Genomic DNA, 57,671 nt, shown 5'->3' with positions numbered 1-57,671 from the left:
GATTGTTCTTTGCACCGAGGATTACGGATACTTTTGAGGCTTTTGAATGCCTGAATACATTCGAAAGGGCCTCCTGTACGATCCTGAATAAATGATCCTCTACTCCTTTGGAAATCGGTGTATCCTGTATGTCCCACTCGATATCAAGCGGCTGTTTTTTCCGGAACTCGTCCAAAAGCTCCGTAAGACCCTCCTTCAGCCCTTTCCCTTCGAGCGTCACTGGCCTTAAATGGAGCAGCAGCGCCCTCATTTCATTTTGGGCTTCTCCCGCCATGTGCTCTACCATCTTGATCCGTTTCACAGTTTTATCATCCGTATCTTTTACGTGTTCTAATACGGCGGAGGTCATCATGGATATCGCAAAGAGCTGCTGGCTGACAGCATCGTGCAGGTCTCTTGCCAATCGCTGGCGTTCTTCTGTAATGACTGATTTCTTCATTTGCACCTGCCATTCAGCCCGTTCATTTGAAAGCTTTTGCAGGGAAGCGACTTGAAGTTCAACCCGCTTCGCCATTTCATTCAGCTGATCGGCTGCAAGCCCAATTTCATCGTCCCCGAGCGGCGGTATACGATAAGCGAAGTTACCGTTTTCAAATGTTAAAATCGATTCGATCAATGTATCGACCCTTGTTTTCAGCCGGTTGCCGTACATGTAGCCTGACGCAAAACCGATCGTAAGGCTGATCAGCACCAAAATCAGGATAAACGGAATCCCGAACCAGCTTGACGACAGCAGCACAAACGGATCGAGCCGATAGTAAACCATCATAAAAGAAATCAAGCAGACAAAAAGGAGCAGACTGATTCCCGTTGTCATGCGAATGGCGCGCCACTGGAGACTGGCAAGCAGTTTTTTTCTCATACGTATTTCACATCCACATCACCGATAAATAGGGAGACGGATACCTTTACCCGGCGTTTGGACTCGCTGAAATCAGAAGACGCGGCGTATACCTTTGTGCCTAATCCGCTTTTCTTCGATCCGATCAGATTAATGTCGCCGATAAAAACAGACGAGCTGACAGCCACTTCAAGGTCTGATGGAACATAAATATCAACGTTTCCGATCACTCCGCTGATGACGATCGTGCTCTCTCCCTCCGGAATCATCGCTTTTGACAAGTCGATTTTCACATCGCCGATAAAACCCGATACATTTAAATCATTCAGATCAAACGGCTGCTTCATCATCAGCAGCTCGCCGATAAAAAAGCTTCGCATGTCAGGGTGTTTCACATCTTTAGGAGGCTCGGACTGTTTTTCTTTTTTCGTTAAGTCGATAGGCTTCTCACTCGGTTCAAAAATTGGCTTTCCTTTCACAAGCCGGTAGCCGGCGTAGATTAAAAATGCGGCAAACGCGTAGCCAAATAAGTTAAAGGTGATACTGAACAGATTTTTTAAAAATAAGAAAGCGGCAAAGATATACATGACGGACCCAAGCCAGTCACGGGAGTACTTTTTTAAAAAATAGCCGGCAATCAGAAAAAAGAGCGGCCAAAACAGCAGATCGCCTATTCCGATAATTTGCAAAAACATACTGATGCCAAATAAAGCAATCATAAGTCCGAGAAGCTGTTTTTTTGTCATTCTGGTTGTTCCGCCTCCTTTCTTCTGCCAGATGCTACTGTATCGCTACATCCCCGCTGTCTGTTTTAATATCGACTAGATGCTGGCCGCTTCCATGTGAGCCTGTGATTTGATGATGATCTTTATGTGCTGTATCAGCAAATGGATACGCCGAGCTGACGCTTCCGCTCTCTGAAGCCGCATTAACTTTGAAACTGCCGTTTTCGGGAAGCTCCAGATACACATCACCGCTCGTTAATGTGACAGCTGAAGAGCCTGCTACCTTTTCTAAATCCGCACGAAAGTTTCCTGATGTCATCCGTACATCAAGTGAGCCTGAAACACCGTCCAAGTTTGCGTCGCCTGAAGTTAAGCGGATGCCGGCTGTTTTAGCGTCTGTATTTGATATCGACACATCCCCGGAAGAACCCTTCATCTTCAGCTCCTGGAGGCGGATACCCGTTACGTCCATATTTCCGCTTGCAGATGCTGCGTTCAGCTCGGAAAGCGTGAGGTGTTTGTTACCGGCTACAGACACGTCGCCGCTTGATGTTCTCACAACCAAACCGCCTTTGTACGTATATGGAATGCGGACGACAAGGGAAGAGCGATGAAATCCATTCAAAAATTGAAATTCTTTTTCCTTTGCCGTCAGCTCCAGCTTTCTTCTCTTTTCAGCCACAAACAATTTCCCAGAGTCACCTGAGATGTTTGCTGATATGTCATTACGCTCTTCCGCTATGATCTTCACATTCTTGTGATCCGATTCAATGATTACGCTTTCGATCTCATGCGGTGAAGCACTGGCTGAATCAGCTTCAGTGCCGTTTATGAATGAAAGACCTTCAGCAAGCACGTCTTTGATAACAACTGCGGAAAAAACAAGAATACCGGCAATGATCAGCAGTTTGCCAAGCATTTTTTTCATTTGTTTTCATCCTTCTCATTCATTCTATTATAAAGGAAAAGCCTGTGAATTGATACGTGCGGAAGGGAAGGACTTGACGAAAACCCTTCCCTGTCCCGCTTATTCATTTGCTGCATGTGATGTTTGATCTGATTTTTTCAATGAGAGTTCCCGCATCTTTTCGATTTCAGCTTCTACTTCACCTGCAAATTCACTTCGGCTCGATTCTGTGCCGGCCTGCGCTGATTTCGAATAATCAGCACGGATTTCCATTTCCTCAATTCGGTTTTCAATCCGCAGAAATTCACGATACGCGCTTTCACTGTCAATTTTGTCGAATGTCGCGTTCATATGCTCTTTTGCTTTTGCGGCGTTTGCCCGGGCAATCAGCGCCTGTTTTTTATCCTTTACGTCCTGAAGCCTTGTTTCAAGTGTGGCCAGCTGTTCTTTCAGCTCAGCCAGCTGGTTGCTTGCCTGTTCGTAGGAAGCTTTGTGCTCTGCTGCCTTTCCCTCTAAATACTTCATTTCTGTCAGCGCTTTTTTCGCAAGCTCTTCTTCACCGGCATCAAAAGCGAGCTGAGCTTGATTCTTACGCTTTCCAGCCACTTCATTTGCTTCTTCATATTTTTTCTTAAATTGAAAGGCAATCGTATGCTGTTTGACGATCGTTTGTTTTGCTTTTGCAATATCGCTTTCCATATCACGAACGTATTGATTCAGCATCACCTTAGGGTTCTCCAGTTTATCCAAGCCTTCATGAACTGACGCAACAAACATATCTCTCATTCTTTTTAATACCATACCGTTATTCCTCCTCATATCATGTGTTATTTTTTCTTTAAGAAATTTTCCCATTCGTCATCAAAATGAGACTGGTAGCCGGCAGAAGCTGGCTCAGGGTCAAAGCCTGACACATCGCTTTCCGCGGATCCGTTTTTCATCAGTTTCCAGCCGTAATACACCATAGCGGCTGCGAGTGCAATTCCGACGAGAAACGGCAGTGAGCAAATGAGCATCATCGCCCCGATTCCGCCCAGGATGATACCTGTGATGGTTTTGCCCGCTGCGAATCTTTTGATTCCCGCGTATGTCAGCAAGCCTCCGATCGCAAGCGGAATCATAAATCCGAAGCTGCCTCCCCCAAAAAAGACGGAGATTCCAAATACAATTAATAAGAATCCGCCTATCGTTTTCTTGTTGATCTTCATGCAGATCCTCCTTTCGTTTTCCTTGTCTTCATCTTATACAAAACAGCAGATGAGCAAAACGAATCAGAGATTGATTTTTGGATAAGACCAGAGTCGTAGACAGCACCGGACCCAGCGGCATAAAAAAAGCCATGCACGAGGCATGGCTTCTTCAAAAACCTTTACAGATGAACACTTGCTTCCCTTTCTTTTACCAAATCGGATTGTTCTGCTTTGGCCAGCTTTGTAAACAGAAGGATTCCGATACCCGCGATAATTTCCACAACTCCCCCGGCAGCGATCACATTTCCTGAACCAAAAGCATTTGCGGCATATCCGCAAATGACAGCGCCGGCCGGAATCGAAATATTTGAGATCATATGTATGACGGCATAAACTTGCGGCTGGTCCTCGCTATCGACAGATGTCTGTATAATCGTATACTCGGGAACATTGATCGCACTGACTGCAGCGCCAAAAGTAAAGGCGGCGAAAAAGACGAGCGGCAAAAAGGTATTCATTCCGGTAATAAAGAATGCGAACCCTTCAATAATGCCTGCCGTTACGAAGAGCAGTCCGTACTTGTTTACTTTTACTTTTGTCAGAACAAATCCCAATAAAAACGCGCCTATTGCGGTGGTGGCTTTTAATAGCGAATATACAATCGGCTGTCCGTTTAAATCCTCCGCAACATACACAGCGGAGAGCGCTTCCCAAGGGGCTGCCGCGAAATTCATAAAAATACAATAGATAGCGAGCGGATATAAGATTTGGTGTTTTCTGACAAGGACAAAACCGCGTTTCAGTCTGCCAAAATATGTACCTCTCTGTGCAACGGCCGCTGATTCCGATTTTGTTTCAACAGCAGTGTATTTGATAAAGAGAACAAGAAAACCAGAAATAAGATAAAGTACGAGAGCCATAAGCATTGTATATGAAGGACTGATAAACGTAAGGAGAGCGCCGCATAGTGTCACAGCTCCAAGCCGGACAATTTGGGCGGACGACTGCAGCACAGCATTTGCTTTTTGAATGCCCTTTTCATCTACAATTTGAGGGATTAAAGCAATGGAAGCAGGATTGTAGGCAGCGCCAGTAGCTGAATGCACAATCATAAGAGTCATAACAAACCACAGCGGAGAGAATCCGCCGAAATGGCAGATCGGAATGATTAAAACAACCGCGGCTCTTGTCAGGTCTGAAAAGTACATCCAGAATTTCAATGTATTCTGCTTCATGAAAGGACCCGTCACAGGTGCTAAAACGGCTTCCGGCAAAAAGGTGACAGCAATCAATAAAGCAGTTCCGATCGCACCTTCACCGTCAAAAATTAAAAACCATAATATCGAATTAAATGCGAACATATCGCCGGAAATCTTGACTATTCTTGAGAAAAAAAGAAAGTTAAAATTTCTCTTCCAGACGCTATCACTTTCAATGAGTCTCACCATCTATCAGAGCCCCCCACTGCCTATTTTTTACATCAATTTGTTACAATATCTCATTTTTCCATTTTTCAGTCAATAATTCATAAGGTTCATTTTTTGTCGTAAAAAGGGAAATTGACAAAATGAAAAAAATAAAAAGCCGGCATGTACTGAAAATGCCAGCTTTCAATAATGTTTTTTATGATCCGCTGCTGTTTCGATCGCGAAACACAATAGCGCTTCTTTCATACTCCACATCGTCAATACCGCTTCTCACATTGACAACCCGTGCTGCGGCAAAGAAATAGTCGGACAATCGATTGAGATAACGGAGCACCATTTCATGGACCTCTTCCGTTTTCATCAGCGCCACCACTTGGCGTTCCGCCCGCCTTGTAATGGTGCGCGCCACATGGAGAAGCGAAGCGGCCTTTGATCCGCCCGGAAGAATAAATCTCTTTAGGTCAGGTGCCTCTTCTGTATAGGCGTCAATGCGCATTTCTAAAAAGGAGACGGATTCTTCCTTCAATTTATAGTCTCTTTTTTCTGTGATGATTGCCAGATCGCCCCCGCAGTCAAAGAGCTCGTGCTGAATGTTGAGCAGCTCGGCCGTTAGATCCTCAAAGCCACGCTTCCCGGAAAGCTCAGCCAAAGCCAGTCCGACAAAACTGTTCAGCTCATCAATCGTGCCGTAGCTTTCTACTCGGAGGCTGTCCTTGTCTGTTCTGCCTCCGATTAAACTTGTTTGCCCGTTATCGCCTGTTTTTGTATATAGTTTCATCATATCTGTCTCCTTTACAGACTTATTCAAGCAGGTCCGCAGCCTCCCGCACACATTCAGCAGTCCCAAAACTAATCAATTGATTCAGCCGTTTTTCTATGGTTTCTGAAGATGTCTCTTCAGTTTGTGTCGCTGCAACGAGGATTTCTCCATGTTCATCCTGTTCACCGCCCAGCACTTTCATCCGCTCAGCTTCCGCCCGCATGACAGCCTTGACAAAGAATTGGTCTGTCGCAAAGCCGTTGATCAAAATCCATATCGAAAAGCCGGACATGACACAAATACATACCGACAGCTCTTCGTCTTCAAACGTACGGCACACAAGCCGGTCAAGTCTGCCGGAGGAGGCCATCGCACAGGTTTCCTGCGGATAAAAGCCGTTTTCAGATAAATAGGCTGAAAGCTCCTCTTTTTGATCAGACTGGGCAGGCAGCCGTTTATGGAGAAACGTCCGGTTCCAAGAAAAGCCTGAACCGACAGGAGCAGAAGCCAGCGTGCGGAGCGGGATTTCCGTTTGCAAGAGGATCTCGTCGCGCCGCACTTGCAGCAAAGTTTCAAACGGAATCGCCTGCTGCTTTAGGTCGCTGTTTTCAGGCTGAATTGCAATAAGCGGTTTAGGCAATTGATGATGGATGAAAGTGCTGACTTTCGTGTTATACAACGCCTTAATGTGCTCTTCTGTGATGGCGGTTTCCGGTTTTTGCTTAGGTCCGGCTGTTCCGTTTTTTATAAAGACGATTTCATCACAGTACAGGCTAGCGATGTTCAGATCGTGAAAAACACTGACAGCAGTCAGCCCATTTTCTCTCGTCAGGCGCTTGATAAGATCGAGCAGTTCTTTTTGATAGGCCAAATCCAGAAAATTAGTCGGTTCGTCTAAAAATAAAATGCGCGGCTGCTGCGCCAGTGCTTGAGCCAAATAAACCCGCTGCTGTTCGCCCCCGCTTAGATCACGAATCGATTTCTCAGCGAAAGCGAGTACCCCTGTTTGTTCCATCGCATTCCGAATAATGGCTTCATCCTCTTCAGTCTGCTGGCTGAACAGCCCTTTTTGAAATGGATATCTACCGAAGGATACGGTTTCTTTGACAGTGAAGCTAAAGGCTTGTTCTGTTTTTTGCGGCAGAACTGCCATCATTTGCGCCAGTTTCTTTGGTTTATATTCAGTGAGTGGTTTGCCAGCCAGACAAACGGAGCCTTCTATTGCCGGAAGTGTTCCTGTCAGCAAGTGAAGCAGTGTTGTTTTTCCGCTCCCGTTCGGTCCGAGAATGCCAAGAAATTCTCCCTTCTTCACTGTTAAACTGATATTTTTAATCAGCCGGCTGCCTCCGTAACCTCCCGACAGCCCTTCTGCCTTGATCATAAGCTTCTCCCCCCGCGATGCTGCCGAATTAAAATCAGAGCGAAAACAGGAGCTCCCGCTAAGGCTGTAATAATGCCGATCGGCAGTTCAACCGGTTCAATCATTGTTCTCGAAAGCAGATCGGCCAAAACGAGAAATCCCGCGCCAAGCAAGGCAGAAAGCGGCAATAAATGCCGGTGATCCGTTCCCCACAGCAATCTTGTGATATGCGGAATCACAAGCCCGACAAAGCCAATGGTGCCGGATACAGCCACAGCGCTGCCTGTCAGCAGTGACCCTGCAATTAAAATCAGCATTTTTCTGTGCTGGACGCTGACCCCGAGAAGCCTTGCTTTCTCCTCTCCATAGGTCATCACGTTGAGTTCTCTCCCGTTTATGATCAGGATCACGGTTCCTAAAAGAAAAAACGGGAGAAACAGGGCAACGTAGCTCCAGCCTCTCATCGAGACGCTGCCAAGCAGCCAATGCACAATCGGCAGCAAATTATCACCTGTCAGAGCAATGATGAGAGAAATAAATGCGCCCAAAAATGAATTGATGATGACACCGGTCAGAATAAGCGTAGAGACAGACATCGAAGCGTGAACGAGGCGGCTGAACGAAAGAACAGCCACAATCGTGACAAGCGCTGCAGCTACACTTACAACCGGCAGTGTAAAGCCTCCGATGACGGGGAACTGCAGTCCAAAAAATAAGGTTGAAACCGCCCCGACGGAAGCACCGGACGAAACACCGAGCGTATACGGATCAGCGAGCGGATTTTTCAAAAGCCCCTGAAAAGCAGCCCCTGCGATAGAAAGAGCCGCCCCCACAAGGGCGGCCAGCACGACTCTCGGCAGTCTGATATTCATCATAATATTTGTATACATTGGATCATAGGAGCCGGCAGAGCCGCCAAAACCTTCATGCCAAAAGATATGAAAGATGGCGGATATCGGAATTGGCAGACTGCCGCAGGAAATGCCCAATATGATACTGGCAGCTAAAAATAAGAAACTGATGCTATAAGCAGCAAAACGATTATTCTTTAAACGTATCCGGGTAGATGCTTTCCGCAAGTTCTTCGATCCCTTCGATCAGACGCGGACCTGAACGTGTGACGAGATCAGGATCAACATCATAAACGCGATGATGTTTCACAGCATTGATTCCGCTCCAGCCATCGCGTTTTTCCACCGCATCCGCTTTTACACCGTCCGTTGTGACAATGGCGTCTGGATTCAGCTTTACGATGGCCTCGTCTGTCATTTGCACCCAGCCTTTTTGATCCGCTGCAGCGTTTTTAGCATGGATGACATTCAGCATTTCATTCATAAACGTGTCTTTTCCGGTTGTGTAAATGTCAGGATCAGGCGAAACCTCAATAAAGACGCTTTTTTCCTCGTCTTTTGAAATGGATTTCGCTTTTTCTTTAATCTCCTGCAGGTCTGATTTCATGCTGTTGACCAGTTGGCCCGCTTTTTTCTCAGCTCCGGCAGCTTCACCGATCATTTCGATTGATTTGTAAACCTCTGCGAATGATTGTGCATCATTGACAGTCAGCACAGCAATGCCAGCGTCCTTCAGCTGCTTGATAGCATCTGCTGAAGCTGACATGGAAGATTCATGAGCGAGAACGAGATCAGGTTTAAGAGAAATGACTTTCTCGACGTTTACATTCATATCCCCAACCTTCTCAACCTGTTTGACTTCCTTTGGATATGTATCGTTTGTGGTGACGCCGACCACTTTGTCACCGAGTCCGAGAGCATATGTAATTTCCGTGTTGCTCGGCATTAACGATACAATTTTTTTCGGCTCCTTTTTGATGGTAACATCCTGGTTTGACGCATCATCAATTGTGACAGGGAACGCTTCAGACGCAGCTGTCTTTTGCTTCGCATTGGAATCCTTCTCACCTGCCGCATTGCCGCAGCCTGAAATCATAATGGCGGTCAGCAGTAGCGCTGTCCATATTCCGGCTAATTTTTTCATACCCTTTCCTCCTAAATGAACTAAAAAAGCATCTCTACGATGGTAAAGACGCTGTAAACAACAAAAAAGCCTATTGTTTACACATCATCTGTCCTCGCAGACTTCGTGTTTATCAAACAGGCAGGTATCCTGGCTTTTGGCGCAAAGGCCAATTACAGTGGCGGGACCGCACCGGCTTTTACCGGTTTCCCTATTAAGCCGGCTATTTCCACGTACCGGCACCTGTTTGACATTCGTATCCTTTTTCGGAGTTATTATACTATATGGCTGATAGGCTTGTATATGCAGTATGAATGACTTTTCCGCCGCTGCATGTATGGAAGCAAAATTCTCGTAAACACTAAATTTCATCTTGTATACTAAGTAGCATGATCAATAAAAAAGGAATGATTCTTATGGACTTACAGCTTAAAGACAAGCTTGTCTTAATCACAGGCTCAACTTCCGGCATCGGGAAAGCCGCAGCGAAAAACTTTTTGCAAGAAGGGGCAGCCGTTATAGTCAATGGCCGAAAACAAGAGACAGTCGATCGCACGGTTGAAGAGCTTTCTTCATATGGAACGGTGCATGGAGCAGCCGCTGACTTATCAAAACCGGATGAAGCAGCAGCTTTTCTTGAAAAAGTGAAGCAGATCGGTGATATAGATGTTCTTGTCAACAATCTCGGTTTCTTTGAAGTGAAGGATTTCGCCGAGGTAACGGATGAAGAATGGAATCAATATTTTGAAGTAAACGTGATGAGCGCTGTTCGGACAAGCCGTCACTTCCTTCCAAAGATGCTTGCCAAAAACAGCGGCCGCATTTTGAATATCGCAAGTGAAGCAGGCGTCAAACCGCTTCCGACTATGATTCCTTATTCAATGACCAAAACAGCGCTGATCAGCCTGTCCAGAGGAATGGCTGAAATGACGAAGGGCACAAAGGTTACGGTTAATTCAGTGCTCCCGGGACCTACTTGGACAGAAGGCGTTGCTTCCTATATGGAGGGCGCCGCAAAGGCAGCCGGCCAGGATACAGATACATTTGTGAAAGACTATTTCAAAGTGAATGAGCCGACTTCACTCATTCAAAGATACGCAACAGCCGAAGAAGTCGCCAACACAATTGTATTCCTCGCATCTGATGCCGCATCTGCCATTAACGGCACGGCACAGCGTGTGGAAGGCGGAATTATCCGTTCACTTTAAATACAAAAACGCATCCGTTTTCGGATGCGTTTTTTTTATAACTCCCCAGCGAATGGAACCGGCTGGTATCCGCCCGTTTCAAGTTTGGCTGAAAACAATCCGCCCGCATGAGGCTGTTCATATCTTTCTGTTTCGGTCATTTGTTCAGTAGCCGTTGTGATGTAAAGGGTTTTCATATCCTGGCCGCCGAACGCACAGCACGTGACATATTTGGCCGGAACACTTATTGAACCAATTTCTTTTTTCTGAAAAGGATCAATGTGAACCACACGGCTCCCGCCAAACAGCGCCACCCACAGCATGCCGTTTTGATCAATTGTCATACCATCCGGCAGTCCATCCGATTTTTCAAAACGGTAGACGGTTTCTGGGTTTGAGACGTTTCCGCTTTCGGGATCGTATTGATAGCACACAATCTCCTGCGTCGGCGTGTCAATGTAGTACATCAAGCTGCGTTCGCGATCCCAATCCAAACCGTTCGAGGTTGAAACTTGATCTTTCATTTTGACAAGGCTGCCATCTGTGTCCAAACGGTAAAGCGAGGCTTGTTTTTGTTCGCCCTCCATGCTCGTCGTTCCTGCCCAAAGCCTTCCGTACGGATCACATTTGGCGTCGTTAAATCGAAGGCTCTCATGCATATCCTTCGGCTGTTTGATTTTTTCAAGACTGTCATCATGAAGATGATACAGGTAAAAACCGTCTTTCATCGTCATGATCAGCTCATCCTTTGAATATTTCGCAAGCGCCGTCACAAAGGATGTAAATTTGACCGAACGATTGATTTTTTCTTTAGGATCGAAAATATGGAGCTCGCTTCCTAAAATATCAACCCAGTATAGACGGCCGTTTTCTTCATCCCATAACGGACCTTCACCGATTACTGCCCTAGTGTCTGCTTCTAATATTGCATCCATGTGTAACACCTCTTTAGCTTCAGTCTATATATTGTTATTCCCGGCAAAGAGGTGTCCAAACCACACGCCTTATTCTTTTTTGAAAAGGATGGTAATGACGGAGCCAATATTGATCCTGCTGTTGACGTGAATCGTTCCGTTATGCAAATGCACCAGCTCTTTGGCAATCGCCAGTCCAAGCCCCGTCCCGGCAGCCGGATCTTTCGTATTGGTTCCTCTGTAATAACGGTTAAATAAATGGGTAATCGTTTCCTCGTCCATTCCTTTTCCATTGTCTTTGACCTTCAATGAAATATGATTTTTTGTCTGTTCAAGAACCACCTGGATCGCTGTTCCTTTATCGTTGTGCTTCACAGCATTTCCGAGCAGATTTTCCAGAATGCGTCTGAACCAGGCTTCATCCAGCGCAAATTCAATATGCTCTTCTCTTGATACAAATGAAATATCATATCCTTCAGAAAACGGATTTTTCTTGAAGTCCTCAATGACATTTTTAAAAAACGGAATGAGGTTCGTGAGCTTTCTCTCCATCGGCAGAGCGTCATTTTTCAGACGATACGTTAAATTTAAGTCCTCGATCAGCTTTGACATGTATTCCGATTTCTCTCTGACAACCTGTCCCATTTCTTTCACTTCCTCAGGAGACCAGTCGTATTGCTTCGATTCAAGCATCATGCTATAACCGTAAATGCTGCTGAGGGGTGTTTTTAAATCATGAGACAAACCGGCGATCCATTCTTCCCGTGTCGCCTGGATTTTTTCTCTGTTTGTCTTATCCTGTCTCAGCGTTTCAGTCAGCTGATCCATAGATTCAAATATCTCACCGAAGAAGCGGTACGGCTGTTTGATTTTTCCCTTTTTGTTTTTACTGACAGGGCGCCCTTTACGGTTTTTCGGTTCTTCAAGCTTCCCTTTTGATAGATTGACAAGCCATTTGATTGTATGAAAAATAGGCAAGCCGAATCTGAACATATACCAGGCAGTCATCCAGAATATATAAAGAATCAGAACGCCCATAATCAGAAACATTGCTTTCAGGACAACCCTCAGAAACGATTTATTAAACTCCTGGTCAGTAATATAGACAGGGTTTGGCACCGAAGCGACCATCCACCTGTTTTGATCGAGGAATTTAACAGAAATCTCCCGTTTATAGTTCCATGGTTTAGAGCTGTATTTGAGAAGCTCCAGCTGGTTCATCGTTTTTCTTTCGCTTTTCTTGCTGTTAATGCTGTCGAGTATGTTCCCGTTTCTGTCTAACAGATACACGGCTCCTTTTTCACGCTTAATATAGTCAATTGTACTGGACTTATATTGTGACAAAGAGTCGATGGAGGGTTCACGGCTTTCAATGGAAGTCAGCAGCTGTTCGCTCTTTGATTTCCAGCCGAACAAGAGGAGGTACGACTTGTCTTCAATATTGATTGCCCAATAATTCAGCTTATAGTTATCAAGCTTCTTGCTTTTATAAATAGACAAAAGCTCCTTCTTGGTGTAGGTGCCGGGCACGTCTTTCGGCACGCTGTAGGAATAATCCGTTTTCCCATTAGAATCAATGATTTGCATCCATCCGTGCTGTTTATCAACAGATTTCTTCAGAAAGTCGTCCACTTCCCATGACCCGTCTTCGTTTACATCGAGATACGCCTCAAGCGTGTCAGTCGTTGCCTTTGTCAGCCCTGAATTGGATTCCGCATCGCTGAATCGCGCGTCTAAATAGAAAAAGGAAGCCACAAGCATGATCGAAAGAAGAAGGATAACAATCAGCATCTGCCCGAAAAAGTGAAACAGAAACTTCCACCTTAACCTCATGGGCGCTTTCCGTTTCCTTCTGGACTCGGGATAAAACGGTATCCGAGACCGCGAACGGTTACGATATATTCCGGATTGCTCGGGTCACGCTCAATTTTTTCCCGGAGCTTACGGATATGAACCATGACGGTATTGTTATCTCCGTACGAAGGATAGCCCCATACTTTTTCATAAATTTGATCTTTAGAAAGCACCACATTGGGATGTTCGCAAAAATACTGAAGCAGCTGCAAAAGCTGAGCCGAACAGGCTACAGTTTCCCCGCCCACAATCAGCTCGGCATTTTGCGGAGAAAATGTAAAGTAATCATATGTATAGGTTTTGTTTGATTCAGCTGCATTCGACTGATACGTACGCTTTAAATGCGCTCTGATCCGCGCGGCTAATTCCAGCGGATTAAATGGTTTTGTAATATAATCATCAGCTCCGACCGCAAAACCCGATAATTTGTCAGCGTCCGATGATCTCGCCGTCAGGAAAAAAATCGGGGCGTCTGAATACTCCCTGATTAATGTGCACGCCTCAAAACCGGTCATTCCGCCCATCATGACATCCAATACGATTAAATCAACCTTATTTGTCTTGACGACCGGAATGGCTTCCTCTGCACTTGCCGCATCCAGTATATGTCGATAACCTTCTTTTTCGAGAACGCGTTTGATCATATCCACAATCGCTTTCTCATCGTCTACGATTAAAATTGACGCATTTTCCACTTTTATGTTCCTTTCTGTCACTGTTTTTTTTCATCTTATCATTATATCGTTTCTTTTTGGTACATTTTTGAATAGGAGGGCTCTTGACGGGGGTGAACAGCAGGAAACGGGAACCTGCAAAATGTTCCCGTTTTTCTTAGAATGAGGTATCGTTATGAGTTCTCGTCTACCATGTACAGAATAAACTCCCAAAATCCCGGAACATCCTGACACAGAAGCATATCAGCCTTTTCAAACATTTTGATTTTCAGCTCCTGCTCCAAATCTTCTCTTTCTTGATAGGACGTATTGCTGAGTTTTTTTCTGATCATCGGTGAAAAGCATGCAATCAGATGCTCAATGTCGTACATTTCATCTTTATTCCTATTATGTTCAAACTGGCCGCTCACAGTTTACTTTTCCCCCTTTTTTTGCGCCTCTAGCTGCTTCCTGATATTTTCTAATCCCTTTTTATGAATATTAGAGATATTTTGCCGGGACTCACCTAATGAATCAGCGATTTCCTGCATCGTGGCACCGTGAAGATAGACTTTTGTCAGCACGCTTTTTTGTTTGTCAGTCAGCTTCTGGATCGCTTGATAAAGCTGATAATCCTGGACATGCTGGCTCAAATCATCCTGCAGGTCTAAAAATTCCTCAAACGCGTCACTTCCCGTTTCGGAAGGAAGTCGTTCTCCTGCTTCCGGATGATCAACCGTCAGCGGATACCGTTTTTGATTTTTGCGAACCCGCTTATCAAAATCGATGGAAAAAATCCGAATCATTGAATTCATATACTTGACGATGCGAATCTCTTTATAAAATTGCTTGAATTGCTCGTCCAACGATTTTGCATCCTTTTCATTCGGGTTTTCCATTACATTTTTGAACAAACGGTAATGCTGAGGGTTGCTCAAAAAATGCTTCACGATGGGATGCTTCATAATCTCCTTACATTTCGATCGCAACAGACCTTGATAGTCCATCAAACCGCCTCCCTACTAAATTAAATGAAGGAAAGCAAAAAAAAGTAAACTACTACTTTCAGACTAGCGTTTGCTGAAGCAAACCTTCCAGTCATGGTTTACGATTTCTTGGATTCCCTTCACTTACTTACATGACTGCACAAAAAGGAGGGAGGTGTTTTTCATGGATCAGGTTTTTATAGAGGAAGTCGTCAAGCAGATCAGCAATCTCGGGTTCCCGGCACTGATCGCGATGTACCTGCTGACCCGTTTCGAGAAAAAATTCGATCAGCTCATTGAACTGATGACAGAGCTGAAAGATCAGAAAGCGAAACATTAATTTTGTATCGAAGTTGACTTTTCATCGGTTTTTTTCACTTAACAAGACAGAAGGGAAAACGAAAGGCCTTTCACATTCTCTTTCTGCGCCACAATTATTTTTAAGGAGGAGACAGGAAAATGAAAAAACAAAACGATATTCCGCAGCCAATCAGAGGAGATAAGGGAGCGACAGTGAAAATCCCGCGTAATATTGAAAGGGACCGGCAGAATCCCGATATGCTCGTACCGCCGGAAACCGATCATGGCACCGTTGAAAATATGAAGTTTTCTTTCTCAGATACTCATAACCGTTTGGAAAAAGGCGGGTACGCCCGTGAAGTTACCGTACGTGAGCTGCCGATTTCAGAAAACCTGGCTTCTGTTAATATGCGGCTGAAACCTGGCGCCATTCGAGAGCTTCATTGGCATAAGGAAGCAGAGTGGGCTTATATGATCTACGGGAAAGCACGCGTCACGATTGTGGATGAAAAGGGCCGCAGCTTTATTGATGATGTAGGCGAAGGAGATTTATGGTACTTCCCGTCAGGCCTGCCGCACTCGATTCAAGCGCTTGAAGAAGGGGCAGAGTTCCTGCTCGTATTTGACGACGGGTCATTCTCTGAAAACAGCACGTTCCAGCTGACAGACTGGCTTGCCCACACCCCTAAAGAAGTGATTGCCGCTAATTTTGGCGTAACAGAAGAAGAAATCGCCAATTTGCCGGGCAAAGAAAAATATATATTTGAAAAACCTGTGCCCGGCTGTTTAAAAGATGACATTGTGGAAGGGCCGTACGGCGAAGTGCCTTATCCGTTTACGTACCGCCTTCTTGAACAGGAGCCGATTGCATCAGAAGGAGGAAAGGTGTACATTGCGGATTCGACAAACTTTACAGTGTCTAAAACCATTGCATCCGCGCTTGTAACCGTGGAACCAGGCGCCATGAGAGAACTTCACTGGCATCCGAATACGCATGAATGGCAATATTACATCTCCGGTAAAGCGAGAATGACCGTTTTTGCTGCTGACGGCCATGCGAGAACCTTTAACTATCAAGCCGGTGATGTCGGTTATGTTCCATTTGCGATGGGCCACTACGTAGAAAACCTCGGCGATGAACCGCTCGTCTTTTTAGAAATCTTTAAAGATGACCATTATGCTGATGTGTCTTTAAACCAATGGCTCGCAATGCTTCCTGAAACCTTCGTCCAAGAACACCTTGACTTAGGCAAAGAGTTTACGGATGTCCTTTCAAAAGAAAAGCATCCGGTTGTGAAAAAGAAAAGCAGTAAATAAAAAACTGGCAGCTTGCAGAGAGCGCTCGTTCTCTCTCTGCAAGCGCTGATAAGGAGCTGAACCAGTGATACATCAAAAGTATTTATTACGGCAGGCCGTACAGTATGTGCTGGCAGCGGCGGCTGTGTTATTTTGCTATTTTACAATCATTCTCTGTGTCTTTTCTTTGGCGGGAACGAGCTACCGATCAGCTGCTCATGTCCTGCTTTTTGCTATGTTATTTCTTGTGCTCGGACTATGCTTTGAACCTTTTGAACGGCTGATGATACATAGTTTTACGTTTTTTAAGACTGGAAAACGAGCTTTTATCCTTATGGCCGGCACCGTCCAGCTGCTGTTTTTATGGATGACCGCTTATACGGCAGATCAAATGATTCATAACATTTGGCTGTCAACCACAGAAGAAATGATCCTCGCAGCCGTTTTTCTTATTTTGGATAAATGCAATTCAGCACTGCCCAAATAAAAAAAGAACGCCATCCGATTGGATGCGTTCTTTTTATTCATATCGAAGCGCGTCAACAGGCTGAAGCTTCGATGCCTTAATGGACGGCAGCAAGCCGAAAATAATGCCGACTGCCATTGAGAAAATGAGTGCTCCGATAACTGCCGGAACGGAGATGATAAAAGGCATCGGAAAGATCACCGTGATAAGTTTAGCGATGCCAAAGCCCGCCAGCACACCGAGAATTCCGCCAATACTTGTCAGCACGACGGCCTCTGTTAAAAATTGAAATAAAATCACGCGCCGCTTGGCACCGAGCGCCTTCTTAATTCCGATTTCCCGCGTTCGCTCCGTCACTGAAACAAGCATAATGTTCATGACACCGATGCCTCCGACCAAAAGTGAGATGCTTGCAATTCCGCCAAGCAGCAGAGCAAATGACTGGTTAAAGGACTCCACTTCCTGAGCGACCTCCTGAAGATCCATCACGCTGTACTCCGCTTTTTCCAAATCAGCATCTGACAGTCCTTGATTTAGAAGGTCCGCGGCCATTACACCGGCTTCTTGGATATGCTCAGAAGAGTCTGCCTGCACCGCAATCTGTGTCGGCGCGTCGAATCCTTCAATAAGCGGCCACACTTTTTTCGGCACATATAAAACCGGATTCGCATAGTCGCCATCAAACATGCTTTCTTCCTGTTTCTTTTCATGAAAAACACCGGCAACCCGGAACGGCACACCGTTCATCTCAATGTTTTTGTGCAGAGCGTCACCGTCAGGAAACAGCTCATCTCTTGCGGCCTCATTGATCATAACCACTTGGTGTGTGCTGTTTAATTCTTTTTCCGCCAGCTTTCTCCCCTCAGTGATGCTGATCGGGAACATATTGAAATAATCAGCATCCACTCCGTACACTTGAGGATAAGAAACGTTCGTTAAGTGAAAAACGGTGGCGCCTTCGGACAAGTAATATAAAGATAATCCTTTTACAACCGGGTCTGATTTTATTGCCTTAATGGTCTCTTCAGATACAGGGGGTGCGGACGTGTAAGAAACCTCCTGATAACCGCCTTCCTCCTCCCCGCCTGTTGGCTGGTACACAACATTAATCGCGTTATTTCCCATGCCGATCATGCTTTGCTTTAATTGCTCGCTTTGGCCTTTCAGCATAGAGACGATCGCAATGATCGCCGCTATACCGATAATGACACCAAGCATCGTAAGAATCGACCTCAGCTTATGTGAAAAAATAGATTGAAAGGAGATCCGAATATGTTCAAGCATGGCTAATCCCTCTCTCGTCTAACACTAATTCTCCGTCTCTGATAAACACGGTTCTGTCGGCTTTTCTGGCGACGTCCGGGTCATGGGTAATCATAATGATCGTTGTGCCTTCCTGATGCAATTGTGAAAACAGCGACAAAATTTGTTCACTTGATTTTGTATCAAGCGCCCCGGTCGGTTCATCTGCCAGAATAAACCGAGGCTGATTGACAAGGGCTCTGGCAATCGCCACCCGCTGCTTTTGTCCGCCGGACAGCTTTGGCGGCTTGTAAGAGATCCTATCTTTCAAACCAACCTTTTCAAGAGCTTCATAGGCTCTTTGCCTTCTTTCTTTTTTCTTTACCTTATTGTAAATCATCGGCAGCTCGACATTTTGCAGTGCGGTAAGGCGCGGCAGCAAATGAAAGGTTTGAAACACAAACCCGATCGATTCGTTGCGAATGTCAGCCAAAGCACCGTCTTTCCCTTTTAATACATCCATTTGGTCCAGCATATAGGTTCCGGAGGTCGGCCTGTCCAAACAGCCTATAATATTCATTAACGTAGACTTCCCTGAACCGGACGGCCCCATAATGGCCAGAAATTCACCAGCTTTGACGGTGAGATTAATATGCTTTAAGATCGGCACCTCTTCTTTGCCCAGCTTGTACGATTTAGAAATATTATTCAGTGTCAGCATTGACTGTAACCTGCTTTCCTTCCTTGACCGCGGGATCAGGATAGATCACATAATCTTCCGGTGTCAGGCCGCTTTTGATTTCGACCATGTCACTTTCGTCTGTCTCCCCGATTTCAACAGGCTGTTTAACCGCTTTCTGCTCCTCATCCGTCTTCCAAACGTATGGTTCGCCATCATCCTGGATAATCATGTCGGACGGCAGCTTAATGGTATTCGCATCTGCTTCGTCACTCATGACTTCAATATTGACATGATAGCCGACTTCAAGGCCCTTATGGCTGTCCAATAAAACAGTGAAAGGATAGTTAGAGGATTGGGGATTCATTTCCTCTTCAGCATAACTTTCTGACTCTTCCCCCTCGCCTGTTCCAGCAGGAAGCTTGCCGATTGAAGTAATCTTGCCTTTCCACTCGCCTTCACCGCCTGTTTTCAGCGTAACTCTGACTTTGCTGCCTTTTTTAATCGTGTCCATTAACAGCTCGTTGATTTGGCTTTTCACAAGGTATTTGCCCGTTGAAACGATTTGGATATACGGGCCTGCTGCCTGATCACCCGTTGCGCCGTCCGCAATATCCTGATTGACGCTTTGAACGATACCGTCATGCTTGCTTGTGATCACATTTGAACCTTTGTTTTTCGTAAGTGCAGCCAGTTCTTTTTGGTGCTGCTTCAGTTCAAGCTGGCTTGTCTTTAAATCAAAATTGGCCTGGTCAAGCTCGTCTTGAAGCTGTGCTTTCTCGTCTTTTCCGGCTGTCTTTAGCTTCTTCTCAGTTTCTGCTATTGATTTTTGCAAGCGGCTGATTTGAAGGTTTGTCATTTCGGTTTGTAAATTGCTTTGCTCAATTTCGTCAGAATGATCCTCGCCCTCGTACTCGAAAAGCTTATCGCCTTTTTTAACCTTATCGCCTTCTTTGACGTACGTTTTTTTAATGCTTCCTTTCTCTGAATCTATGTATACTTTTTGCTGTTTCTCTGGCTCAACTTTTCCCGAAAACGATTGGGCAGATTCAGATTCACCGCCCATATACACTGCGACCGATTCAGCATAAGGCTCCGATGATACGGCAACTTGGTTCATGTGAGTAAAAAAGTAAAAACCGCCGGCACCGATCCCCGCCAGTACGAGCACACCGGCACATATCGAACCGGCAATAAGCCATTTTTTCTTCTTGGACACAATGATCTCCTCTTTCTGTAATCTTCGTAATATTTTCGAAACATTCTAACCAATATTATCTATTAATTCAAATAGACTTTCAATCTTTTTCTTCAAAATCTGGAATTAGCAAGAAAAATTATATTTTTGTGGTTAAAAATAAAAAATCCCGGCGTCATGCCGGGATTTTTCTTACACAGAAACAAGCTGTTTTTCAGTTTTAATCAGGTCGTAGGTTAAGCATACTGGTTTATTTGTACGAGGATCAGTGACGATTTCGGCATCAATCTGGAATACCCGCTTCAAAATATCCGGCGTCATGACCTCCAGTGCGGTCCCTTCCTTGATGACCGTGCCTTTTTTGAGCGCAATCATATAATGGGAAAAACGGGCCGCGTGATTCAGATCATGAATCACCATTAAAATCGTCCGTCCTTGCTCCTTGTTCAGTCTGTCAAGCAGCTGCAGGATTTCGAGCTGATGTGCGAGATCGAGATATGTTGTAGGCTCGTCAAGCAAAAGCAGCTCTGTCCCTTGTGCAAGCGCCATCGCAATCCACACGCGCTGACGCTGTCCGCCTGACAATGCCTCAATCGGACGCTCATGGTATTCCGCCATGCCGGTTTCTTCGAGTGCCCATTTGATGATGCGGCGGTCTTCATCATTTAATCTGCCGAAGCCTGATTGATGCGGAAATCTGCCGTACGACACCAATTCGTACACCGTTAAACCGCTCGGAGCCTCAGGCGTCTGCGGCAGAATGGCCATATCCTTCGCAATGTCCTTAGTAGACATTTTATGAATCGCATTGCCGTTTAAGTAAACGGCACCTTGATGTGAGCGCATAATTCTGGACATCGTTTTTAATATCGTTGACTTTCCGCAGCCATTCGGCCCAATTAAGGTTGTTATTTTCCCTTTAGGAATGGATATATTTAAATCTTCTACAATCAGCCTGTCGCCATAACCGATCCCAAGCTGTTCCGTTGATAATGAATTCAAGTTCGGTCCCCTCCTCAATTCGATTTCATCAATAAATAAATAAAGTAAGGCGCACCTAAAACGGAGATGACAAGTCCGACCGGAATTTCTGACGGTGCCAATACATTTCTCGCCAGCGTATCAGCCAGAAGAAACAGAAACGCGCCGATAAAGGCGGAAACCGGTATAAGCGTCTGGTGGCGGGGACCGGTAAGCCTCCTTGCCACATGCGGTGCGATTAATCCGAGGAACGCGATGCCTCCTGCAGCTGCCACACAGGATGCGGCAAGAGCGACCGCTGCCAGAAGGAGAATCCGTCTTTCCTTTTCAACAGCAGTGCCAAGTCCGGTCGCTAATTGGTCTCCCAGCTGTAAAATGTTCAGATAGCGTGCTTTATATAAAGTAAAAGGAAGCAAAATCACAATCCAGGGGAGTACCGCCCAGATCATGTTCCAATTGGCCCCCCATATCGAGCCTGATATCCAAACTGCAGCCTGCATAAAGTCATGTGGGTCCATTTTGAGCTGAAAAATAAGCAAAAGGGCATTAAATCCGGCATTTACACCGATTCCGACTAGGATCAGCCGAATCGGAGTCACACCTTTTTTCCAAGCCAGAAGATAAATGAGAAACGCGGCGAGGAACGCGCCTGCCAGAGCGCTGAACGGCAGCATAAACGTCCCTAAAAAGCCGAGATCTGATGCTGACCCTTGAAAAAAGTAAATAAAGAGCACAACAGCAAGCGAACCCCCGGCGTTAATCCCGAGAATACCCGGTTCAGCCAAATCATTTTGAGACACGCTTTGCAAAATGGCTCCGGCAACAGCAATACCCGCCCCAACAAGCAGCGACAAAATTATTCGCGGCAGCCTGAACTCAAATAAGACAAGCTCATCCCGCGCCGTTCCTTGGCCGAAAAAGACCTTGAGCGTTTGCAATGGGGCAATTTTAATGACACCCAGATTCAGACTGATAAAAAAGACAAACATGATCAGCAGAAAAGTTACTGCTATCACAACAAGAGGTTTTTTCGTTTTCATTACAGCCCTCTCCTTTCACGACGTGCCAAATAAAAGAAAAAGGGAACACCGATGAGAGAGGTCAGCGCGCCGACAGGCGTTTCAAACGGCGCGTTCACGAGTCTGGCCGCAATGTCAGCAAAAACAAGCAAAACAGCGCCAAGCACCGCCGAGCAAGGAATAATCCACCGATAATCAATCCCTACCAAAAACCTTGTGATATGAGGAATGATCAGTCCGATAAACGCGATGGTGCCGGCAATGGAAACAGCAGCTCCCGTCAACACCACAACGACAAGCATGCCAACCAGTTTCACCGCTGATGTATATTGCCCAAGCCCCTTCGCCAGATCGTCACCGAGGCTTAACACCGTCACAGACCGGGCAATGATAAACGCAAACGTCAAACCGACAGCTCCTGCAATAACCAGCAGCTGAACGCCTGACCATTTCACACCCGCTACCCCGCCTGCGTACCAAAAGCTGACATCCTGTGCTACATCAAAACGGAGCGCAATTGCGGTTGAAATGCCCGTAAAGAAATAACTGACGGCCGTTCCGGCAAGAGCAAGCTTTACAGGCGTGAGACCGCCCCTGGAAAACATGCCGATGCCCAATACCGTCGATGCCCCCAGTCCGGCGCCCGCAAAGGACCACAGCACAAGCCCGAAGGCAGAAAGTCCTGGAAAAAAAGCAAACGCAATCGAAATAGCAAAAGCAGAGCCCGATGTTATCCCCATAATAGAAGGCTCCGCCAATGGGTTTCTCGTCATGCCCTGCATGATCGCCCCAGACACGGCTAACAATGCGCCGACAAGCGCGGCAGCAGCCGTTCTTGGCAGCCGAAGATCGTGTATAATTTGGTGTGAGGTTTCATTTGGCTGGAAATGAAAGATGGCGTCCCACACAGTCCGTAAATGGATATCCGCAGCACCGAGAGAAATGGACAGCATCGCGCCGAAGCATAATAAACATACCCCCGCAACAAGCACAATGACCGCACCAAACGACCGGGATGTCCATTGAATTTCTTCATCTGATATCATCTGTTTATTTTTCATGTGACTCAACAGCCGTACTTCCTTTCGATAATGATAATGATTATCAATTGCTGTTTCAGTATATCACTTTTTTCTGCTGATTTAATAGAGCGTTTTGATAAAAATGAGAATATGAATGCAAAAATATCGTGTCAACTGGCACTTGTGATGATATAATCACAGGTGATAATGATTCTCTTTATCATCTATTTATTTGGAAAGAAGGTATGAGATATGACCCATACATACAAGAAGCTTGGTGCCGCTTTTTTTGCTCTTTTATTGATTGCAGCGCTGGCAGCCTGCGGAAATCACTCAGAAAGCAAAGGCTCTTCCTCTGATTCAAAAGACGAAGAAACCGTTACATACAAGGCTGAAAACGGAAATGTAAAAATTCCCAAACATCCTAAACGGGTGGTTGTCATGGCTGACGGCTACTACGGAGACTTCAAAACACTGGGCATCAACGTCGTCGGTGCACCTGAAAATGTATTTAAAAACCCTTACTACAAAGGTAAAACCGATGGTGTCACAAATATCGGAGACGGCACTTCTGTTGAAAAAGTGATTGATTTAAAGCCTGACCTGATCATCGTTTGGACTACACAAGGCGCCGATATTAAAAAGCTCGAAAAAATCGCGCCGACTGTTGCGGTGAAATACGATAAACTCGATAACATCGAACAGTTTAAAGAATTCGCAAAAATGACAGGAACGGAAGATAAAGCGGAGAAGTGGCTTGCCGAGTGGGACAAAAAAGTCGCGGCAGCCAAAACAAAAATTCAAAAAGTCATTGGTGACAAAACAGTTTCTATTATGCAAACAAACGGCAAAGACATTTATGTATTCGGTAAAGATTTCGGAAGAGGCGGAAGCATCGTCTACAAAGATCTTGGTTTACAGGCCACAAAGCTGACAAAGGAAAAAGCGATTGACCAAGGCCCAGGGTATACCAGCATTTCTTTAGAAAAGCTCCCTGACTTCGCCGGAGATTACATTTTCGCGGGTCCATGGCAATCAGGCGGAGACGATGGCGGCGTATTTGACAGTTCCATTTGGAAAAACCTCGATGCTGTCAAAAATGATCATGTCTATAAAATTGACCCGATCGGCTTCTATTTCTCAGACCCGATTTCACTAGAAGGACAGCTGAAGTTTATCACGAAAAGCTTAACAAAATAAACAAAGAGCCGCACTGATCTGCGGCTCTTTTCTATATTGCAAAGAATCCGACAGGACGGAGCAACTCATATTGAACCACATCGCATATTTTCTTTCTCAATTCATATTAAGCTGCATCATCATCGCCGTAAGTTTTTTCAACGGTCTTTATATCGGAAAGCCTTTTTCTCATGTGCTTCTCGTTTTTATTTAAGTGCTGGCTTTGTTTCATTTTCTGAAGAAACGGAAAAAGCGTTTTTTGCATATTCGAATGTCCTATCACTGACAGCGTTCCTGTCCGCTATTTTGTGTATGGGACTTATAACAGGAGAAATAACGTTTTTATAAAAAAGACACCTGACTGCATTGTCAGGTGTCTTTTTTTATGCTTGTTTTTCTTTAGAGAATTTCTTTATCACAAACGGATAAATTGCCAGACCGACAAAGAACAAACCGATACCGAGAATAAATGTCGTTAAATCCGCTGTGCCTGTTACGATAACAAACAATGAGTATACACACGCTAAAATCGCGATCAATCCGTCTTTTACCCGGGAACCTTTCAGCTGATCATACGTTTCGCCTTTTATAACAAGCTTCAGGCTGTAAATCGCAGACACTAAATACGGAATTAAATACGCAAGGGTTGCCGCTGTCGTTAAAAACGTAAATGCGTCACTTATTGTCCGGGAAATAACAGAGAATATGAAGACCTGTGACATCACATTTGTAATGATCAAAGAAATAACCGGGCTTCCTTTTTTATTTGTTTTCGCAAAGACCGCCGGAAAATCTCCTGCTTTAGCAGCTTGGTACGGAACCTCAGAGCCAAGCAAAATCCAGCCGAGCATCGTTCCGAATAAGCAAAGAATCGCCAGTAGCGCCATAATCACGCTTCCTGCGTTTCCAACAATCGCATACAGCACATCAACGAACGGTTTTTCAGATCCGACAAGCTTATCGTGCGGCAGAACCCCCATTGTGATCAATGTGACAATAATGTAAATGCTTAACGCGATCAACAAACCTGTGATGGTCGCACGTTTCACATCACGCTGAGTACGCGCGCGTCCAGACAAGATCACTGCTGATTCAATTCCCACAAACGCCCATAGAGTAGAAATGGCGGCGTTGTGAACCTGTCCGCCGATGCCAATGCTTGTGCCGTTCTCACCTTGAATCGGAAAATAAAAATGATCGAATAATGTCGTTTGAAACACAAACAATCCGGCAATGATAAAGAAAACAAAACCTAATACTTTTGAAAACGTTGTGATAAAGTTTAATTTACTAGCACCGTTAATGCTTGCAACAAGAATCGTGTGCGTTCCCCAGAGCAAAATCGTACATACAGCAAACGTCAGCAATTGGCCGAGTGTCACCTCTTGGCTGCCGACAGCAAACAGTACACGTTTATCAACTAAAATCGGGAAAAACGAAGTCAAGTAACCGGCTAGACTTGTGATAATCGCCACGTTACTGATCCAGCTCGCCACCCAGTAGCCCCACACCATTGTGAATCCGGCAGCGTTCCCTTTCTTCGGATCAGAAAACAGCGCTCTCGCATAACTTTGCGGCCCCGCTGTCAGCTCAGGCTTGCGAATAGACAAGTGCCCGAAGACAAGCGCAATCATCAGCACGCCCGCACCTGTCAAAAGCCAGGCGGACGTAGCGCCAAGCGGACTTGCAATCGAAGCAAGCGAACTTGGCAGGGAGAAAATCCCCGATCCAACCATATTTCCAACGACAAACGCCGTTAATAACCAAAAACCCCATTTTTTTGTCTGTTCCATTCCAGTACCTCCAATGATTCTTTGTACGGACCAGAACCCGAGATCATGTAAACACAAAAAAAGCCTGAACAAAAGTCCATGCTTAAAGAAACACACACCCTTGATCTCCGGATAGCCCTCCGCGAAAAAGCACGCGGCAGTCCTGCACTTATTCAGATACAGTCCCAGCATAGAGAAGGATCGGCTTTCTCCACACTTCGGCGCTGATGCCTTTTACACATGTTTAACAGCTCCTGTCAGCCTGGCATGTGTGACTCATCATCCGCGCAACCTCTACCTCACTGAGAAAGAGTGAGGATTTATTTATTCAGTTACTCCCAGAAGGTTATCAAAGAAAGAATGATCTGTCAAAGGGAACAGATGGAAAATGCGGATAGAGCCAAGCCCTATCCGCATGCGGTTAGCGATTATTTTTCTTTTTTTGTACAGCTTCTTGAAGCGGATCATCTTTAAGAGCTGAACCGGCATCTTCAAGAGCTCCTTGGATTACGTTTTTTTCTTTTTCAGAACGTTTACCTTTATCTTTATTAAAGAAAGCCATTCGTATCACCTCTTTTAGAAAATAGGTACATCTTTAAGATGCCTTTTTCTCAGGAAATTATGCGGCTCATTTTTTTATCGGCCAAAGTTCTGTTGCTCAAACATACATTCTCTTGATATATTTGTAATTCAGAGATTTTTGCAAAAGATAAAGGAGAAGCGGGGAAATGACAGGAAAAACACACATCATGGGAGGCATCGCTTCTTGTACCGCAGCGGCTTATTATTATGGATTTGACCCAGTACTCATGGCGGCGTCCGGCGCGGTTGGCGCATTAATTCCCGACATCTGCCACACGCAAAGTAAAATCGGAAGAAGATTTCCTATCTTATCGAAAATTGTCAGTTCCGTATTTGGCCACCGCACCTTTACACACAGCCTGCTGTTTCTGCTCATCATGTTTTTTATCACAGCCACATATATTCCAGATAAAAACATATCAGCAGGGCTGATGATCGGAATGGCAAGCCACTTGGTTCTGGATGCCTGGACAGTGAATGGCATCAAATTGTTATTCCCTTCAACCATTCGCATACGGCTGCCGTTGTATATGAAGACAGGCAGTTTTTCCGAACAGCTTGTGTTGGCCGGTCTGACAATAGCGTCATGCTATTATTTTTATATGCTGTTCCATGGGCGTATGTTTTAAACACGAGTGCTGAAGCTTGTCTAAGAAGACTGTTTTTAGTAGGTTTTACATAAGAAGCATCTTCATGGCAGATGTTCAAGAAAACGTGAGGAGTTATAAATTGATGAAAGGAACCTTTTTTCACAATCAGCGTTTTTTAAGTTTATCCATCTTATTCATGTGGATCAAAACTTATGTGATCTATAAACTGGGTTTTGATTTGCAGATCGACTCTCTATTGCAGGAGCTGATTCTGCTGATCAATCCGCTTAGCTTCATACTCCCTCTATTTGGGATTGGACTGCTTTTAAAAGGCAGCAAGCAGCGCATCTTTTTGCTGATTGCCAATTTGGTTCTGACTGCCATTTTGATCTCCAACACGATTTTTTACGGCTTTTATATCGATTTTATTACCATCCCGGTTTTGTTTCAGGCAAGCAACATGAGCGATATGGGCAGCAGTGTAAAAGAGCTGTTCAATCCTTTGTTCATCGCTCTGTTTGCGGATTTGGCTTTTCTTCTTCTGCTCTCCAGAAAAGAAAAGAGACCGGGGTCAAAAGCGAACCCCCGTACGGTCAAACGGTACTATGCCGCTTCCTGCGGGATTCTTATATGTACGCTGGGGCTTGCAGAAATTGAACAGCCGAAGCTATTGGCACATTCCTTCGACCGGGAAGTGCTCGTCAAAAGCATTGGCCTGTTTCAGTTCCACATCTACGATACCATTTCTCAGACTGTCAATATGAGTGCGAAGGCATTTGCCGATGAAGACAGCCTCTCTACAATCAAAAACTACACTGAGGCTGACTACAGCAAGCCGGATCAAAGCAAGTTCGGACTGGCAAAGGGACGGAATGTGATTTTTGTGACGCTTGAATCGACTCAAAGCTTTGTTCTGAATGAAAAGGTAAACGGAAAAGAAATTACCCCGTTTATGAATGACCTGATGAAAAAGAGCTATTCCTTTGATCATTTTTATCAGCAAACAGAGCAAGGCAAAACGTCTGATTCGGAATTTATCGTCGCTAACTCTCTATATCCTTCCCTAAGCGGCGCCGTCTTTTTTACGAAAAGTGACCATCAATTTCATACGATGTACAAATCACTCAAGCAGAATGATTATTATTCAGCCGTCTTTCACGCCAATCATAAAACATTTTGGAACAGAGATGTGATGTATGAAACGTTTGGGATTGACCGCTTTTTTGATGTCGATGAGTTCCATGTGACTCCTGAAACCTCAACAAGCTGGGGATTAAAGGATAAGGAATTTCTGGAACAGTCAGCTGCTAAACTGAAAAACCTGCCGCAGCCGTTCTACAGCAATTTCATCACATTGACGAACCATTTTCCGTTTGAAATTGATGAAAAGGATCAGCTGATTGATGAATATGATTCGAGCAGCGACCTGTTAAACCGCTATGTGACGACGGTTCGCTATGAGGATGAAGCACTGAAGCATTTTATCAAAAAGCTCAAGGATGAAGGCTTATACGAAAACTCGATGATTGTCTTTATGGGAGATCATTACGGCATATCAGAAGCCCATAATAAAGCCCTGGCTGAGTTTTTAGGAAAAAGTGAAATTACGCCATATGACACCGTCCAGCTTCAGCGGGTGCCGTTTATCATTCATATTCCTGGAATCACTGATCAAAACCCGGAAACAATCTCCGATGCCGGAGGACAGGTTGACGTCAGGCCGACTCTGATGCACCTGCTCGGAATTGATACAAAAGGTGATATTCAGTTTGGCAATGATTTGCTGTCAAACAACCGAACGCCATTTGCCGTGCTGAGAAACGGCAGCTTTATCACGAACGACTATGTATATACGAAAAACACATGCTACAGCAAAAAAACAGGAGAAGTGTTAGAAAATCAAGATGCGTGCGCTCCCTATAAAGAAAAAGCAAATGAAGAGCTGTCTCTTTCTGATAAAATGTTAAACGGAGACCTTCTGCGTTTTTATGGTCAATAAAAAAATCCCTCTACGAGGGATTTTTTTCATGTTTCGTATATCACTTTACCTGTCAGCTTCGTTTCATAGCCATTAAGATGAGACAGGTTGGCCTTATATTCTTCCGATTTCAAGATGCTCTTTACAGCTTCAAGCAGCTGCTGGTGTTTTTTCAAAATGACAATGTCGTATTGTTCCTCGATGAGCGGGATAAAATCAACGCTTCCCATATGTGCCGCGTGCTGCGCCCCGATTCCCGCGTCTGCCTGCCCGCTCGAGACTTGGGAGGCAACAGCATAATGATCAGTCACAATGTCACTGTATCCCTTGACGTCTGAAGGTGTCACACCAAGCAGACCAAGCTGTTCGTCAAGCAGCACTCTTGCGCCCGATCCTTTTTCTCTGTTGATGATGCGGATGTCGGTTCGTTTCAGGTCATCCCAGCCTTGTATGTTTTTCGGATTTCCTTTTTGAACGTATAAGCCGGCTTTGCGAAGGACAACATTCATCTGACAAAACGGTTCGCCTGACAGAATGCGTTTGACATAAGGCGTATTATATTGAGCGGTTTCCGCATCGTACAGATGCAAGCTGACAATGTCGCATTTGCCTTGGTACATGTCAATGAGGCTGTTTAAGCTGCCTTTGTATTGGCGGAGCGGCGTCTCTTGAATGGCATTTTCCAAATGCTTGCTGAGCAGATCCATCGATATATCCTGTCCGCTGATGACGACATTCCGCCTGCCCTCCGGCATCGGCTCTTGTGCCTTTCTCGGCTCTTCGGGTGAAGACACAGGCTGAGACATTCTCATGTTCGCCTTATATTGCTTTAAATCTGCTTCATCGACACGCATCTGCCTTCCGACACGGTAAGCAGGGATCATGCCTTTTTTAATCAAATCATAAACGGTCAGCTTTGATACCTTCAGCAGACCAGCAACTTCTTCTATCGTATAGGAAGAGGTTTCATTCATCATCATCACTCTCCTATTTCATTATACCTTTTCGGAGAATGTAAAAAAACCCACATAACCCAAACATAATCAGTTATAATTAGACATAACTAATTATAAGGGGTGCAATCATGTTTAAGAAGTATTCCATTCTGACCGCAGTATTAACCGTTTTTCTGCTTGCAGCAGGCTGCTCTGCCAGCCAATCATCAAGTGACAATGAGAAAAAAGTGACCTTAACTGTCTCAGCAGCTGCCAGTGCCCAGGATGCACTCGAGGAAATTCAAAAGAATTACGAGAAAACCCATCACAATATTACGATCCAAGATAACTTTGGCTCATCAGGTGCCTTGCAAAAGCAAATTTCTCAAGGAGCCGGGGCCGATCTGTTCTTCTCAGCCGCTGAGGACAAATTCCAAAAGCTTGTAGATGATGGGGATATCGCTAAAAAAGACAGCACTCATTTAGTCGGAAATGAAATTGTGCTCGTTGTGCCTAAGGATGGAGATTCACCAGTCACAGGCTTTGACAATCTGACTGATTCAGAAAAAATTGCTCTCGGGACTCCAGAATCTGTACCGGCAGGAGCTTATGGAAAAGAATCACTGACAAAGCTGTCTCTATGGGACAAAGTAAAAGATAAGATCGTGTACGGAAAAGACGTTCGCCAGGTTCTTTCATATGTAGAAACAGGCAATGTAGACGCAGGTGTCGTTTATAAAACAGACGCGCTGATCTCTAAGAAAGTCAAAATCGTCGATGAGACAAAAGCTGATACACACAGCCCGATCGTTTACCCGTTAGGAATTGTAAAAGATACGAAACACCATAAGGAAGCGAAGGAATTTTACGATTACCTGCAAACAGATGAAGCGATGAAAGTGTTTGAGAAATATGGTTTTACTGCTGAATAACATCAGCACTTCAGAATTTTTCACGCCGGTTATGCTTTCCTTTCAAGTGGCGGCGGTCGCCGGAATCGCGGTGATCATTCTCGGAACTTTGGCAGGGGCATGGATGTCACGAGCATCATTTTTCGGAAAAACCATACTCGAAACGATTTTTATGCTTCCTCTCGTTCTTCCGCCCACCGTTGTCGGTTTTATTTTGATCGTCATGTTTGGAAAGCACAGCTTCATCGGACAAGCGATCGAATGGATCTTTCATCAGCCCGTGATCTTCACCTGGTGGGCTGCTGTGATTGCTTCTGCTATCGTGGCTTTTCCGCTTATGTATCAATCGGCCAAAACCGGATTTTCCGATATTGACCTCGATATAGAGGGAGCGGCAATGGTAGACGGCGCAAGCAGATGGAAGGTGTTTATCCATATCTCCATTCCGCTGGCGTATCCATCGTTGCTGACCGGAAGCATCCTCAGTCTGGCGCGGGCGCTCGGTGAATTCGGCGCCACCTTAATGTTTGCCGGGAATATCCCGGGTGTTACCCAAACGCTGCCGACAGCCATTTATGTCGCTTTGGATTCCGGCAACAACGCACTTGCATGGGCGTGGGTCGTCTGTATCATCGTCATTTCCTTTCTGATGCTGTTTTTGATTCAACTGAAAAAAACACATTAAAAAACTCCCCGTACTTAGACGGGGAGTTTTTGATTAAAACAGAAGCTCATCGGGGTTTGGACCGACACGTTCATCTTGATTTAACGCATCAATCTTGTCCATGTCTTCTTGAGACAATTCGAAATCAAAAATATCAGCGTTTTCGATAATACGGTGTTCTTTAATCGATTTTGGAATCGTTACAACTTCATGCTGAAGATCCCAGCGCAAAATCACTTGTGCTACAGATTTATTATATTTTTCAGCGATCTGTGTCAGCACTTCGTTATCAAGCAGCTGGCCCTGCATAAGCGGAGACCATGCTTCCAGCTGGATGCCTTGTTTTTTGCAGTAGTCTCTTAATTCTTTTTGCGTCAAACGAGGGTGAAATTCAACTTGGTTCACCATTGGTTTGATTTCAGCATCTTTCAAAAGCTCTTCTAAATGATGAACTTGAAAGTTGCTGACGCCGATCGCGCGGATTTTGCCGTCTTTGTACAGCTTTTCAAGCGCGCGCCATGTATCTTTATACTTATCCTTGCCAGGCCAGTGGATTAAATATAAGTCTAAATAATCAAGCTGAAGTCTTTCCAGGCTTTTTTCAAAGGCAGCAAGCGTTGTGTCGTAGCCCTGATCTTCATTCCATACTTTTGATGTAATGAAGAGCTCTTCTCTTGCAACACCGGATTCTTTAATGCCGATGCCTACACCTTCTTCATTTTTATAGACAGCCGCTGTATCAATGCTGCGGTAGCCATTTTTAATCGCAGCTTTAACCGATTCAGTCGCTTCACTTCCGTTTTCTACTTTAAAAACACCAAGACCGAACCAAGGCATTTCAACTCCGTTATGTAGCTTTACAGTATCTTTTAAACTTGTTGCCACTTGAACATCCACCCTTTCATCGAAATGTAAGCGTCTATATTATCTCACATTCCTCTCAGCAGATACCAATAATACGCTTAAGAGCCTCTTTTTGCTTCTTTTTTCATACGGACGTTTTTTATTTCATAGTAAACAATACGCATTTGCACTATTTTTTTCCTATTTTATCAATTATAAGATTATTTAGACAGTGAGCAGGGTAAGCGAATACTGTAGCCCACAAAAACATAGAGGAGGAAACAAATTGAAACGTATTCGTATCCCAATGACTCTTGCACTTGGCGCCGCTTTGACAATTGCCCCTTTGTCCCTTGCCTCTGCTGAGGAAAATCCCGCACCGAAGATCTCACAGAAAACAACAGCCGGAACAGCTGCCGCAGAAGTCGGTTTAAACGTCAACCTTGATTTGCTTGGGATTGCCAACCAAATCTCAGATGCCATTAAATCAGCCCAGAACCGGGACGGTTTTGTGAAAAATCTCATGGAATCTTCCTTCTACGCATCCGGCCAAAAATATAACGTCATGGTTTTTAACTTAAGCCAGGAGTATGAAGATCACTTAAATGGTGTGCAGTTTTACGGCTCGGCCGTTTATGACGGCATTACGTACGGCATTTGGGTATTTGAAGACGGAAGCTTCACAAACAAAGGAGACGGCGGCTGGATCAACTGGGCCTTCAGAGGCTGGTTCGACCGAAACGACAACACTGTCGAATTCCATCGCCCCTAACCTATAGAAAAAAGCTGGCGTCCGATGCCAGCTTTTTTTCTTGGAATTATTCGCCGCCTTCTAGCATTGCGGCTTCCACATCATTAATATATTGGCGAAGCTCATGAGAGATGTCCCGGGAAATTTCCCGCTCCTCAAAGAGCGTCTGAATCTCATTTCTGATCGCCTGCACAGCCTTCAGCTTCACTTCCAGCTTCTGATTTTCAAAATGGGCGTTCGATTTATGTTCGTGATGGCTGTGCTCCAATCTGAAAATTAATTGTTTATAAAACGAGATGACAGATAAAAATACTTCCTTATGTTCTTCCGGTATATGCTTTTCCAAATGTCCTATCGCAGCTTTAGCCGTTTTAACCCTAGTTGCTCTCATTAATCCCTCTTCGTTTAAAATCGACATCTCCGGCTTTTTATGTTCTCCGAAGAAAATCCAATACATCAGACGTTTCAGCCTTGTTTTTGATAAACCGACTTTAAACGGGTTGGCATACAAAATTTCCAATTCATTAAACCGTTCTTGCAGAGCATTTGCCGTTTCTTCCGGGATGTCTCCCCGCTCCAGCAGTTTCATCAGTTCTTCTTGCTCGGCTTTAATCCCTTGAGCGCGGACTTTCCGTTCATACTTTTTTATGCGGGTTGACGTTGTATATTGCTGAAAACGAAGGTTTTTCATTTTCTCATTGTATTCGGCAATGACCGCAAGAGACGCCGTTTTGTTTGTATCATTCATGTCTTCTTTAATCGTTTTGAGAGCCGTTTTAATCAGTTTGCGTCTCGCCGTCAGCAGCTTCTTATTTTTTTCTTCGTCCTCTTCTTCTTTTTCTGTCAGAAGCGGAAGCACGAAGGTGGCAATAACAAGCGTGCATAAAATGACGCCTGCGGCTAAAAAGAGAATCAGATTTCTTTCCGGAAACGGTGTGCCATCCTCCAGGAAATATGGGATGGAGAATGAACCTGCAAGCGTAACCGCTCCCCGCACACCTGAAATGGAAATTAACAATGTAGAACGAAGTCCCGGCTTATAAATAGTTTGATCTTTATTAAAGAACCACTTGCCGTTCCAGAAGAACAGCACCCACAGAAATCTAAGAAGCATTAACGTAAATGTAATGACCAGAATATAGCCGATCACTTTCATGTTGCTGATCGCTGTATCGTTAAAAATCACCGAAATGACATCCGGAATCTGTGTGCCAAGGATGACAAAGACAAGACCGTTCAAAATAAATAAAATAATGTTCCACGTACTCGATGAGACGATTTGCAGCTTCACCATCGTCGATTCGAGACGGTCCTGTTCAACCGCATGCGTAATACCGCCCGCCACAACGGCTAAAATGCCGGAAACACCGATTTCCTCCGCTGCCAAATAAATCACAAAAGGCGTCAGAATTTGAATCAGCATGTGCATCGTGACATCCTGCATGCCAAGGCGGCGCAGGAATAGACGAAAGCGGATAATCAAGAACGAAATGACAACCCCGCACAAAAGGCCGCCAACAGAAATAAACACAAAGCTGACAGCTGCTTGCGCCAGTGAAAATGCCCCGGTAACCGCTGCGGCAATCGCAAATTTAAAGGCGACCAGACCTGATGCATCATTCATCAGCCCTTCCCCTTCAAGCAGGCGCAGAATTCCTTTCGGCATCTTCACCCTTCCTGATAATGCGCTGACAGCGACAACATCAGTCGGTGAAAGAATGGCTGCCAGCCCAAAGGCCGCTGCCAGCGGAATATCAGGAATCATCCAGTGGATCGTGTATCCTCCTACAATCACAGTCGCAAATACAAGGCCAAGTGCAAGCAATAAAATGGGAGCTCTTAAATTCCAAAGCTCAGCCCGAGGCGTCCTCTTTCCATCATTAAATAGAAGAGGCGCAATAAACAAGACGAAAAACAATTCCGTGTTTAATTCAAAATGAAGCCCCTGTGGAAATGAGGCGGCAATAATCCCAAGCGCCACCTGAATCAGAGGCACTGGAATAAACGGGATAAACCGATTGACAATGTTAGAAATCGCAATAATAGCCAGTAAAACAAGGACGACTAAAAATATGTCCAAATGCATAACCTCCTTAATCTGCTGCGTATCTGCATGATGAGTTGATCAATATTTGTCCGAAGAGGCTGAGGCTTGCAAAAGATAAAGGATGGCCTTACATCCAATACTGGATTCCGCAGGAGTCTCCTCCACACTAGTCTTCTTTTATAGTACCCTTTTTAGGGTATTTTTTCTCATGATATGCTCATGGTGAACTTTTTTGCCGCAAAGCAAAATCAAAAAGAGACAGGGCAATCCCCCTGTCTCTCATCTCAATTATGAAAATTCATCCCGTCAGTTGTCGCTTTAATGATACCGGCGCGAATGACGAAATCACCGAAGTGCTCACCTTCCTCGCGTTCTTTCGCATAGCGGGAAAGCAGGACGCGCAGCTCGTTCAAAATGTCTTCTTCTCCGATATTTTCGCGGTACATTTTGCTTAAGCGGCTGCCGTCAAACGCAGCGCCTAGATACATATTATATTTGCCAGGCGCCTTTCCGATAAATCCGATCTCTCCGAGCGCATGGCGGGCGCAGCCGTTCGGGCAGCCTGTCATGCGAATGGTAATTTCCTCATCACGAAGACCGTTTTCGTCAATAATCTCATCCACTTTATCTAAAAGGGACGGCAAATAACGTTCTGCTTCAGCCATCGCCAATCCGCAGGTCGGAAGAGCAACACACGCCATAGAGCTGCGGCGCAGCGCTGTATAATGCTTTCCGTCAGTTAACCCGTATTGATCGATTAATGCGTTGATTTCATCCTTTTTCTCGCTTGGAACATTACCGATAATCAAGTTCTGATTGGCTGTCAGACGGAAATCGCCTGTATGAACTTTAGCAATTTCACGCAAGCCTGTCATCAGCTTATAATCTTCGTAATCCGTCACACGGCCGCCTTCGACAAACAGCGTAAAATGCCATTTATCCTCAATGCCTTCCACCCATCCGTAGCGGTCGCCGTTATGATCAAAATGGTACGGCTTCGCTTCTTCCAGGCTCCAGCCGAGACGGTTTTCCAATTCCTCTTTCACTGTTTCCAAACCGAGGCGGTCAACTGTGTATTTGAAACGGGCATTTTTACGGACGGAACGGTTTCCGTAGTCACGCTGAATCGTAATTGTTTTTTCAGCAACGTCATACATTTGTTCAGGGCGGCAGAATCCAATTACCTTGGCTAACTGCGGATATGTCGCTTTGTCGCCGTGCGTCATTCCCATACCGCCGCCGATTGCCACGTTAAAACCGATGAGCTTGCCATCTTCCACAATCGCAATGAATCCGAGATCCTGCGAAAAGACGTCAATGTCATTTGACGGCGGAACCGCAATACCGATTTTGAATTTCCGCGGCAGGTAAAGCGGCCCGTACATCGGCTCGACTTCTTCTGCGTCAGGCGTGCCGGCCACTCTTTCCTCATCAAGCCAAATTTCATGATACGCTCTTGTTCGGGGCAGGAGATCATCACTTAATTTTTTGGACCATTCGTATACTTCAGAATGGATTTCAGACTGGTAAGGATTCGATGCGCACATCACATTCCGGTTTACGTCCCCGCAAGCCGCGATTGTATCCAGAAGAGCCGAATGGATCGTCTGAATGGTTTTTTTCATGTTCCATTTTAAAATCCCGTGCATTTGGAACGTTTCACGCGTCGTCAGCTTTAGGGTGCCGTTACCGTATTTCTGCGAAAGATCATCCATCACGAGCCATTGCTCAGGCGTCGATACGCCGCCCGGCATACGGACGCGCAGCATGAACTGATAAGCCGGTTCAAGCTTTTGTTTTTGGCGTTCATTGCGGAGATCGCGGTCATCCTGCAAATAACTGCCGTGGTGTTTCATCAGGCGGTTGTCATCATCCGGAATTCCCGCACTGATCCGATCCAGCATCACTTCTTTTAGTGTGCCGCGCAAATAATCGCTTTCTTCTTTAATGCGCTCGACGTCACTTGGAGAGCCGTCCGGTGCTTTTAAGATTTTGGTCACCATGTTGAAAAACTCCTTTCAGGTCAAATCAGTATACATCACGCTGATAACGTTTTTGCTGCTGCATATCGGCAAGATAAACTTCCGCTTCTTCACGGGTCATATTGCCTTCTTTTTCTATAATTTCCAAGAGTGTGTTATGGACATCGTGTGCCATGTGCTTTTCATCTCCGCAAATGTAAACAGCCGCTCCTTCTTGAAGCCATTCAAACAGTTCTGCGCTCTGCTCAAGCATGCGGTGCTGCACATACACTTTTTCTTCCGTATCGCGTGAGAACGCTACGTCCATTTTTGTCAGCACGCCGTCTTTCAGCCAATTCTGCCACTCTGTCTGATATAGGAAATCTGTGACAAAATGCTGATCACCGAAGAACATCCATGCTTTTCCTTCAGCTCCCGTCTCCTCGCGCTCCTGCATAAAGGAACGGAACGGCGCAACGCCTGTCCCAGGGCCGACCATGATAATCGGTGTTTCAGGATCCTTCGGAAGCTTGAAGTTCTGATTATGCTGGACATAAACCGGCAGTGTGTCTCCCGGCTGCAGACGCTCCGCACATAAAATTGAGCAGACGCCTTTTCGTTCGCGGCCATGCGCGTCGTACCGAACTGCACCAATCGTTAAATGCACTTCATCCGGGTTTGCGGATAAGCTGCTCGCAATTGAATAGAGGCGGGCCGGCATTTTTCGAAGAATGGATACAAACTCCTGCGCCGTTACACTAAACGGCCCATAATCCCGGATCAGATCAAGCAAATCGCGCCCTTCAATATACGCTTTCACTTTACCCTCATTTCCCGGTGCTAAAAGCTCTCTAAGCTCCTCGCTTCCCGTCAAATGAGCAGCCTGTTCAAGAAGCGGCTTTGTGAGAACAGTAATTTCATAATGAGAAATCAGCGCTTCTTTCAGCGGGCGGACATCGCCTTGCTTATTCAGCGTCACAATTTCTTCGGGGTCCCAATTCATTTCCTGAAGCAGCAAATCGACAAGTACCGGATCATTTTCCGGATAGACGCCGAGGCTGTCACCAGGTTCATACGTAAGGCCTGATCCTTCAAGAGACAACTCTACATGGCGTGTTTCTTTATTTGATCCGCGGCCGTTTAAATTTAAATTTTCTAACACTTCCGCCCGGAAAGGATTTGTTCTTGAATACGCAGATTCACCAGTTTGAGGCGCTGCGGCCGGCGCAGGAGCGGCGCTTCCGCCCTCGGCTTCACTTAAGCCCTCAAATACGCTTTCCAGCCATTCAGCAGCCGGCTCATCATAATCCAAATCACAGTCAATGCGCGGAGAAATTCGTTTCCCGCCAAGCTCTTCTAAGCGCTGATCAAATTCTTTTCCTGTCTGACAGAAGAATTCGTATGAACTGTCACCAAGCGCTAAAACAGAAAAGCGAAGATCATCAAGCTTAGGCGCCCGTCTTCCGTGCAAAAATTCGTGAAACGACAGCGCGTTATCAGGCGGCTCACCTTCGCCATGCGTACTGACGACAATCAGAAGATTGTTAATTTTCTTGAGCTGGTTCGGCTTAAAGTCGCTCATGGATGAAACGGTGACTTGAAAGCCTCGCTCCTCAAGCTGCTTGCCGGCGTTCTCTGCAAGCCCTTGTGCGTTTCCCGTCTGTGAACCGTAAAGGACGGTGACTTCTTTTGAAATGGCCGGTGCCGTTACACCCGCAGACACAGCAGCCGGCGCCCCCGATGTTTCCAGGACGGAAACAGATTGCGCTGATAAATAGCCGCTCAGCCAGATTTTCTGAGATTCTGTCAAGGTTGGCAGAAGGCGGTTAAGGAGCTCTGCCTGCTCCTGATTAAACGGACTGTTCATTACCTGAAGTTGCAACGTATCCACCTCACAAAATTGTATAAACTGATCGAAATAGTATCTAATTGAACTTTACCGGAAGACACACCGCAAGTAAAATATATTTACATGATGATAACGATTAAGATTATTAATGATAAAACCCCTTTGTCTCATGTAAATGAAGAAAAAGAGAAGGCATCCCTTCTCTTTCAATCAGCACTCCTATATAAATGAGGGGGCACAGCACTCACAAACGGACTTGGTTCACCGATAGAAGAAACGGTCAGCCTGTGCATGGCCCGGGTGCAGGCAGTGTACAGCAGCCTCCGGTCGTGCTCTGTTCTATATTGTTCTTCTGAGGCATCATAGACAAGTACTGCGTCAAACTCAATTCCCTTCGCTAAATAAACCGGAATAACACAGACTCCCTTTTGAAACGTTTGGTTTTCTTTATGAATCAGCCGAATATCGGTATATTCGCTTATTTGAGCGTGTGCCTGTCTTGACTGCTGCGCCGTTTTGCAAATAACAGCAATGGTTTCATGCCCTTTCTTTCTAAGTCGCCCAATTTCTCGCATAAGCTTTTGACAAAGATCCTCGCGACCCTCGCTTTTTAACACGCAGGGCATTTCCCCATCTCTGTTAAAAGGCTCAATGTCCGCTCCGTCCTGCAGCAGCGCTTTTGTCAATTCCACAATTTGTCTCGTTGATCTGTACGTTCTTTTTAAACGGACACACTCAGCCTGCTCTTTTTCAAAGCCGGCATCCATACGTGCTGCACCGTTTATCGCATGGGCGTAAATAGACTGATTGATATCACCGAGCACCGTCATGCTGGCAGACGGAAAAATACTCCTTATATACGCCATCTGGAATGGAGAATAATCTTGAGCTTCATCGATAAATAGATGTTTGATCTGCGTGTTTTTCTTTCTGCCTTCTAGCAAATCCTGCAAATATAGAAATGGAGACGCGTCCTCATAGAGCAGTTTATTTTCTCCAAATGCCGATCTTGTCAGCTCCCCTATTGCCGCAGTATCCTCTGTTTGATCTTTGCTTCCCCAGTCAGAAAACAATTGCAGATACAGCTGTTTGACATCAAGAAACGCCAGCTGCCTGACCGCCTGTTTAATTGGTTTGAAGGCCTTTTTTACAATCATGGCGGCAAGCAGCTGCTGTTCTCTCTGATGATCGTTAAATGTACTCTCACTAAACCGTTTCTTTGCCTGCAGCTTTTTGTACACTTCCAAATATTCCTCTTTGTCGAGAAGTTCGGCTTCCTGAACGACCCAATCCTTTCGCCGTTCCTTTTTCTCCAGCTTGTTAAGCTCACTCAGCAGCCAATTTGCCGTTTGTTCCATCCGGTTCGGAATGGACAGGCTTTGATCAAGCGAGTAAAAATACGCTTGGACTTGTTCCTTTGTGATCAGTTTTTGTCCGCGGAAAACGATATTTTTAAAGATCATTCCTTCAGAAGACAGCCTGCTGGCGTATTCATCAATAAATTGCTGAAAAGATAAGCCTGCCTTCCACGTGATTCCGGCAAGCCTTGATTGAAAACTGCCATCTTTTGTTTTGGTCAGGCAATATTCCAGCTGATCAAAGGGGCTTTCACATTGAAACTTGCGGCCAAGCCGATGCTCGATATATTCCTGAAACGTCGCCTGTTCCATATTTTCTTCGCCTAATTCAGGCAAAACAGAGGAGACATAGCTGTTAAACAAAAAGTTTGGGGAAAATAAAACGATTTGTCCAGCATCAATTACACCGCGGTGCCTGTATAACAAATAAGCGACACGCTGGAGCGCTGCTGACGTTTTTCCGCTGCCTGCCGCACCCTGCACAATCAGAAATTTGCTTTTTTCATTTCGGATAATCTGATTTTGTTCTCTCTGAATCGTAGACACGATGTTTTTCATTTGTGTATCAGAGTGATGGCTTAATACCTCTTGCAGCATTTCATCGCCGATCGTCATATCAGTATTAAACATCGCTTTGAGAGCGCCGTTTTTAATGATAAACTGGCGCTTCAGCACCATTTCCCCTTCTATCGTTTCGCCGGGAACCTCGTATTCAGCTTTTCCTGGGGAATAATTATAGTAAAGGCTTGATATCGGTGCTCTCCAATCATAAATCAGAAAGTGTTCCTCCTGCTCATCCATACAGGATGCTAAACCGATATAGATCTGCTCCGCCTGTTTCTCGCCGTTTTCAATAAAATCAATCCGGCCGAAATAAGGCGATGCTTTTAATTGATGAATTCGTTTGAGCTGCTGATCCATATGCCGGTGATTCCGTTCCCGATCAGACAGCAGCTCTGCCTGCTGCTTAATGCTTGCCATCGTTTCAACCGCTTCATGGACGTCATCAAAGTTAACCGTGACATCCTCCCAGAAGTTTTTTCGTAATCCGATAATATCATGCTTTAATCCGCCCGCGGACGTTTCGAGAAGCCGCTCTTTATTCTCGAGCTCCTGCAGTACATCATCTATTCTTGACTGCTCTTCTTTCCATTCCTTATCATGCTGATTCATGAACGGCACCTCCAGAAAATAGTTGACAAACGAAGAAGAAATAATGTAAAATAGAATTGGATATATATTTAATATATGATAAAAACAGGCAAATACAATTTATAATAGCACATTCACCCAACATCGTTCAAGGTTTGGGTTATTTATATGCATAAAAAAACCGATTTCAACTCGAAATCGTTTTTTTTATTTTAAGATTTCACTGTTGTACGTGCTTTTTAAGGTTGCGAATCTTCTCTTTCATCAGTATCGATTCCTTATAACATTCAATCTTCCATATGAAAATATATCTTTTTCATTTTAAAAACACACAGAGCTTTGCCGTGTTTATCAGTTCATCTCACGTGAAGAGTGACTAAACTGGCTGTTTTATCATCCATATAGCAACTAAAATCAATAGCCTTCCATCCTTGCTATCATACCTATAGACGCAGTAAAATAGTCATTTTTTATCCAATTTCGACATATTTCAACAAAATGAAGTTTCTAATTTGGGAGATTAGGACGATGTTACATTATTTCTCACGGTTTATGATATGAACATGAAGAAAGAACCAGAATAAGCTAGGAGGAAATACTCAGTGAAGGAAAAGCTATATATGATGTTGCTGGCTTTCGTCGTAGCCGTAACAAGTTTTACGGCTATTGACCTAGTAAACAACAAAGCAGAAGCTAAAGATTGGGTTAAAAAAGGTCAAATATGGAGTACTCATTACCATTCGGGCTCATTTAAAAACTATACTTACTCGCCAACTTTTCATATTTATTATCCAGGGCAAGGAACTTGGGCCAACATTACGGCAAACGGATCAGGCAGCGGGAAAATTACAGCAACTCTGCAACAAAAGACAAATAAAGGCTGGAAAAATGTGAAAACTTTTTATGCAAAGAAAAAAGGCTCTACAAATTTAAGTTACAAACAAGCTTCTAAAAGCTACAAAACAAATTACAGATTCAAATTCACTAACACAGGAACTAAAAAGACCATCAGCTATACATTTTGGGCTACTTATTAATTTCAAACAACTTTGCTCTGCGCGGTCAGCATTTGAAAAGACTTTGATCCAGCTGGCTGCAATAAAAAAACCTCTCCGACATGGATGAGGTTTCTTTTATTTACTGGCTATCTAAGCGAAAATAACGGTTTGGCAGCTTCCAATTAAACATATAAGAACAAACGCGGCATACGACAAGCACAAAAAACAGCGCGTATAAACCGATCGAGTTTCCGGTCCAGCCCAAGCCGACGATTAAACCGCCGAGCGCCGCCCATACCGCATAGATTTCCGCTTTCAGCACGAGCGGCTTGCGCCCGGCAAGCAGGTCTCGGATGATTCCTCCGCCGCTTCCCGTCAGCACCGCAGCCACGATAACGGCACTAAGCGGATGCCCCATTTTGACGGCGTACAGGGCGCCTTGAATAGCGAAAGCTGCAAGACCGATCGCATCCGATAAATTTCCCCATTTGTTCCAATGCTTCAGCAGCAGCTTCGGAAACAAAAAAACGATCGTGATGGATATCAGAGCGATTTGAAAGTACGCACCCTGCTCCCACAATGCTGACACCGGAACACCGATCAGCAAATTGCGGATCGCTCCTCCTCCAAAAGCTGTGACAATCCCTAATATATAAACACCTAAAATATCATATTCTTCTTCCATTGCAACAATTGCGCCGCTGACCGCAAACGCAATGATGCCGATCACACTGAGCAGCTCCCAAGCCATTCTGATGACTCCCTTTATATTTGTTAAATTTTCTGACGACCTCTAGATTTTATAACCGCTTCAGCTTAAAATCAATAACATTTTTATGATAAAAAAAGATAAATGTAGAGGGAAAACAGTAAACGCCGATCAGCATGAGTCTGCCGCTGGCAGTGCCTATCATTTGTACCGTAAAAAAAGCGCCCCTCATTCGGGACTGACCCCATAAGATGAGACAAATAAAAAACACCTTCAAGTTTGAAAACGGATAGTTGTTATCCGAAATAAGACTTGGAGGTGTTTTTTGTATGGGAACAAGAATGAGTTATCCGATTGAAGTCAAACAGAAGGCTGTAGAAATGAGATTGGCAGGCGTGCCTATGAAAGAGATCATGCAGGAATTGAATATCAGGAATAAGACGCAGGTTCAGACATGGGTTAGATGGCATAAAGCTGGGGATACACATCGATTTGAACAGCCTGTTGGTAAGCAATACACTTACGGAAAAGGTCCGGAGTATTCTTCCGAATTAGAGAAACTGCAGGCAGAGAACCGTTATCTGAGACAACAAAATGAAGTTTTAAAAAAGTACAACGAATTGGAAAGGAAGTTGATAGCCAAACGTCAGTCGAACTTGTAGAAGTATTGCACGGCACAATGACCGTACAGAATATCTGTGTTCATTTAGGTATCTCACGAGCGTCTTATTATCGTTGGAAGAAGAACCTGATGAAAGATCATCCCAAGCGCCATTTGGAAAAACAAATCGGCACGTTGTGCCGAGAGCACAAGTATCGATATGGATATCGAAAAATTACAGCTATATTAAAAAAGGAAATGCGTATTAACCATAAAACGGTTCAGCGTATCATGCAGAAAAATCAGTGGCAGTGCCGGGTTAAGGTGAAAAAGCGCAAGAAGAATGGGCAGCCATATGCCGTGGTTGATAATATATTAGATCGGAACTTTCAGTCCGATCATCCTCTTGAAAAACTAGTAACGGATATCACGTATTTGCCTTATGGACAGAAACAATTGTATCTTTCCAGTATATTGGATGTATACAATGGAGAAGTAATTGCTTTCACGATTGGAGATAAGCAGGACACAGACTTTGTCTTAAACACACTTGATCAGCTGCCAACACTGCCTCAGAACTGCGTGTTACATAGTGACCAAGGATCTGTGTATACATCTTATGAGTATCAGAAAGCTGTTAAAACAAAAGGCATTACCATGAGCATGTCCCGCAAAGGGACGCCCGCTGATAATGCCTCCATCGAATCGTTTCATTCCTCACTAAAGTCTGAAACGTTCTATCTTAACAGCATTAATCGAACCACGACCGCCATCGTAGAACGCACTGTCAAAGAATACATTTATTATTATAACAACATTCGTATTCAAACGAAACTAAACAGCCAATCACCGATAAGCTATCGGCAATTGGCTGTATAAAAGTGTTTTGATCCCTGTCTCAAAAACAGGGGTCAGTCCCTTCGCGGGCGCTTTTTTCTTATTCAGATTTTTCGCCTTTGAGGAGGCACATAAAAATGATGATCAGAATAAAAGCAATCAAGGCCAGAAACGGAATGGTCACAAAACCGAACCAGTTAATATATTGGCCCGAGCAAGGCACACCGCTTACACATGGCTTGATGCCGCTAAAGCCCGGCACTTTTTGCTCCAGATAATGCATAATCGAAATAAATGCGCCGATAATTGCCATCGGCAGCACATATTTTTTCACGCGTGTGTCACCCTGAAAGGTGGCGATTCCTAAAATCAGAACGAGCGGATACATGAGAATACGCTGGTACCAGCACAGTTCACATGGGATGAACTTTTTGATTTCACTGAAATATAGGCTGCCCAGCATGGCGATAAGAGCAACAACCCAGGAAGCATATAAAAAAACAATTCTATTTTTCATGCGCTTACTTCCCTTTCAGCTCTTTTTCTATCGTTTCTTTAATTTCTTCATAATTCGAAAAATTACTGATCACTTTATCATTAACATAAATCGTAGGCGTTGCTTTTATGTTCATTTTATGATTAAGGTCCGAATCCTTTTCCACTGCAGATGCAAATGTTTCCTTATCAAGATTGTCCTTCAGCGTATCAGGGTTTACCTTTGTCGTGCTTTTTGCGATATCACCGAGAACCGCCGGCGTTACCCATTCCTGTTCTGTGTCCGGCTGCTTGTCAAACAGCTTTTCATGAAATGCCCAGAAAGAATCAGGATCTTCTTTCCATACTTCCTCTGAGGCAAGAGCCGCTAACGTTGAGCCTTTTCCATGGAACATGACGTTCACGAAAGAAAATTTCACATCGCCCTTGTCAATAAAGTCTTTTTGGATTTTAGGGAAGATGTCGCTGTTAAACATCTTGCAAGACGGACATTTATAATCTCCGAATTCCACTACCGTTACCGGTGCATCATTTTTGCCAAGCACAGGCTGGCCTTTGATAGACGGCTGTCCTGACACTGCTTCGTTGCCTTGCTCCGTTTTGTTATTAATGATGACAATTGCTGCTAACAAGACAACAACGACAACCGTAAGGATGACCGCGAATTTCGCAGAAGACTGCTGTTTCTTTTTCACTCCGACACCTCATCGTTTTAAAATTAAAAAAGAAGCGGATCTCAATTGACCCACTTCTTTATTTTAACAAGACAACCGTCTATAAGAAAAGCCCGAAATAGTGAATTCTCTCCGACAATTATCTTATTTTGAGGCGCATCACGCGCATAGCGTTTGCAACAGCGAGAAGCGTAACACCGACATCTGAGAAAACCGCCTCCCACATGGTCGCAAATCCAAACGCTCCGAGTAAGAGGAAAATGGCCTTAACACCTAAAGCAAATCCGATGTTTTGCCACACGATTCGCCGAGTCCGTTTGGCAATCCGAATCGCTTCCGCTATTTTTGACGGCTGATCTGTCATCAGCACAACATCCGCGGCTTCTACAGCTGCATCTGACCCGAGTCCGCCCATCGCCGCTCCAATGTCCGCGCGTGCAAGCACCGGAGTGTCATTAATTCCGTCACCGACAAAAATGAGTTTTTCATTCGGGAGCAGCTTCGATTCCAATGCTTCTACCCGCTCCACTTTATCCTCCGGCAGCAGCTCCGCATAAACCTCGTCGAGGCCGAGCTGTTTTCCGACTGTTTCTCCTGTCTGTTTTGAATCGCCCGTCAGCATGACTGTCTGTTTGATACCGAGCGATTTCAAATCTGCGATCGCTTGTTTTGCGTCTTCCTTTACTTCATCTGCTATGATGATCGCCCCGGCATAGCGCTGATCAATAGCCACGTGAACAATTGTACCGGCGTTTTCATCCGGGACGCTCTCAATCTGCTCTCTTTCCATCAGCTTCTTGTTCCCCGCAAGGATTTCTTTTCCGTTCACCTTTGCGAAAATACCGTGCCCGGATATTTCCTCATATGACTCGATTGTGTCCGGGGAAAGCGGCTTCCCATAGGCTTTCCGCACAGATTCTGCAATCGGGTGCTGAGAGTGGAGCTCAGCGTATGCCGCGGCTTTGAGTAAAGTCTCCTTCGAAAAACCTTTCGCAGGTTTGATCTCTGTCACTTCAAAGCTGCCTTTTGTCAGTGTGCCTGTTTTATCAAACACAGCGTATTTGACTTGATGTAAGGCTTCTAAGTAATTGCTTCCTTTCACAAGCACCCCGGCCTTCGAAGCTGCGCCGATTCCGCCGAAGAAACCGAGCGGAATGGAGACAACAAGGGCGCATGGGCATGAAATGACTAAGAAAATAAGCGCGCGGTACACCCAATCAGAAAGTAAAGCGCCAGGAATAAACAGCGGCGGGACAAATGCCAGCAGGGCGGCGATAATGACGACAGCCGGTGTATAATACTTGGCAAACTTCGTGATAAAGTTTTCGGTCCGCGCTTTACGGCTGCTCGCATTTTGAACCAAATCTAATATTTTGGATACCGCGGAATCCTGATAGCCTTTTGTTACTTCTATATGCAGAACGCCGTTTTGATTGATAAAGCCGGACATGACTTCTTGTCCTTCTGCCGCTTTTCTTGGTACAGATTCTCCTGTCAGCGCTGATGTATCAACCATCGCCGATCCCTGCACAACCTTTCCGTCCAGCGGTATGCTTTCTCCCGGGTTGACGACAATGATATCTCCTGTCTGCACGTCCTCCGGAGAAACGGTCTTGATGCCGTCTCCTATTTTCATATTGGCGTAATCCGGCCTGATATCCATTAATGCACTGATCGATTTTCTAGAACGGCTGACCGCGGCTCCTTGAAACAGCTCGCCGATTTGATAAAACAGCATCACAGCAACGCCTTCCGGGTATTGCTGAATTAAAAAAGCGCCGATTGTAGCAAGAGCCATTAAAAAATGTTCATCAAACACTTGTCCGCGGCTGATATTTTTGACCGCTCGAACGACAATGTCTCCTCCGATTATCAAGTAGGCGGCGAAAAATAATAAAAATTCCAGCATTGGGCCGGCATGAATCAAATATGCCGCCGCTCCGAGAAGGACCGCTGCTGCCATTCTGATCAGCATATTGATCATTCTTTTTCGATAACCGTCATCTGCTGATTTCTTTTTATGTTTCGGACGAACTGTTACATGAGGATCAATTGATTTTACTTTTTTCTCGACCTTATTGGTGACCCATTGTTCTTCTTTGCCATCGGCTGAGACAGTCAGTGTGCTTGCTGCAAAGTTAACCGCGCATCCGTCAACGCCTTTGATGCCTTTGACGCCATTTTCGATTTTTTGTGCGCAGTTGCTGCAATCCAAACCGTCCAGAACATATTCCCGCGTCACTTGTTTCATTTGTCTCACCTTACCTTCCGATTTAGGGTTCCCTCATCAAAGCATATGAATGAGTGTGAGTATCAAAATTACATATATGAGCATATACTCATATAATAGTTACATCTATTATATGGTGTTTTCCAAGAAAGTGTCAATGAAAAATAAAAACCGGCAAATCACCGGTTTTTATTTTACTTTTTGCAGACGCAGCGCATTCAGAACAACAGATACAGAGCTAAAAGCCATTGCCGCTCCCGCTATCCATGGCGCTAAAAATCCAAGGGCCGCGATTGGAATGCCGAGACTGTTATAGCCAAGTGCCCAGAATAAGTTTTGTTTAATGTTTTTCATGGTAAGTCTGCTCATACGGATGGCGTCCGCAATACTGTTCAGATCGCCGCGAATGAGCGTTATGTCCGCTGTTTCCATCGCGATGTCGGTGCCTGTTCCAATTGCCATGCCGATATCCGCTGTGGCAAGCGCGGGTGCATCGTTGATTCCATCACCGACCATTGCCGTCTGGCGTCCTTCTTTTTGCAGGCGGGAGATTTCCGCTGCCTTTTGCTCAGGAAGGACCTCAGCAATGACGCTGTCAATTCCAGCTTCCTTTGCTATCGCTTCTGCCGTTCTGCGATTGTCCCCGGTCATCATGATGACATCCAGACCCATCTCTTTCAGACGGGTGACTGCCTCCCGCGACGTGTCTTTTATCGTGTCGGCAACCGCTACAAGTCCCGCTGCTGCTCCATCAATGGACACGAGCATCACAGTTTTTCCTTCTCCTTCAAGCTCCTCCATCCGAGGAAGAAGAGCCTCATGCTCAATCCGTTCGCTCTCCATTAACCGTCTTGTGCCGACGAGTATCGTTTTGCCTCCGGCTTCGGCTGAAATACCAGCGCCTACTTTCGCTACAAAATGGGTGAGCTTCGGTATCTCCAGCCCTTTATCTTTCACACCGGCAACGATCGCTTCGCCGAGCGGGTGTTCCGAGCCCGTCTCAGCTGCTGCTGCGAACCGGAGCAGCTCTGTTTCTTCAAAGCCATCGGCAGGAATGGCATCAGTCAGCTTCGGCTTTCCGTTTGTCACTGTTCCGGTTTTATCGAGAACAATGGTATCAAGGCGGTGTGTTTTTTCTAAATGCTCTCCGCCTTTAAAAAGAATGCCGAATTCAGCCGCCCGTCCGGATCCTGCCATAATGCTTGTCGGGGTGGCAAGACCCAGTGCACATGGACAGGCGATGACGAGAACCGCAATAAACTTGCTGATTGCTTCAGCAAAATCACCTGGAGACGCCCAAAGATACCAAATAAGGAACGTGAGGACGGCGATCCCCAATACAATCGGCACAAAAATGCCGGAAATCTGGTCGGCGAGACGCTGGATCGGCGCTTTTGATCCTTGTGCTTCCTCCACAATTTTGATGATATGAGAAAGCGCTGTTTCTTTCCCGACGTTAACAGCCTTGATTTTCAGGAAACCGTTTGAGTTCACAGTCGCTCCTGTCACGCTGTCACCGGGAGATTTGTCAACGGGAAGACTTTCTCCTGTAATCATGGATTCATCTACAGCCGAGCGGCCTTCCAGCACCTCTCCATCGACAGGAATTCGTTCGCCTGGTTTGACATGAACAATATCACCAACAGCCACTTCATCTATCGGGATGATTTGCTCCTGTCCGTCTCTTACGACCGCCGCTGTTTTGGCTTGCAGCTTCATGAGCTTTTTAATGGCATCTGATGAGCGCCCTTTCGCCTTCGTTTCAAACAGCTTTCCTAACAAAATGAGCGTCAGCAAAATCGCGCTTGTTTCATAGTAAAGGCCGTCAGTATGCCCATGGGAACCGAGGCTTCGAATCGTAAGATAAAGACTGTAAGCATAAGCAGCCGTTGTTCCGAGTGCAACCAATACATCCATATTGGCGCTTTTATTTCTGAGCGCCTTATATGCGCCGACGTAAAACGGCCAGCCGATCAAAAACTGCACCGGGGTCGCAAGGGCAAATTGCATCCACGGATTGAGGAATAAATCCGGCACCCAAATGAACGAAGTAAATGTAAAATGGCTCACCATCGCCCACAGCAAAGGAAATGACAGAATAGCTGAAAAGATCAGTCTCGCTGTTTGCTGCCGTTCTTCTTTCTTTTTGGAAGCAGCGGCTTCGCTATCCTCATCGCCTTTCAGCTTAAGTTGATATCCGATCTTATCAACGACTTCTTTAAAATCGCTGACAGCCGCTTCTTTTGGGTTGTATTCAACTGTTACAGTTTCTAAAGCAAAGTTCACCGGAGCATTTGTAACGCCTTCTAATTTGCTAAGCCGCTTTTCAATCCGATTGGCGCATGCTGCACAGGTCATGCCCTCAATATCAAACTCAGCTTTTTCCGTTACGACGTGATAACCCAGTTTTTCTATTTTTTCTTGGATTGCTTCTGTTCCTGTTTCAGCAGGGTCATAGGTGACATTTGACGTTTCCGTCGCCAGATTCACATTGGCATCCGTGACACCAGGCATCCGCTTCAGGCCTTTTTCAATTCTGGCGGCACACGCCGCACAAGTCATACCAGATACTTGCATCGCAATTTCCTTTTGCTCACTCAATACACTCACTCCTTTATATACACCCGGGGGGTATATAAAAATGAAAGAAATATCGCGCCTTGATGAAGGCGCGATACCGTGAATCAGTTGGCTACATCATAGCCTTGGTCTTCTATCGCATCCGCAATGTCTTTGACTGACACTTTGCCGGCATCAAACGTGACATCAACTTTCCCCGCTTCAAGATTGACATGAACAGCACTAACCCCGTCCAGTTCTCCCACACTCGTTTCAACTGCTTTGACGCAGTGCTGACAAGACATGCCTTCAACTTGCAATGTTTTTTGTTCCATATGAATTCCTCCTGTTTATTCGATCTGTTTTCATCCTACCATACCCCCGTAGGGTATTACAATAATAAAACATGATTATTTCGCTAATTTTTTAAATACGTCTAATAGCTCAGAAATGGCTTGGTCCCCGTCTCCGCTTTTGATGGCGTCTGCTACGCAATGATGGGCGTGATCTTCAAGCAAGTGGAGAGCCACTTTTTGCATTGCCGCCTGAACAGCTGAAATCTGTACAAGAATATCTACACAATATCGATCGTTTTCCACCATATTTTGAATGCCTCTGACCTGGCCTTCTATCCGTTTCAATCGGTTTGTAATTTGATCCTTTTCTTTCGAGCTTTTATGGTTTAATGCTTTATGTTCATTATGCTTCTCCATGCGCACACCTCTGTTTCATATATTAATTCCCATTATACTGATTGTCCAAACCGTTGTCTAAGCTTGCGGCGGCAAAAAAATCCACTATGCAGGTTTTACCATTTGAAGATAAGGGTATATACCTTTATCAAAGCACTTTTAAAAGGGGAGAAGAAAAGTGAATACGATACAGGTAGGGATATTAGGGTACGGACTGTCAGGCTCGGTCTTTCACGCGCCGCTGCTTGCCGTTCTGGACGAGTATCATATCAGCAAGGTGATGACATCGCGAACGGAAGAGGTGAAGCGTGATTTCCCTGATGCCGAAGTAGTGCATGAGCTTGAGGAGATGACAAATGATCCGGCAATTGAGCTTGTCATCGTCACCACTCCGAGCGGCCTGCATTACGAGCACGCATTGGCATGCATTCAGGCGGGCAAACATGTCGTTATTGAAAAACCGATGACAGCCACTGCTGAAGAAGGGGAGAAATTAAAAAAAGCGGCCAACGAACGAGGCGTCTTGTTAAGCGTATACCATAACAGGCGATGGGATAATGACTTTTTAACAATTAAGAAACTCATTGATGACGGGTCTCTAGAAGATATCAATACATATCAGGTCTCCTATGACCGATACAAACCTGAGATTCAAGCAAGATGGCGGGAAAAAGAAGGGGCTGCCACCGGTACGCTGTATGATCTCGGCTCTCATATCATAGACCAGGCACTGCATTTATTCGGAATGCCTAAAGCTGTAACCGCAAAAGTCATGGCTCAAAGAGAACATGCTGAAACCGTTGATTATTTTCATCTGACAATGGATTACGGCAAGCTTCAAGCCATTCTATACGCCGGATCAATCGTCCCGGCAAACGGGCCGCGTTATCAAATTCACGGACAGCAATCAAGTTTTATCAAATACGGGATTGACGGACAGGAGGATGCCCTCAGAGCCGGGAAAAAACCGGAGGATGACAGCTGGGGTGCGGATGATCCCGAGTCTTACGGTCAGCTGACAACTGTTCATGGCGAGAACAAAAAAACAGAAACCATTCCATCAGTTAACGGCTCTTACCTTACCTATTACCGCAAAATAGCAGACAGCATACGCGAAGGCGCGCCGCTGCCTGTCACAGCTGAAGAGGGAATTGATGTCATCCGGATCATTGAAGCGGCTGTGAAAAGCAGTGAAGAGAAACGGACCATTTCGTTAGAACAATAAATAAAGCCTCCCTTTATACGGGGAGGCTTTTTCATTAGAATGTTTTTCCTGCTTCTTTTGCACGGGCAATCGCATCTTCTTTGATTTGCTGTGCTTTGTCAGGCTCTGCATTATGACCCTCTACGAAAATGCCATCGAAGGATGGAACGCCGAAGAAGTTCATCATAATGCCGATGTAGCGGTGGCCCATTTCCATTTCAGCCGCAGGGCCTTCTGAATAATAGCCGCCGCGCGCTTGAATGTGAATCGCTTTTTTATCAGTTAACAAGCCGATAGGACCTTGTTCAGTATATTTGAAAGATTTTCCTGCTACTGCAACTGAATCAAGGTACGCTTTCATCACCGGCGGGAATGAGAAGTTCCATAATGGTGTGACGAACACATATTTATCAGCTGATGCAAATTGATCGCTAAGCTCTCCTAAACGGCCCACTTTCTCTTTTTCGTTTTCAGAAAGTGCATCGCCGGACTGGAGCTTGCCCCAGCCGCTGAATACATCAGCATCAATGTGAGGAATGTTTTCTTTGTACAAGTCGATATGTACAACTGCATCATTTGGATTTGCTTCTTTGTATGATTCGATGAACGCTTTACCGGTTGCCATGCTGTAAGAAGTCGCTTCATCATGCGGGTGAGCAGTGATATACAATACTTTTGCCATTTTTACCAGCCCTTTCAATTTTAAAATTACACATCCGTTATTATCATTCAGACGCGTCATGATTATTCTTTATCTCTTAAACCTTATTATAGGTGCAATAAAAATTGCTTTCAAGTAAAATATCTCGAATTAAAGATTTTTTTTAAACCCGTACGAACAGCTTACTTTTCATAAGCTGTTCGCAAACCTGTATACAATGTGTAGAGCTCCCCGCTGATTCGCGGATAATACGGAAAACGCGGCACTTCTACAACAGCGGGCGGCATTTTCATCAGTACTGATTGCTCAGCCTGTTCAAAAAACGCTCTCAATTGGTTTATTTCTTCTTCAGAAACCGGAGAGGACGGGCGGTGATGGGCTTGAGCCGAGAGCAAATAATAACCTAAGTGCTGTACTCCAGAGATCGCCGGCCACAGCGTATCCGCTTTCGCTTTTGGAAAATCTCCAAGTGCTTTATCATATGCATCCCGAAGCCTGACTAAGCTCACTCTAAGCTGATGTCCGTCTATTTGCTGTCCGGCTAACAGTTTCTCCATAAACTGCCCTTCCAGCCTGATCACTTCCCACATGTATTCAGGCAGGCGTTTTGCTGAAAAACGTCTCCACAAAAGCATTGTTCCCAATAGGCCAATTGTGCTGCCGACAGCCACATCGGTCAGCCTCGCCGCTATAAAATAACCGGCCCCCAAGCCGCCATGCATGCTTTCTGTGATAACAAGCGCGTTTGCGGTCAGAAAAGGAACAGCCAAAGCATAATTGCGGACAATCAGCATTTCAAGAAGAAATTGAAGCATTGTGATACATAAAGCGATATACACGCCGGATGGCTTAAAGAACAGGATCGCCCCTGCCAGCATCACGCCAATTACGGTTCCTGCCGAACGCTGAATGGCTCTTTGCAGCGTAAAGACAACAGTCGTGCCCAGCATCACCGCCGCTGCCGAGAGCGGAATCCAGTAAGAACGGTGAAAACCGAAAGCATTGGCAAACAAAGCCGCCGCAAACAGCACAATCCCATACTTTAATGCCCGAATCAAAACAGGTGACTCCCAGTCAAAGGCATTTCTCAGAAAGTAATAGGAGGATGGCAGACGGCTTGGCTCCGCGTCCGATGGATCATCATTCTGTCCTGAAGCGATACTCAAAACCTCGTTGATTTCTTCATACAGCTTCCGGGCTGGCTCCGCTTCATCCTCCTGAATAGGAAACGCATCGGAAACACGAGATTGCCCCAGCATGTCGGCAGTTTGGCGAAGTGCCTTTGCGATCTGCGCCTTATCTGCGTTTGGTGTTTCGGCAGAAAAATGAATGATCGAGATGAAGAGATCATCCGCTTTTTCCAGCAAGCGGATAAAACGTTCATCATGAGGCGATTTTCTCCATCTATTCCCTTTGCCGAGCACCGTTTGACGGGCTGTTCTCAGCATCAGCACGGTCTGATGCTGCGCGTTATGAAAATCAGGAGTTCCGACATCGGAAAGGCAGGATGCAAGCTGGCGGTATGTTCTATTCAGCACTGTATTTTCCGGTCCATGCCTGTTATTGATCCAGCCAATCAAGGCGATTCCTGTGGCGAAAAGCCCGCCGGCAAATGTCAGTCCCGCTCTGAACGGAGCTTCTGAAGGATCTGCCGGCAAACCCGAGCTCACCAAAAAGGCAAGGACAAAAAACATCGGTGCTGGCCCTTGTATCCCAAGCGCGCCAAAAATAAACATTGCAGCTGCCCCGATAAGCCCCAGAACAGCCGCCATGCTCCAAAAAGTCCCTGCCAAAAGCGTCCCTAATCCAAACGATGCGGCGATCCCCATTGAAACTAACAGCAGCTTCAGAATACGTTTCGTATACGATTCCCCGCCTGCATATAAAAAAACAAAGCCGCCGATGCTAGCGGTCAAACCGAAATCCGTGTGTCCCGACAATGCGCCGACAAACACAGGAAATCCTGAAGCGACGCCTGACCCGATTGCCTTTTTCCATGGGAAAGGGGTTGCATGAATGCGAAAGGCATCCTTGACGGCACTTGGCACTGTTCTTCGATTTTGATCAGAAGACTTGTTCATATTGCATAACCTCTTTAACGACATGATGTTGGTCTCTTCCCGTTTATTCGCCATAGTATGCCCAGAAACAGACCCATCTTCTCATTGGATATGCTCTCATCAAAAAAGACAGAGACATATCTTCTCTGCCTTCATTACACAAGTTTTTTCGCAATGTCATGCATTGGTTTGATCCAGTTGCTGTATGTCAGCTCAGCCGCCTTTTTCCGGTCTTTCTCCTTATATGCCTGAATGATTTGGTTATGTTCTTCAATAGAATTCTGCGGAGACTTGAAAAAGAGATACTCAAGCCGAAGAATATGCATGTGAAGAACTGAGGTAAAATTGCTGATATATTCATTATCAGCCGCCTCAATTATCACATCATGAAACGCTTTATCAATGCCAAGCACTTCATAGATTTCGTTTCGGTCAATTGCCGCTTTCATTTCGTGATTGATGGCTGTCAGCTGCTCTATATGAGACGAATGAATGTTTTCAATTGCCAATTCGGCAGCGGTGGACTGGAGAGACGCCATCGGCGGATAGACTTTGAAGACATCATTTTTTTCAATCTGTGAAATTCTTGTTTCTTTCCCCGGAGACATTTCAACAAACCCCTGCATCTCTAATAATTGCAAAGCCTCTCTGACCGGTGTTCTGCTGACGCCAAGCGCTTTGGCCAACGCATCGTCATTCAATTTTTCTCCGGGCACAAGCACTCCTTCCACGATCCACTTTTGAATTTGCTCAAAAGCAAGCTTTTTGGCAGTCTGCCGTTTCGGCTTTGGGGCATTGGACGGTATCGGCACAAAGCATCACCTCTGAATATGAGTTTGGTTTTTTAATGCTGCCGTTTTGCCGGCACTTTTCTTCTGTGAAAGGACAAAAATCATGACTAAAATGCATGCCGCTCCTGCTGCTTGAAACAACCCAAAGGACACGCCAAGCCAAAGAATAGAAGACGCTACTGCGGCAACCGGCTCAGTGCATCCCAGCATGCTTGCTTCTTGCGGGAATAAATATTTCAAACTTTCTAGGTACATGCAGAATCCCAATAACGTTCCGAAAATAACAATAAAAGCCACCGATACAATTCCAGAAACCGTCCAGCCTTCTGCCTGTACTGCCCAAGGCGGATGAATAAAGCTCATGCCGACGCCCCCGATCAGCATCCCCCAGCCAATGACGAGAGCCGACCCCCATGTTTTCAAAAGAGAACTGGAATACAGCGTATAGAAGGCAAGTGCGCCAGCAGAAAGAAGACCCCATACAACAGATAAAGGAGAAACTGTTAAATTGCTGATGTTTCCATTCGTCAGCAGCAAAAAAGTGCCTGCTAAAGCCAATAATAGCCCCAAAAAATCGGAAAACTGAAATGAATTCTTTCGGGTCAGAAGCAAATACAGCATAATCAGAACAGGCGCTAAGTATTGAAGCAGCGTAGCCACCGCTGCGTTTCCGGTTCCGATTGAAGCTAAAAACGTATACTGAACACCCAGCATGCCGGCAATCCCGAAAACAATAAGCTGGACAGCCGCTTTTTTATCTTTCCATATGCCCCAAACTGCCCTCCTGTTTTTACCGGCGGACACAATAATCAGCACCAACAGGCCTGATAACAGTAAACGCACCGTTACAAGCCACTCCACCGATACATCACTCGTTTCAAATAAATGCTGGGCAACCGTTCCCGATAATCCCCAAAAAGCAGCTCCGACAATCACCATTAAAAAGCCGTACAACCGTTGTTTCTGAGTCGCCAACGTATATCCTCCTGACATGTAATATGCAATATATTACATATTATATCGTTTTACTTTTCAGAAAACAAAGTGTTTTCAAAAAATAAAAATAGTGCTACTCGCACTGCTTAGATAAAAGTCTGTGAATAAAAAATAAAGGATAAATCAAAAGGTATCCATTAAACAGCCACCATGCAAGATCAAAATCCCCGCTAAATGTCCAGAATGATAAAGCCTGAAGGCCTGAACAGAAGGTCAGCACAAGAGAAATCAGCGCCAGCTGCCTCCATATTGCTCTTTTGACGCGCTGCAAATACAAGCTGTACAAACCAGTCATGGAGATTAAGATATCCAAGGGAAAAAAGGACCAATTCCAGGCGATCATAAACGGATCTTGATAATGTTTAAAGGCCCAGCTTTCCGGCATTAATGAAAAGCCGGCAGACAGCCAGTACAATATAAAACCGATATCAGTCACGAGAAAGAACAGTTTCATCACTCTCATGTTACTGCTCACTTTTATGTACCGTTTGAGGCTCCGCCCCTTGATCGATCAGGTTTAAAGACACAACACCGGCAATAATCAGCCCGATTGAAATCAGTTTCATGACACTTATATTCTCTTGAAAATACAAAAACCCGACAACTGTGAT

The 57,671-nt window shown here is 45.2% G+C and carries 55 protein-coding genes and 2 riboswitches (2 of these 57 cut by a window edge); of the genes, 13 read left to right on the top strand and 42 right to left on the bottom strand.

The features are described from left to right. The 10 genes from liaS to DIC78_RS14540 all read right to left on the bottom strand — a co-directional run. Nucleotides 1–862, bottom strand: the 5' portion of a protein-coding gene (liaS, locus tag DIC78_RS14585; protein WP_024122799.1) for a two-component system sensor histidine kinase LiaS. 221 nt of this gene lie to the left of the window's left edge; only the first 862 of its 1,083 coding nucleotides appear in the window; the start codon lies at nucleotides 860–862; its stop codon lies off the left edge, out of view. Then, nucleotides 859–1,587, bottom strand: coding sequence for a cell wall-active antibiotics response protein LiaF (gene liaF, locus DIC78_RS14580; protein WP_024122800.1), 729 nt, complete (start codon nucleotides 1,585–1,587; stop codon nucleotides 859–861). The genes liaS and liaF overlap by 4 nt, the downstream gene beginning before the upstream one ends. Before the next feature lie 34 nt (nucleotides 1,588–1,621). Further along, nucleotides 1,622–2,494, bottom strand: a complete 873-nt coding sequence (liaG, locus tag DIC78_RS14575) for a LiaG family protein (protein ID WP_106021997.1) — start codon at nucleotides 2,492–2,494, stop codon at nucleotides 1,622–1,624. A 99-nt stretch (nucleotides 2,495–2,593) separates the two neighbouring features. Then, entirely contained in the window at nucleotides 2,594–3,274 is a 681-nt protein-coding gene (gene liaH, locus DIC78_RS14570; protein WP_127696487.1) for a stress responsive protein LiaH, read from the bottom strand. Between the two features lie 26 nt (nucleotides 3,275–3,300). Beyond that, on the bottom strand, nucleotides 3,301–3,681 hold the full coding sequence (liaI, locus tag DIC78_RS14565) for a cell envelope stress-induced membrane anchor protein LiaI (RefSeq protein ID WP_024122803.1): 381 nt from the start codon (nucleotides 3,679–3,681) through the stop codon (nucleotides 3,301–3,303). 161 nt (nucleotides 3,682–3,842) lie between these two features. Continuing rightward, nucleotides 3,843–5,111, bottom strand: a complete 1,269-nt coding sequence (locus DIC78_RS14560) for an MFS transporter (RefSeq protein WP_024122804.1) — start codon at nucleotides 5,109–5,111, stop codon at nucleotides 3,843–3,845. Nucleotides 5,112–5,286: 175 nt separating this feature from the next. Beyond that, on the bottom strand, nucleotides 5,287–5,868 hold the full coding sequence (locus DIC78_RS14555) for a cob(I)yrinic acid a,c-diamide adenosyltransferase (RefSeq protein ID WP_101864068.1): 582 nt from the start codon (nucleotides 5,866–5,868) through the stop codon (nucleotides 5,287–5,289). Nucleotides 5,869–5,890: 22 nt separating this feature from the next. After that, nucleotides 5,891–7,231: an ABC transporter ATP-binding protein gene (locus DIC78_RS14550; RefSeq protein WP_127696486.1), complete on the bottom strand. Its 1,341-nt coding sequence runs from the start codon at nucleotides 7,229–7,231 to the stop codon at nucleotides 5,891–5,893. After that, entirely contained in the window at nucleotides 7,228–8,289 is a 1,062-nt protein-coding gene (locus DIC78_RS14545) for a FecCD family ABC transporter permease (RefSeq protein WP_127696485.1), read from the bottom strand. Before DIC78_RS14545 ends, DIC78_RS14550 begins: the two co-directional genes overlap by 4 nt. Further along, the gene (locus DIC78_RS14540) at nucleotides 8,252–9,205 is read right to left on the bottom strand and encodes an ABC transporter substrate-binding protein (RefSeq protein WP_127696484.1); all 954 of its coding nucleotides are present in this window, start codon (nucleotides 9,203–9,205) and stop codon (nucleotides 8,252–8,254) included. The genes DIC78_RS14545 and DIC78_RS14540 overlap by 38 nt, the downstream gene beginning before the upstream one ends. 102 nt (nucleotides 9,206–9,307) lie before the next feature. After that, a riboswitch (cobalamin riboswitch) is annotated at nucleotides 9,308–9,446 on the bottom strand. Between the two features lie 154 nt (nucleotides 9,447–9,600). Here DIC78_RS14540 and DIC78_RS14535 point away from each other — a divergent pair. Beyond that, complete coding sequence (locus DIC78_RS14535; RefSeq protein ID WP_127696483.1) at nucleotides 9,601–10,392, top strand: SDR family NAD(P)-dependent oxidoreductase; 792 nt, start codon at nucleotides 9,601–9,603, stop codon at nucleotides 10,390–10,392. A 35-nt stretch (nucleotides 10,393–10,427) separates the two neighbouring features. Here the strand turns inward: DIC78_RS14535 and DIC78_RS14530 are convergent, their stop codons facing one another. The 5 genes from DIC78_RS14530 to sigO form a co-directional block, all read right to left on the bottom strand. After that, the gene (locus tag DIC78_RS14530) at nucleotides 10,428–11,306 is read right to left on the bottom strand and encodes an SMP-30/gluconolactonase/LRE family protein (protein ID WP_101864063.1); all 879 of its coding nucleotides are present in this window, start codon (nucleotides 11,304–11,306) and stop codon (nucleotides 10,428–10,430) included. Nucleotides 11,307–11,375: 69 nt separating this feature from the next. Further along, complete coding sequence (gene yvrG / locus DIC78_RS14525) at nucleotides 11,376–13,118, bottom strand: two-component system sensor histidine kinase YvrG (protein WP_127696482.1); 1,743 nt, start codon at nucleotides 13,116–13,118, stop codon at nucleotides 11,376–11,378. Continuing rightward, nucleotides 13,115–13,834, bottom strand: coding sequence for a two-component system response regulator YvrH (yvrH, locus tag DIC78_RS14520; RefSeq protein WP_024122812.1), 720 nt, complete (start codon nucleotides 13,832–13,834; stop codon nucleotides 13,115–13,117). The genes yvrG and yvrH overlap by 4 nt, the downstream gene beginning before the upstream one ends. A gap of 152 nt (nucleotides 13,835–13,986) precedes the next feature. Beyond that, complete coding sequence (rsoA, locus tag DIC78_RS14515) at nucleotides 13,987–14,223, bottom strand: sigma-O factor regulator RsoA (protein WP_024122813.1); 237 nt, start codon at nucleotides 14,221–14,223, stop codon at nucleotides 13,987–13,989. Nucleotides 14,224–14,226: 3 nt separating this feature from the next. Next, complete coding sequence (sigO, locus tag DIC78_RS14510) at nucleotides 14,227–14,757, bottom strand: RNA polymerase sigma factor SigO (RefSeq protein ID WP_105954123.1); 531 nt, start codon at nucleotides 14,755–14,757, stop codon at nucleotides 14,227–14,229. A 205-nt stretch (nucleotides 14,758–14,962) separates the two neighbouring features. Here sigO and DIC78_RS14505 point away from each other — a divergent pair, with 205 nt between their 5' ends. From DIC78_RS14505 to DIC78_RS14495, 3 genes are all read left to right on the top strand, one after another. After that, nucleotides 14,963–15,118 (top strand): YvrJ family protein, encoded by a 156-nt coding sequence (locus tag DIC78_RS14505; protein ID WP_024122815.1) that lies wholly within the window; start codon nucleotides 14,963–14,965, stop codon nucleotides 15,116–15,118. A gap of 119 nt (nucleotides 15,119–15,237) precedes the next feature. Beyond that, nucleotides 15,238–16,395 carry an oxalate decarboxylase gene (gene oxdC, locus DIC78_RS14500; RefSeq protein WP_010331853.1) on the top strand — a complete coding sequence of 386 codons (1,158 nt, stop codon included), beginning with the start codon at nucleotides 15,238–15,240 and terminating at the stop codon, nucleotides 16,393–16,395. A gap of 64 nt (nucleotides 16,396–16,459) precedes the next feature. After that, entirely contained in the window at nucleotides 16,460–16,861 is a 402-nt protein-coding gene (locus tag DIC78_RS14495; protein WP_101859964.1) for an acid stress-sensitive anti sigma factor RsiO, read from the top strand. A gap of 33 nt (nucleotides 16,862–16,894) precedes the next feature. Here the strand turns inward: DIC78_RS14495 and DIC78_RS14490 are convergent, their stop codons facing one another. The 6 genes from DIC78_RS14490 to DIC78_RS14465 form a co-directional block, all read right to left on the bottom strand. Beyond that, a complete protein-coding gene (locus DIC78_RS14490; RefSeq protein ID WP_101859963.1) occupies nucleotides 16,895–18,124 on the bottom strand; it encodes an ABC transporter permease in 1,230 nt (409 codons plus the stop codon). Then, a complete protein-coding gene (locus DIC78_RS14485; RefSeq protein WP_024122819.1) occupies nucleotides 18,117–18,803 on the bottom strand; it encodes an ABC transporter ATP-binding protein in 687 nt (228 codons plus the stop codon). Before DIC78_RS14485 ends, DIC78_RS14490 begins: the two co-directional genes overlap by 8 nt. Continuing rightward, a complete protein-coding gene (locus DIC78_RS14480; protein ID WP_024122820.1) occupies nucleotides 18,787–19,980 on the bottom strand; it encodes an efflux RND transporter periplasmic adaptor subunit in 1,194 nt (397 codons plus the stop codon). The genes DIC78_RS14485 and DIC78_RS14480 overlap by 17 nt, the downstream gene beginning before the upstream one ends. A 171-nt stretch (nucleotides 19,981–20,151) precedes the next feature. Further along, entirely contained in the window at nucleotides 20,152–20,961 is an 810-nt protein-coding gene (locus DIC78_RS14475; protein WP_024122821.1) for an ABC transporter ATP-binding protein, read from the bottom strand. A gap of 14 nt (nucleotides 20,962–20,975) precedes the next feature. After that, nucleotides 20,976–21,980 carry a FecCD family ABC transporter permease gene (locus DIC78_RS14470; protein WP_106019549.1) on the bottom strand — a complete coding sequence of 335 codons (1,005 nt, stop codon included), beginning with the start codon at nucleotides 21,978–21,980 and terminating at the stop codon, nucleotides 20,976–20,978. Next, the gene (locus DIC78_RS14465; protein ID WP_395939722.1) at nucleotides 21,980–23,020 is read right to left on the bottom strand and encodes a FecCD family ABC transporter permease; all 1,041 of its coding nucleotides are present in this window, start codon (nucleotides 23,018–23,020) and stop codon (nucleotides 21,980–21,982) included. The genes DIC78_RS14470 and DIC78_RS14465 overlap by 1 nt, the downstream gene beginning before the upstream one ends. A gap of 213 nt (nucleotides 23,021–23,233) precedes the next feature. Here DIC78_RS14465 and DIC78_RS14460 point away from each other — a divergent pair, with 213 nt between their 5' ends. Beyond that, nucleotides 23,234–24,181: an iron-hydroxamate ABC transporter substrate-binding protein gene (locus tag DIC78_RS14460; RefSeq protein WP_024122824.1), complete on the top strand. Its 948-nt coding sequence runs from the start codon at nucleotides 23,234–23,236 to the stop codon at nucleotides 24,179–24,181. Between the two features lie 362 nt (nucleotides 24,182–24,543). On the opposite strand, the gene DIC78_RS14450 is transcribed toward DIC78_RS14460, so the two are convergent. Both DIC78_RS14450 and sspJ read right to left on the bottom strand, forming a co-directional pair. Continuing rightward, entirely contained in the window at nucleotides 24,544–25,953 is a 1,410-nt protein-coding gene (locus tag DIC78_RS14450) for an amino acid permease (protein WP_024122826.1), read from the bottom strand. Nucleotides 25,954–26,057: 104 nt separating this feature from the next. Continuing rightward, a riboswitch (Lysine riboswitch) is annotated at nucleotides 26,058–26,237 on the bottom strand. Nucleotides 26,238–26,353: 116 nt separating this feature from the next. Then, nucleotides 26,354–26,494 carry a small acid-soluble spore protein SspJ gene (sspJ, locus tag DIC78_RS14445; RefSeq protein ID WP_010331863.1) on the bottom strand — a complete coding sequence of 47 codons (141 nt, stop codon included), beginning with the start codon at nucleotides 26,492–26,494 and terminating at the stop codon, nucleotides 26,354–26,356. Between the two features lie 166 nt (nucleotides 26,495–26,660). Here sspJ and DIC78_RS14440 point away from each other — a divergent pair, with 166 nt between their 5' ends. Continuing rightward, on the top strand, nucleotides 26,661–27,143 hold the full coding sequence (locus DIC78_RS14440) for a metal-dependent hydrolase (RefSeq protein ID WP_024122827.1): 483 nt from the start codon (nucleotides 26,661–26,663) through the stop codon (nucleotides 27,141–27,143). Nucleotides 27,144–27,246: 103 nt separating this feature from the next. Beyond that, nucleotides 27,247–29,103: an LTA synthase family protein gene (locus tag DIC78_RS14435; RefSeq protein WP_127696481.1), complete on the top strand. Its 1,857-nt coding sequence runs from the start codon at nucleotides 27,247–27,249 to the stop codon at nucleotides 29,101–29,103. 26 nt (nucleotides 29,104–29,129) lie between these two features. Here DIC78_RS14435 and DIC78_RS14430 read toward each other — a convergent pair whose 3' ends face one another. Next, the gene (locus DIC78_RS14430) at nucleotides 29,130–30,056 is read right to left on the bottom strand and encodes a substrate-binding domain-containing protein (protein WP_106019933.1); all 927 of its coding nucleotides are present in this window, start codon (nucleotides 30,054–30,056) and stop codon (nucleotides 29,130–29,132) included. Between the two features lie 110 nt (nucleotides 30,057–30,166). Here DIC78_RS14430 and modA point away from each other — a divergent pair, with 110 nt between their 5' ends. Then, complete coding sequence (gene modA, locus DIC78_RS14425; protein ID WP_127696480.1) at nucleotides 30,167–30,949, top strand: molybdate ABC transporter substrate-binding protein; 783 nt, start codon at nucleotides 30,167–30,169, stop codon at nucleotides 30,947–30,949. Continuing rightward, nucleotides 30,921–31,613: a molybdate ABC transporter permease subunit gene (gene modB, locus DIC78_RS14420; RefSeq protein ID WP_127696479.1), complete on the top strand. Its 693-nt coding sequence runs from the start codon at nucleotides 30,921–30,923 to the stop codon at nucleotides 31,611–31,613. The genes modA and modB overlap by 29 nt, the downstream gene beginning before the upstream one ends. 33 nt (nucleotides 31,614–31,646) lie before the next feature. Here the strand turns inward: modB and pgoN are convergent, their stop codons facing one another. Next, nucleotides 31,647–32,477 carry a glyoxal/methylglyoxal reductase gene (gene pgoN, locus DIC78_RS14415; protein ID WP_044159103.1) on the bottom strand — a complete coding sequence of 277 codons (831 nt, stop codon included), beginning with the start codon at nucleotides 32,475–32,477 and terminating at the stop codon, nucleotides 31,647–31,649. Nucleotides 32,478–32,721: 244 nt separating this feature from the next. Between pgoN and yvgO the strand changes: the two genes are divergently transcribed. Continuing rightward, entirely contained in the window at nucleotides 32,722–33,207 is a 486-nt protein-coding gene (gene yvgO, locus DIC78_RS14410) for a stress response protein YvgO (RefSeq protein WP_024122833.1), read from the top strand. Nucleotides 33,208–33,253: 46 nt separating this feature from the next. Here the strand turns inward: yvgO and DIC78_RS14405 are convergent, their stop codons facing one another. From DIC78_RS14405 to helD, 4 genes are all read right to left on the bottom strand, one after another. Beyond that, on the bottom strand, nucleotides 33,254–35,266 hold the full coding sequence (locus tag DIC78_RS14405; RefSeq protein ID WP_024122834.1) for a Na+/H+ antiporter: 2,013 nt from the start codon (nucleotides 35,264–35,266) through the stop codon (nucleotides 33,254–33,256). Between the two features lie 251 nt (nucleotides 35,267–35,517). Continuing rightward, the gene (gene cysI / locus DIC78_RS14400) at nucleotides 35,518–37,236 is read right to left on the bottom strand and encodes an assimilatory sulfite reductase (NADPH) hemoprotein subunit (RefSeq protein WP_024122835.1); all 1,719 of its coding nucleotides are present in this window, start codon (nucleotides 37,234–37,236) and stop codon (nucleotides 35,518–35,520) included. A gap of 25 nt (nucleotides 37,237–37,261) precedes the next feature. Further along, a complete protein-coding gene (locus DIC78_RS14395; protein ID WP_127696478.1) occupies nucleotides 37,262–39,076 on the bottom strand; it encodes an assimilatory sulfite reductase (NADPH) flavoprotein subunit in 1,815 nt (604 codons plus the stop codon). A 173-nt stretch (nucleotides 39,077–39,249) separates the two neighbouring features. Then, complete coding sequence (gene helD, locus DIC78_RS14390; RefSeq protein ID WP_127696477.1) at nucleotides 39,250–41,574, bottom strand: RNA polymerase recycling motor HelD; 2,325 nt, start codon at nucleotides 41,572–41,574, stop codon at nucleotides 39,250–39,252. Between the two features lie 581 nt (nucleotides 41,575–42,155). Between helD and DIC78_RS14385 the strand changes: the two genes are divergently transcribed. Next, nucleotides 42,156–42,590, top strand: coding sequence for a hypothetical protein (locus tag DIC78_RS14385; protein WP_127696476.1), 435 nt, complete (start codon nucleotides 42,156–42,158; stop codon nucleotides 42,588–42,590). Between the two features lie 100 nt (nucleotides 42,591–42,690). Here DIC78_RS14385 and DIC78_RS14380 read toward each other — a convergent pair whose 3' ends face one another. Next, complete coding sequence (locus tag DIC78_RS14380) at nucleotides 42,691–43,302, bottom strand: trimeric intracellular cation channel family protein (protein ID WP_044159108.1); 612 nt, start codon at nucleotides 43,300–43,302, stop codon at nucleotides 42,691–42,693. 287 nt (nucleotides 43,303–43,589) lie between these two features. On the opposite strand from DIC78_RS14380, the gene DIC78_RS14375 reads away from it, so the two are divergent. Next, nucleotides 43,590–44,740 (top strand): IS3 family transposase gene (locus DIC78_RS14375; protein WP_127695692.1). Its coding sequence is split into 2 segments (ribosomal slippage): nucleotides 43,590–43,863 and nucleotides 43,863–44,740, totalling 1,152 coding nucleotides; the frame shifts between segments, so codons are not numbered across the junction. 58 nt (nucleotides 44,741–44,798) lie between these two features. Here the strand turns inward: DIC78_RS14375 and DIC78_RS14370 are convergent. From DIC78_RS14370 to csoR, 6 genes are all read right to left on the bottom strand, one after another. Then, nucleotides 44,799–45,215: a disulfide oxidoreductase gene (locus DIC78_RS14370; RefSeq protein ID WP_059292555.1), complete on the bottom strand. Its 417-nt coding sequence runs from the start codon at nucleotides 45,213–45,215 to the stop codon at nucleotides 44,799–44,801. A gap of 4 nt (nucleotides 45,216–45,219) precedes the next feature. Further along, nucleotides 45,220–45,888 (bottom strand): disulfide bond formation protein BdbD, encoded by a 669-nt coding sequence (locus DIC78_RS14365; protein ID WP_101859952.1) that lies wholly within the window; start codon nucleotides 45,886–45,888, stop codon nucleotides 45,220–45,222. Between the two features lie 118 nt (nucleotides 45,889–46,006). Next, a complete protein-coding gene (locus DIC78_RS14360; protein ID WP_106019556.1) occupies nucleotides 46,007–48,118 on the bottom strand; it encodes a heavy metal translocating P-type ATPase in 2,112 nt (703 codons plus the stop codon). Between the two features lie 168 nt (nucleotides 48,119–48,286). Next, on the bottom strand, nucleotides 48,287–50,698 hold the full coding sequence (copA, locus tag DIC78_RS14355) for a copper-exporting P-type ATPase CopA (protein WP_127696475.1): 2,412 nt from the start codon (nucleotides 50,696–50,698) through the stop codon (nucleotides 48,287–48,289). An 83-nt stretch (nucleotides 50,699–50,781) separates the two neighbouring features. Then, the gene (copZ, locus tag DIC78_RS14350) at nucleotides 50,782–50,991 is read right to left on the bottom strand and encodes a copper chaperone CopZ (RefSeq protein WP_024122844.1); all 210 of its coding nucleotides are present in this window, start codon (nucleotides 50,989–50,991) and stop codon (nucleotides 50,782–50,784) included. A gap of 75 nt (nucleotides 50,992–51,066) precedes the next feature. Further along, a complete protein-coding gene (gene csoR / locus DIC78_RS14345) occupies nucleotides 51,067–51,369 on the bottom strand; it encodes a copper-sensing transcriptional repressor CsoR (protein WP_024122845.1) in 303 nt (100 codons plus the stop codon). Nucleotides 51,370–51,526: 157 nt separating this feature from the next. Between csoR and DIC78_RS14340 the strand changes: the two genes are divergently transcribed. Further along, on the top strand, nucleotides 51,527–52,573 hold the full coding sequence (locus DIC78_RS14340; RefSeq protein ID WP_127696474.1) for an oxidoreductase: 1,047 nt from the start codon (nucleotides 51,527–51,529) through the stop codon (nucleotides 52,571–52,573). 34 nt (nucleotides 52,574–52,607) lie between these two features. Here the strand turns inward: DIC78_RS14340 and azoRB are convergent, their stop codons facing one another. The 6 genes from azoRB to DIC78_RS14310 all read right to left on the bottom strand — a co-directional run. Further along, complete coding sequence (gene azoRB, locus DIC78_RS14335) at nucleotides 52,608–53,234, bottom strand: FMN-dependent NADH-azoreductase AzoRB (RefSeq protein WP_127696473.1); 627 nt, start codon at nucleotides 53,232–53,234, stop codon at nucleotides 52,608–52,610. Nucleotides 53,235–53,395: 161 nt separating this feature from the next. Beyond that, on the bottom strand, nucleotides 53,396–55,294 hold the full coding sequence (locus DIC78_RS14330; RefSeq protein ID WP_127696472.1) for an FUSC family protein: 1,899 nt from the start codon (nucleotides 55,292–55,294) through the stop codon (nucleotides 53,396–53,398). A gap of 134 nt (nucleotides 55,295–55,428) precedes the next feature. Then, the gene (locus DIC78_RS14325; RefSeq protein ID WP_127696471.1) at nucleotides 55,429–56,085 is read right to left on the bottom strand and encodes a GntR family transcriptional regulator; all 657 of its coding nucleotides are present in this window, start codon (nucleotides 56,083–56,085) and stop codon (nucleotides 55,429–55,431) included. A gap of 6 nt (nucleotides 56,086–56,091) precedes the next feature. Continuing rightward, a complete protein-coding gene (locus tag DIC78_RS14320; protein WP_095713019.1) occupies nucleotides 56,092–57,039 on the bottom strand; it encodes an EamA family transporter in 948 nt (315 codons plus the stop codon). Nucleotides 57,040–57,133: 94 nt separating this feature from the next. Beyond that, entirely contained in the window at nucleotides 57,134–57,523 is a 390-nt protein-coding gene (locus DIC78_RS14315; protein ID WP_095713018.1) for a YvaD family protein, read from the bottom strand. A gap of 1 nt (nucleotide 57,524) precedes the next feature. Next, nucleotides 57,525–57,671 carry the end of a DMT family transporter gene (locus tag DIC78_RS14310; protein WP_106019560.1) on the bottom strand. Its footprint extends 207 nt past the window's final position, so only the last 147 of its 354 coding nucleotides appear in the window; the start codon falls outside the window, past its right edge; it ends in the stop codon at nucleotides 57,525–57,527.

It is taken from the genome of Bacillus halotolerans, from assembly GCF_004006435.1.
GTDB classification, from domain to species: Bacteria; Bacillota; Bacilli; order Bacillales; family Bacillaceae; genus Bacillus; species Bacillus halotolerans.
The sequence above is the reverse complement of the archived record's forward strand: the minus strand, read 5'-3'. Positions and strand labels throughout refer to the sequence as shown.

Excerpts from the sequence above, each read along its gene's own strand:
- DIC78_RS14440 (WP_024122827.1), top strand. The coding sequence starts at position 26,661 with ATGACAGGAAAAACACACATCATGGGAGGCATCGCTTCTTGTACCGCA.
- DIC78_RS14460 (WP_024122824.1), top strand. The coding sequence starts at position 23,234 with ATGACCCATACATACAAGAAGCTTGGTGCCGCTTTTTTTGCTCTTTTA.
- DIC78_RS14535 (WP_127696483.1), top strand. The coding sequence starts at position 9,601 with ATGGACTTACAGCTTAAAGACAAGCTTGTCTTAATCACAGGCTCAACT.
- azoRB (WP_127696473.1), bottom strand. The coding sequence starts at position 53,234 with ATGGCAAAAGTATTGTATATCACTGCTCACCCGCATGATGAAGCGACT.
- DIC78_RS14330 (WP_127696472.1), bottom strand. The coding sequence starts at position 55,294 with ATGAACAAGTCTTCTGATCAAAATCGAAGAACAGTGCCAAGTGCCGTC.
- modA (WP_127696480.1), top strand. The coding sequence starts at position 30,167 with ATGTTTAAGAAGTATTCCATTCTGACCGCAGTATTAACCGTTTTTCTG.
- DIC78_RS14360 (WP_106019556.1), bottom strand. The coding sequence starts at position 48,118 with ATGAAACAAGTGACGCGGGAATATGTTCTGGACGGTTTGGATTGCAGC.
- DIC78_RS14380 (WP_044159108.1), bottom strand. The coding sequence starts at position 43,302 with ATGGCTTGGGAGCTGCTCAGTGTGATCGGCATCATTGCGTTTGCGGTC.
- DIC78_RS14505 (WP_024122815.1), top strand. The coding sequence starts at position 14,963 with ATGGATCAGGTTTTTATAGAGGAAGTCGTCAAGCAGATCAGCAATCTC.
- helD (WP_127696477.1), bottom strand. The coding sequence starts at position 41,574 with ATGAATCAGCATGATAAGGAATGGAAAGAAGAGCAGTCAAGAATAGAT.
- DIC78_RS14435 (WP_127696481.1), top strand. The coding sequence starts at position 27,247 with ATGAAAGGAACCTTTTTTCACAATCAGCGTTTTTTAAGTTTATCCATC.
- sspJ (WP_010331863.1), bottom strand. The coding sequence starts at position 26,494 with ATGGCTTTCTTTAATAAAGATAAAGGTAAACGTTCTGAAAAAGAAAAA.
- yvrG (WP_127696482.1), bottom strand. The coding sequence starts at position 13,118 with ATGAGGTTAAGGTGGAAGTTTCTGTTTCACTTTTTCGGGCAGATGCTG.
- DIC78_RS14490 (WP_101859963.1), bottom strand. The coding sequence starts at position 18,124 with ATGCTTGAACATATTCGGATCTCCTTTCAATCTATTTTTTCACATAAG.
- DIC78_RS14370 (WP_059292555.1), bottom strand. The coding sequence starts at position 45,215 with ATGAAAAATAGAATTGTTTTTTTATATGCTTCCTGGGTTGTTGCTCTT.
- DIC78_RS14550 (WP_127696486.1), bottom strand. The coding sequence starts at position 7,231 with ATGATCAAGGCAGAAGGGCTGTCGGGAGGTTACGGAGGCAGCCGGCTG.
- liaG (WP_106021997.1), bottom strand. The coding sequence starts at position 2,494 with ATGAAAAAAATGCTTGGCAAACTGCTGATCATTGCCGGTATTCTTGTT.
- DIC78_RS14560 (WP_024122804.1), bottom strand. The coding sequence starts at position 5,111 with ATGGTGAGACTCATTGAAAGTGATAGCGTCTGGAAGAGAAATTTTAAC.
- DIC78_RS14470 (WP_106019549.1), bottom strand. The coding sequence starts at position 21,980 with ATGAAAACGAAAAAACCTCTTGTTGTGATAGCAGTAACTTTTCTGCTG.
- DIC78_RS14485 (WP_024122819.1), bottom strand. The coding sequence starts at position 18,803 with ATGCTGACACTGAATAATATTTCTAAATCGTACAAGCTGGGCAAAGAA.
- DIC78_RS14465 (WP_395939722.1), bottom strand. The coding sequence starts at position 23,020 with ATGAAAAATAAACAGATGATATCAGATGAAGAAATTCAATGGACATCC.
- csoR (WP_024122845.1), bottom strand. The coding sequence starts at position 51,369 with ATGGAGAAGCATAATGAACATAAAGCATTAAACCATAAAAGCTCGAAA.
- sigO (WP_105954123.1), bottom strand. The coding sequence starts at position 14,757 with ATGAAGCATCCCATCGTGAAGCATTTTTTGAGCAACCCTCAGCATTAC.
- liaH (WP_127696487.1), bottom strand. The coding sequence starts at position 3,274 with ATGGTATTAAAAAGAATGAGAGATATGTTTGTTGCGTCAGTTCATGAA.
- oxdC (WP_010331853.1), top strand. The coding sequence starts at position 15,238 with ATGAAAAAACAAAACGATATTCCGCAGCCAATCAGAGGAGATAAGGGA.
- liaF (WP_024122800.1), bottom strand. The coding sequence starts at position 1,587 with ATGACAAAAAAACAGCTTCTCGGACTTATGATTGCTTTATTTGGCATC.
- cysI (WP_024122835.1), bottom strand. The coding sequence starts at position 37,236 with ATGGTGACCAAAATCTTAAAAGCACCGGACGGCTCTCCAAGTGACGTC.
- DIC78_RS14540 (WP_127696484.1), bottom strand. The coding sequence starts at position 9,205 with ATGAAAAAATTAGCCGGAATATGGACAGCGCTACTGCTGACCGCCATT.
- liaI (WP_024122803.1), bottom strand. The coding sequence starts at position 3,681 with ATGAAGATCAACAAGAAAACGATAGGCGGATTCTTATTAATTGTATTT.
- DIC78_RS14450 (WP_024122826.1), bottom strand. The coding sequence starts at position 25,953 with ATGGAACAGACAAAAAAATGGGGTTTTTGGTTATTAACGGCGTTTGTC.
- copZ (WP_024122844.1), bottom strand. The coding sequence starts at position 50,991 with ATGGAACAAAAAACATTGCAAGTTGAAGGCATGTCTTGTCAGCACTGC.
- DIC78_RS14530 (WP_101864063.1), bottom strand. The coding sequence starts at position 11,306 with ATGGATGCAATATTAGAAGCAGACACTAGGGCAGTAATCGGTGAAGGT.
- DIC78_RS14315 (WP_095713018.1), bottom strand. The coding sequence starts at position 57,523 with ATGAGAGTGATGAAACTGTTCTTTCTCGTGACTGATATCGGTTTTATA.
- DIC78_RS14430 (WP_106019933.1), bottom strand. The coding sequence starts at position 30,056 with ATGAATGAAACCTCTTCCTATACGATAGAAGAAGTTGCTGGTCTGCTG.
- DIC78_RS14555 (WP_101864068.1), bottom strand. The coding sequence starts at position 5,868 with ATGAAACTATATACAAAAACAGGCGATAACGGGCAAACAAGTTTAATC.